This window comes from Saccharopolyspora gregorii (assembly GCF_024734405.1).
GTDB lineage: Bacteria > Actinomycetota > Actinomycetes > Mycobacteriales > Pseudonocardiaceae > Saccharopolyspora_C > Saccharopolyspora_C gregorii.
Genome location: NZ_CP059556.1, coordinates 3,549,672 through 3,607,342 on the forward strand (window position 1 = coordinate 3,549,672; position 57,671 = coordinate 3,607,342).

The following is a 57,671-nucleotide window of genomic DNA, read 5'->3' on the forward strand; positions in this document are numbered from 1 at the left end:
GCTGCGCGAGAGCGGCGCGGACGTGCTGCGCGCGACCTGCATGACGCTGGTGAACGTGATCGGCGTGGTCGTGTCGGTGTTCGGCGCCGCCTACGCCACCCAGCCCGGATACGGCATCGAGATGGACAAGAGCGTCTACCTGTGGATCCCGGTGGTGGCGAACCTGGTGGCGCTGCTGTTCATCCCGTGGTTCGCGAACCTGTCCGACCGGTTCGGCCGCCGACCGCTGATGATCATCGGTTCGCTCGGGTCGGGGTCGTTGTCCTACGCCTACCTGTGGTCGGTGGGCCAGGGGAACGTGCTGCTGACGGTGGTGCTGGCGATCCTGGCGTGGGGAGTGTTCTACCAGGTGTGGAACGCGACGTTCGCGAGCTACTTCCAGGAGCTGTTCCCGGCCCGCACCCGGGTCACCGGGTTCGCCATCGCGCAGAACCTCGGGCTGGCGATCACCGCGTTCCTGCCGAGCACCTTCGCCCTGCTCGCCCCTCCCGGGTCGGCGAACGTCCCGCTCGTGGTGGGGTCGCTGTGCTTCGGCATCACCGTCCTCGGCGCGGTGGCGGCCTGGTCGGCGCGGGAGACGCACCGCATCCCGCTGGCCGACCTGGGGGCGAAGGACGCCCGGCCGCTGCCGAAGGAGGAGTTCGACCGCCTCCGCGCCCACTCCCGCTGACCGGGCGGACGGCCCGCCGCACCGGCCGGGTGGGCCGTCCACCGGCGGTGGTCAGGGCGCGAGGAGCTCCTCGGCGACCAGGGCGGCGCGCAGCGCGAGGTGGTCGCACCACGGCGCCGCGGTCAGCTGGAGCCCGACCGGCATGCCCGATCCCGGGTGCACGCCGCACGGCACGCTGACCGCGGGCCCGCCGTACATCGACCACGCGTAGGTGAACCGCGCGATGGAGCGGGTGGAGTCGGCGAGGTCGACGGCGTCCCGTCGCGGCACGTCCACCGGGATCGTCGGCGTGACCAGCACGTCGACGTCCGCGAACAGCGCGTGCACGCCGCGCTGGAAGTCGCGGCGCCACTCCCGGCTCCGCTCGCGGCGCTCCGGCGGCACGTCGTGGCCGAGGCGGATCCGGCGCAGCACGTCGGGATCGATCGTCCCCGGCCGGTCCCGCACCCGGTCGGCGTGCACGGCGGCGGCCTCCGGGTACAGCACGTCGAGCATCCGCTGCTGGGCGAGTTCCGCGCCCGGCACCCGCACCTCCCGCACCGGCCCGCAGGCGCGGCCGAGCGAGCGGATCGCGGTCCGGACGACCGCGGCGACGCCCGGATCCACGTCGTCGAAGAAGAAGTTCACCGGCACCCCCACCCGCAGCCCGGCCGCGCCGTCGGCCAGCGCGGACCGCACCGGGACCCCCTCGGCGCGCACCGAGCTCGGGTCGGCCGGGTCCCGGGCGTCGAGGACCGCGAGCACCGCCGCGGCGGTGCGCACGTCGCGGGCGATCGGGGTGACGGTGTCGAAGGAGGTGCTCACCGGGAACACGCCCGCGCCCGAGACCCGCCCCAGGGTGGGCCGCACCCCGACGATCCCGTTGACGGCGGCCGGGACCCGGCCGGAGCCGCCGGTGTCGGTGCCCAGCGAGGCCGCGCACATCCCGGCCGCCACCGACACCGCGGAACCGCTGCTGGAGCCGCCGGAGATCCGCGACTCGTCGAGCGCGTTGCGGCAGTCGCCGAAGGTCGCGTTGCGCCCGACCACGCCCAGCGCGAACTCGGCGAGGTTGGCCTTGCCGAGCACGACCGCGCCCGCGGCGCGCAGCAGCCGGGTCACCGTCGCGTCGGCCGCGGCCGGGCCGGTGGCGTGGTGCCGGGTGCCCGCGGTGGTGGGCACGCCGGCCACGTCGATGTTGTCCTTGATCGTGGTGGTGAGCCCGTGCAGCGGGCCGGGTTCGCCGCCGGCGGCGTCCAGCTCGTCGGCTTCGCGCAGCGCCGCCTCGTCCCTGGTGCTGATCAGCGCGCGCAGCCGCGGGTTCTCCGCCGCCGCCCGGTCCAGCCCCGCCCGCACCCGATCTCGAACCGCTCCCACGGCACCTCTCCTCACGTCGCAGTCGGCAGGTGGGCACCGATCGTGTCGGCCTCGGCCATCGGCACCATCGCGTGGTGCGGGCCGGCCCCGCGAGCCCGGAGTACGAGCTGCTTCACCCCGGCCGGGCCGAAGTATGCTGGCTCACCGACCGCGGAAGCAATACATCTGACATTTCCTGGTGCCGACGTCTGCCGTACCGGATCGGACCGTTCGCCCGGACCGACTCGGCCGACCATCGCAACGGGCACAAGCCGAAGCGGCGCCGCACGATCACCCGTGCGGCGCCTGAGCCAGCGACGCGAAACGTCTGACTTTTGCGGGAAGGCGCCTCGGGTCAGCGCCCGCGCAACACCGCCGCGACCTGCCGCACCGCGTCCGCGGAAGTGGAGGCGTGCGGGGAGAGGCGGACGTGCTCCGCCCGGCCGGTGGTGGCGATGCCCGCGGCGGCCAGGTCCGCGGCGACCTCGCGGGCCGGGCGGCCGGGCACGTCGAAGGTGAGGATCCCGCTGCGCGGTGGCGGCGCCGAGGTGATCCGCGCGCCCGCCGAGCGCAGCGCCTCCGCGAGCTCGCCGACGCGCTCGGCGATGCGGGCCTCAATCCGCGCGACCCCGGCCCGCTCCACCAGGTCGAGGGCGGCGGCCAGCGCTCCGGCCGACACCGGGCTCAGGTTCGTGATCGACCAGGACTCGGCGCCCGGCACCGGTTCCCGCACCTCCCCGTCGAACCGCCCCGGATCCCGCGCGCCGGTCCAGCCGGACAGCAGCGGGCGGTGCCGGTCCAGGGCGCGCGGCGAGAGCGCGGCGAACCCGGTCCCCCACCCGGCGCGCAGCCACTTCTGCCCGCCCGCGACGAGCACGTCCGCCGTCGCCCACTCCGCCTCGACCGCGCCGAACGCCTGGATGCCGTCGACCACCAGCAGCCGGTCCCCGATCACCTCGCGGATCCCGGCGAGGTCGGCCCGGTGGCCGGTGCGGAAGTCCACCGCGCTCACCGCGACGGTGGTGACCTCGGCGTCGAGCCCGGCGCGCACCACCTCCGGAGTGACCAGCCCGTCCGGTGGGCGCAGCCGGCGCACCTGGACGCGCCCGGCCTCCGCGGCCCGGGACCACGGGTAGGTGTTGGCCGGGAACTCGCCGTCGGAGACCAGCACCGCTCCCCCGGTGGCGAAGGCCGCCTGGAACAGCGCGGTGCTCGTGTTGGGCTGCAGGACCACCTGCTCGGCGGGGATCCCGCACAGCCGACCGGCGCGGGATCGGGCATCGGCGTCCGCCCGCATCAGGTCGTCCACTGTGGAGTGATCAGCGGTGGCGGCCCGCTCCAGCAGCCGCGCCGAGGCCTCGCGCACCGCGCGCGAGGGCGGGCCGAACCGGGCGAAGTCCAGATATCCGGCGCTCTCGGTGAACTGGTCGAGGTAGTCCTGCGGCAGCGGCATGGCGGCGAAACTACCGCCCGGAACCGGCCTCCGGTCCACCTGGGACGCGCGCCCGGCGCAGCGCGGTCCCCCACCGGACGTACCGGGCGCTATCCTCGGAATACGCATTCCCGGGAAGGAGCGATGCCTGGTGGCCGCACGAGCAGCGACCTTGACCGACGTCGCCAAGGAAGCGGGGGTCTCCCTCGCCACGGCCTCCCGCGCCCTCAACGGCAGCGAGCGGGTCGTGCGGGCCGAGCTGCACGACCGGACGCTGGCCGCCGCCGCGCGGCTCGGCTACACCCCGAACGCGCAGGCGCAGTCGATGGCCAAGGGCTCCACGGACCTGGTGGGGCTGCTGGTCAACGACATCGCCGACCCCTACTTCTCCACCATCGCCGCCGGACTGGCCACCGCCGCCGAGGAGCACGGGCTGCTGGTGATGCTGTGCAGCACCGGCGGCAGGCCCGAGCGGGAGCTGGAGCTGCTGGCCGCGCTGCGCCGCCAGCGCGGCCGGGCGATCGTGCTGGCGGGCAGCCGGATCAACGACCGGGCCCACCTGCGGGAACTCGCCGCGCACGTGGAGCCGTTCACCGCGGCCGGGGGCCGGGTCGCCGCGATCAGCGAACCGCGGCTGCCGGTGGACACCGTGGTGGTGGACAACCGTCGCGGCGCCCAGGACCTGGCGGCGCGGCTCGCCGAGCTCGGCTACCGGCGGCCCGCGGTGCTCACCGGGCCGGAGCGGCTGCTGGTCTCGCGGGACCGGCGGGACGGTTTCCTCGCCGGGTGGCGGAGATCGGCGAGCGGGGAGCCGGTGTGCGCGGCCGAAGAGTTCAGCCGCGACGGGGGTTCCCGGGCGATGCACCGGGTGCTGGACGAGCATCCGGACGTCGACGTCGTGTTCGCGATCAACGACCTGATGGCGCTGGGCGCGATGGCGGCCTGCCGGGAGCGCGGCGTGCGGGTGCCGCAGGACGTCGCGGTGGCCGGGTTCGACGACATCTCGACCCTGCGCGACGTCACCCCCGGGTTGACCACGGTCCGGCTGCCGCTGGCGGAGATGGGCCGGATGGCGCTGGACCTGGTGCTGGGCGCCGAGCAGGAGAAGCCGCGCCGCCGCAAGGTCCGCGGCGAAGTCGTGCTCCGCGAGAGCACTCCCACCCGCTGACCCGTCCCCAGCGCACCCCTCCCCACCGCACCAGGTGAGCGCCCCACTCACCCACCCCCACTGGGCAGGCGGCCCACCCACCTGAAGTGCACGCGGCGCCCCACGCCAGGTGAGTGGCCCGTTCGCCCAATCCAGCTGGGCGGGTGGGCCACTCACCTGTGGCGTGGGGGTGTGTTCGGGGAGGTGAGCGGCTCGTTCGACCGGTGTTGTTGGGCGGGTGGGCCACTCACCTGGGTGGGGGTGGGGGGCGGCGTTGCGGGAAGCGCTTTCCGGGGTGTCTTGTTCTGGAAGCCCTGTTGCGCTTACCGTTTCGGTAAGCGCTTTCCAGAAGGGCGGTACCGCATGACCGAGCGAAGGCTGGGCGTCGTGATGAACGGCGTCACCGGCAGGATGGGCCACCGGCAGCACCTGATCCGGTCGATCCTCGACCTCCGGGAGCAGGGCGGGGTGCCGCTCTCCGACGGCACCCGGGTGCGGCTCGACCCGATCCTCGTCGGCCGCGATCCGGCGAAGCTCGCCGAGCTCGCCGCGCGCCACGACCTGGACCGCTGGACGACGGACCTGGACACCGCGCTGTCCGAGGACGCCGACCGGCTCTACTTCGACGCGCAGGTCACCTCCGCGCGCGAAGCGGCCATCACCAGGGCGATCGCCGCGGGCAAGCACGTCTACACCGAGAAGCCCATCGCCGCGGACGTCCCCGGCGCGTTGCGGCTCGCCCGCGCCGCGCGCGACGCGGGCATCCGCGCCGGGGTGGTGCACGACAAGCTCTACCTGCCGGGCCTGCTGAAGCTGCGGCGCCTGGTGGACTCCGGGTTCTTCGGGCGGATCCTGTCCGTGCGCGGCGAGTTCGGCTACTGGGTGTTCGAGGGCGACCTGCGCCCGGCGCAACGGCCGAGCTGGAACTACCGCGCCGAGGACGGCGGCGGGATCACCACCGACATGTTCCCGCACTGGAACTACCTGCTGGAGAACCTGTTCGGCCGGGTCGAGGCGGTCACCGCCCGGGTCGTCACGCACATCCCGCGGCGCTGGGACGAGCAGGGCCGGGGCTACGCCGCTACCGCCGACGACGCCGCCTACGCCACCTTCGAACTCGCCGGTGGTGTCGTAGCCCAGCTGAACTCCTCGTGGGCGACGCGGGTGCACCGCGACGAGCTGGTCGAGTTCCACGTCGACGGCACCCACGGCAGCGCGGTCGCCGGGCTGCACCGCTGCCGCGCGCAGCACCGCGCGCACACCCCCGCCCCGGTGTGGAACCCGGACCTGGTGGAGGCGACGCCGTTCCGCGAGCAGTGGCCGGAGGTGCCGGACGACGGCCCGCCCACCAACGGTTTCCGGGCGCAGTGGGAGCAGTTCGTCCGCCACCTGCACGACGACGGCGACCACCCGTACGACTTCTCGGCCGGGGTGCGCGGGTTGCGGCTCGCCGAGGCCGGGTTGGCGTCCTCCCGCGAGGGCCGCCGCGTCGAGCTCGACGAGGTGGTCCTGTGACCGTGCTGCTGCTGCCGACCGCGGACGGGAGCCTGGTGGAGCACCGGCTCGCCGCGCCGCCGGACTGGCCGGAACCGGACGGGCCGCTGCGCTCCCGCGTCGCGTACGCGGCCGCGCACGTGGTGCCCCGGGTGCTGGGCGAGAACGTGCCCGGCGCCCCCGCCGACGTCGACTGGGACGCGACGCTGGCGGCCCGGCACCGGATCTGGGCGAGCGGGCTCGGGGTCGCCGAGGCGATGGACACCGCGCAGCGCGGCGCGGGCGTCGGCTGGGCGCAGGCGGCCGAACTGGTGCGCAGGTCGACGGCGGAGGCGCGGTCCTGCGGCGGTGCGATCGCGGCCGGCGCCGGCACCGACCAGCTCGACCTCACCGCGCTGCCGTCCGGGCGCGCCGGGCTGGACGTGGTGCTGCGCGCCTACCGGGAGCAGCTGGCGCTCGTGGCGGGCAGCGGTGCCGTGGCGATCGTGATGGCCTCCCGTGCGCTGGCCGCGGTGGCGCGCTCGGCCGACGACTACGCCGAGGTCTACGGCGCGCTGCTGGCCGAAGCCGACGCGCCGCTGATCCTGCACTGGCTGGGCCCGATGTTCGATCCGCTGCTGGCCGGGTACTGGGGCAGCTCGGACGTGGCGGCGGCGACCGAGGCGTTCCTGCGGATCGTCCGGGAGCGGCCGGAGAAGGTGGACGGGGTGAAGGTCTCGCTGCTCGACGCCGAGCACGAGGTCGCGCTGCGCCGGGCGCTGCCGCCGGGGGTGCGCCTCTACACCGGGGACGACTTCCACTACTCGCGGCTCGTCGTCGGCGACGGCACCGGGCACTCGGACGCGCTGCTGGGGATCTTCGCGGCGATCCACCCGGCCGCCTCGGCCGCGATCCAAGCCCTCGACCGGGACGATCCGAGCACCGCGAGGTCCATCCTGGACGGCACGGAACCGTTGGCGCGCACGGTGTTCGAGCGTCCGACGTTCCACTACAAGACCGGGATCGCGTTCCTGTCCTGGCTCAACGGGCACCAACCGGGCTTCGCGATGGCCGGCGGCCTGCACGCGGGCCGCTCGGTGCCGCACCTGGCGGAGGTGTTCCGGCTGGCCGACCGGGCGGGCCTGCTGGCCGACCCGGACCTGGCGGCCACGCGGATGCGGTCCTTCCTGCTGGTGAGCGGGGTGGCGGCGTGAGCGGCCTGGACCGGCTGTCGCTGAACACCGCGACGACGAAGGCGTGGACGCTGCGGGAGGCGGTGGACGGCGCGGCCCGCGCCGGGTTGCCCGCCGTGGGGCTGTGGCGCGACCGCGTCGCCGAAGTGGGAGCGGCGACCGCCGCGAAGGTCGTGCGGGACGCGGGTTTGCGGGTCTCCAGCCTGTGCCGCGGCGGCTTCCTCACCGCCGCCGACCCGGCCGGGGCGCGCGCGGCGCTGGCCGACAACCGGGCTGCGATCGCCGAAGCCGCCGCGCTCGGCACCGACGTGCTGGTCGTCGTGGTCGGCGGACTCCCGGCCGGGGAACGCGGGCTCGCGGACGCGCGGGCGCGGGTCGCGGACCGGATCGCCGAGCTGGTCCCGGTCGCCCGCGAGCACGGGGTGCGGCTGGCGCTGGAGGCGCTGCACCCGATGTACGCCGCCGACAGGGCCGTTCTGTCCACAGTAGAACAAGCGCTGGACCTGGCGCGGCCGCACCCGGCGGACGCGGTCGCCGTCGTGGTGGACTCCTTCCACGTGTTCTGGGACCCCCGGCTGGCGGTGAGCATCGCCCGCGCCGGGCGCGAAGGCCGCATCGCCGCCTACCAGGTGTGCGACTTCCTGCTCCCGATCGCGCCGGATCCGCTGCTGTCCCGCGGCATGATGGGCGACGGCGTGATCGATTTCGCGGAGCTCAGCCGGCTCGTCGCCGCCACCGGCTACTCCGGTGACGTCGAGGTGGAGATCTTCAACGCCGACGTCTGGGCCACCCCCGGCGACCACGTCCTCGCCACCATGACCGCCCGCTACCGCGAACTCGTCCTCCCCCACCTCGGCGGCTGAACCACCGTCCTGCTTCCGGCGCACCGGCCCCTCGCGGTGCGCCACCGCGGCGTGCCGCGACCGTCCCGGATGCAGCAACCCTGCGCCGATCGGAGGACCGCTCACCTGCGGAAACCACTGCTCCGAACGTCAACCGAACGGACGCCGACAACAGGGCGGGCGGTGTGGTGAGTTGGGGGCGGTCCTGCTGATCACGATGTTGTGGAGGGTGCGTGGACGCTTACCAGGCGATCGACGATCTCGACGAGGATTCGGCCACGAACCTCGACTCCACGGCAGAGCTCATGGCAAAGGCGCGGAGCAGAACGCAAGGGCTCGATCGCGACCGCATCAAGAAGCGTCAGCGCCCGCACTTCCGTCCCAAGCAGGTCCTTCCGCTACCGGGCATGCCGCAGGGCGAAGTTCCGGTAGCTCCCTGGCAACTGCTGCACACCTTCGCGCGCGCGGTCTCCCTCGCTGGACAGGGCTCGGCCCGGTCGTTCGCACAGCACTGGGACTGCTTGCGCTACGTCACGGCGCTCGAATCCGACGATGACGGGCGGATGAGGCTGAGCGAGGAAGGGAAGAACTGGAACTCCCACAAGCGAGGAACGCAGGCGCGTGACCTCGGCACTGCGTTCGGGCTCACTGCGGCGACGCGCATGCTGCGCGAACGACATCCCGATCACCGGTTCGACGTCGTGGATGCGGAGATCGTCCTCAGCACGTTCCGCGCGGCGAAGGGAGGTAGACCTGCCGCCGGAAGCAGCGCGCTGCGCCCGAACTACTTCATCATCGGGCGGAAACCGGGCGCTCCGCTTCGGCTCATCGCCGTCGATTCCAGGGGATCGCACGGCGAGATCGAGTCCCAGTACGCGCAGCTCGCTCGGTCCCAGCAACGGGTTACCACGGTCCTGCTCGGTGAATCGGACAGTGCGGGAGAACCGCTTCCCGCGATGATGCTGACGACGAGCCTGCTCAAGCACGATCCGATCACGACCCGCGTCCTCGTGACCGAAGGAAACGGTGTCCTCGCCGTTCCGGGGCGATCCGCGCTGGACACCTCCCGGCCGGTCACCGACCTCGACCTGCCTCCCTGGATCGACACGAAGGACGCCGGTGGACGACCGAGCCAGCGTCCGGGGTTCGCCGTTCCGAAGCAGGAGTGGGGACGGCTGTCCCGAATCCTCACCCGCACCGCCGCTGCCTCGCTGCTCACCTTCGCCGGAAACCGGGAAGCAGCGGGCGAACTCCTCACGGAACGCCAGCGGAAGCGCCTCGGAGCAACCGGCTCGCCGGTGCCCGGCCTCGACTGCGACGCGACCATCACGCTCCAGGGAGTGCCGTTCGTCGGCACGGACCAGGTCTTCCGGTTGAACAAGCGACGCGTCGAGGTGTTCTCCGCGCTCGTCGAGGACCAGTACCTGCTGCTCAAGGACAAGCGTCTCGATGAGCACGAAGCGAATCTGCCGGAGCTGTTGGCGGCCTGGAACCGCAAGAGGAAGGCCATCGCGAAGCAGTGGAACGGCGTCGTTCACATGGACGACAGCGGTGCCCTGCTGGCCATCCGGGTGCAGGACAAGCACAACGAGGAGCTGAGCTGACCTACCGCCCCACCGCCGAGAGCGGGATCTCGCCGGAGCCGCGGGCGGTCAGCCGCAGCGGGAGGGTCAGCGTGGCGCCGGTGCCCGCGGTGCCGTCGAGCTGCTTGAACAGCTCCTCGGTGGCGGTGCGGGCGACGACCTCCGGCGACTGGTCCACGACGGACACCGCCGGGTACAGCGAATCGGCCATCGGGAAGTCGCCGAAGCTGATGAACGCGATGTCGGTGCGCCCGCGCGCGTGCAGCGCCGGCACCACGCCCAGCGAGCAGCGGGCGTTGGAGGACAGCACCGCGGTCGGCGGTGCGGCGGAGCGCAGCAGCTCGTCCAGCGCGCTGCGCGCTTCGGCGGCGCTGGACAGGCCGGTCTTGACCAGGGTCTCGTCCACGCCGACGCGGGAGCTCTCCATCGCGCTGCGGTAACCGCGGATGCGTTCACCGGTGGTGTAGACGTCGGGCCGGTCGCCGATGAGCGCGATCCGGGTGTGCCCGGAGTGCAGCAGGTGCCGGGTGGCGGCCTCGGCGGCGCCGAAGTCGTCGCCGAGCACCGTGGTGCCCAGCCCGGCCGCCGGTCGCGCCGGGCGGTCGGCGAACACGACCGGCGTGGTGCCGGCGACGGCGCGCAGGTAGCTCTGGTCGCGGCTCACCGGCACCATGATCAGCCCGGAGACCTGGCGCTGCAGCAGGCTCTCCACCAGCGCGTGCTCCCGGTCCGGGTCGCCGCCGACGCTGGAGACGAGCACCGCGTGCCCGCGTTCCAGCGCGCACCGCTCGATGACGCTGGCCATCTCGGCGAAGAACGGGTCGGAGAGGGATTCCAGCACCACGCCGATCGCCTCGTCCCGGCCGACGCGCAGCGAGCGGGCGTGGAAGTTGGGGCGGTAGTTCAGCTCTTCGATGACGGCCTGCACCTGGTCGCGAGTGCTCGCCGAGACCCCGGCCGCGCCGTTGATCACGCGGGAGACGGTCTTGGGGCTCACTCCGGCCGCGGTGGCCACGTCGTAGAGCGTGACGTCGCCTGCTGGCACGCCGAGTTCCTTTCCGTCAGGCCGCGGTCCAGCTCGGTGAGCTGCGCCGCGATCGGCCGGGTCGCGTCCACTCTAACGTGGGGCGTGCGCGGCGGGTCCGCGCGCGCGGCCCGGACCTGCGCGGGGTCGGCGAGCTTCGCCGCGTCCCGGGCGGCGGCGCGTGCGCGCATCCGCCGCAGCGCCACCTCGGGCGGGCAGTCGACCCACACCAGCACGGGTTCGGCACCGGTGGCGCGGAACCGGGCGGCGACCGCCTCCCACGCGGCCGGGTCGGTGCGTTCGGCGGTGAACGGAGCGACGAGCACCGCCGAGGTGCCGGTGCGCACCGTGTCCAGCGCGGTGCCCAGCAGCGATTCGTAGCGGGCGGTGCGGGCGTGCTCCCGCATCCACGGGCTGTCGGGGGTGGCGCTGCCGCTGATCTCGCCGAGCAGGGCGGTCAGCGGCCCGGCCAGCACGTCCAGGTCCAGCAGCGCCGCGCCCCACCGGCCGGCGGCCACCCCGGCGAGCGTGCTCTTGCCGCTCGCCGGGGCGCCGCTGACGAACAGGGCGAGCGGGCTCATCGCCGCGCCCTGGCCCGCAGCACGGCCTCGACCTCTTCCAGGGTGCGGCCGCGGGTCTCCGGCAGGTACTTCTTCAGGTACCAGAAGCCGATCAGGCCGAACACCGCGTAGAGCCAGAACAACCCGCTGGGCGTGAACGCCTCGAACGCGCTGAGCACCGTCAGTGAGATGATCAGGTTCAGGCCCCAGTGCGTGAACATCCCGAAGCTGCCCGCCTTCCCGCGCAGCGCGGTCGGGAAGATCTCGCTGTTGATCAGCCACATGGCCAGCCCGATGCTCGCCGAGAACATCGCCTCGTAGGTGATCAGCAGCGCGACCAGCGCGACGCCCCAGCCACCGCTGAGGTCGGTGACCGCGTACAGCAGCCCGATGCCGACCAGCGAGGCCACCACGCCGCCGAGGCCGACCAGCAGCAGCGGCCGCCGCCCGATCCGGTCCACCAGCAGCAGCCCGACGAGGGTGAACACCACGTTCGCCACGCCGATGCCCACCGAGGACAGGATCGCCGCGGACGCCCCGAACCCGGCCTTGGTCAGCAGCGTCGGCGCGTAGTAGGTGATGGCGTTGACGCCGACGAGCTGGTTCACCGCCGCCACCCCGATGCCGAGGTAGATCGCCGGGCGCATCGCGGGCTTGAGCACGTCCCGGTAGGTCACCGAGTCCTCGGCCGTGACCGCGCCGGACAGCGTGCTCAGCTCCGCATCGACGCGGTCGGCGCCGACGATGCGCCGCAGCACGGCGCGGGCCTCGTCGGTCCGGCCGCGCGCGACGAGCCACCGCGGGCTCTCCGGCAGCCCGAACAGGCCGAAGAACATCAGCAGCGACGGGATGCCCGCCAGACCGAGCATCCAGCGCCACGCGCCCGCCTCGGCGAGCAGGAAACCGGACACGTAGGACAGCAGGATCCCGGAGCTGATCATGATCTGGTTGATCGAGACCAGGCTGCCGCGCTTCTCCGGCGGGGCGATCTCGGCGATGTAGGCGGGCACCGACAGCGAGGCGGTGCCGATCGCGAAGCCGAGCAGCAGCCGCGAGCCCAGCAGGGTCGCCAGGTCCGGCGCCAGCGCGGAGATCACCGCACCGGCGGTGAAGACGACGCTGGTGATCGACAGGGTGCGCCTGCGGCCGAGCGCGTCGGCGATGATGCCGCCGAGCCCGACGCCGACGATCGCGCCGACCAGCAGCGAGGCCACCACGACCTGCTGCCACAGCTCGGAGAGCGCGAACTGCGGGGCGATGTAGAGCAGGGCTGCCGAGATGACACCGGTGTCGTATCCGAACAGCAGCCCGCCGAGGGCCGCGACGACCGCGGCTCCGGTGACGGCCGCCGCGGGCGAACGAGCAGGGGCTGGTGCGGGTGACGTGGTGGTCACGGTCGTACCTCGTTTCTCCGGCGACGCTGCCGGGAAAGAGCGGTGGCCGCCCGGGCGGGACGGCCACCGGGGGACGTCAGACTGCGGCGTGCGGGGTGGCGCGGCCCTGGATCGCGGCGACGCACTCGTCGAGCCTGCGCCGCGCGGTGTCGGCGAGGAACGGCCGCCGGTCGGGCTGGTCGAGCAGCACGGCGTCCTTCCAGAACGCGCGGCCGGCGATGAAGCCGGAGGCGCCGCCTTCGTCGCAGGAGATCCGCAGCACGTCCTTGAACTCGTCGAAGCCGACACCCGCCGAGAGCACGACCCACGGCACGCTGACGGCCTCGGCGATCCGGCGGCAGGCTTCGGCCGAGCCGGGGTACTCCAGCTTGAGCAGGTCGGGCTTGAGCTCGTCGAGGGCGCGGGCGGATTCGATGATCGCGTCGGCGCGCGCGTCCGGGGTCAGTTCGCCTTCCCCGGGCAGCGGGTAGATCAGGTTCTCGACCACCGAGGGCACGCCCTCGGTGCGGCAGTCCGCCACGACCTCGGCGGCGGCGGCCAGCGCCTCCGCGGAGACGTCGCGGCCGCCGAGCTCGGGGTCCCGGTCGGCGCGCAGCTGCACGAAGAACTTCACCGCGTGCCCGCCCATGTCGCGCACCCAGCGGGCGTCCTGCGCGGGTTCGCGCCGGGTGAGCGGTTCGTCGCCGAACTTGCCGCGGTCGGACGGTTCGGCGGCGACCGCGAGTCCGGCACCGGGGGCGAGGTTGCCGTCGGCGATGGCGGCCGGGACGCCGAAGTCGGGGTCGACGAGCAGCCCGCTGGCGCTGGGCGAGAGGCCGCCGATGACGTCGCCCTTGAACGCGCGCAGCAGGTCGTCGTCGATGGGCTGGCCCGCCGCGGTGAACATGCGGCGCAGGGTGTTGCGCTGGTCGAGGGCGACGATGGCGAAGGTGCCGTCGGACTGGGCGATGTCGGCGAGTGCCGCGGTCATAGTTCTGCTCCGATGGGGTCGAGGGTGTGCTCGGTGAACCGACGCGCGATGTCCACTGCGGACAGCGCGGTATCGCCGTCGCCGTGCGCGGCGGCGCGGGCGGCGAAGATGGCGGCGCCGTAGGCGCTGGGCTGGTCGATCCGCGCGTAGCGGACCGCCGGGAGGCTGCGTTCCTTCACCGCGCGGAAGCTGCCCATCCGGGTCCAGCCGCCGGCGGCGGTGACGTGTTCGTGCGGTCCGGCTTCGGCGGCCATCAGCGCGATGACCGCGTCGGTCTCGGCCATGGCGTGGGCGAGGGCGGCGGACCAGACGTCCAGCGGGGTGGCGTCGTCCCCGCCGAGGCGCACGTCGACGTGCTCGCTGCGGGCGTGCGCGCCGGTGATCCGCACCGAGCCCGGGTCCGGGGTGCGGGCCAGCCAGTCGCGGTCGAGTTCGGCCCTGGCGGGTTGGTCCTTGCGGCCCAGCAGCGCGAGGACCTGGTCGAGCAGCAGCCCGCCCCGGGTGCCGCCGAGCAGCAGGCGGCGGCCGGGCAGCACGTGCAGGCCCTGCGCGACGCCCTCGGCGGTGAGCCGCCGCCGCTGCTCGTCGCGCAGCGGTGCGGACGCGACGCGCAGCAGCGCCTCGGAGGTGCCGCAGGAGTCGAACAGGTGCTCGCCGTGCCACACGCCGCTGGCGACCGAGGCGACCGGGTGGTCGTGCCCGGCGACGGTGAGCACCGCGCCGCGCACCGCCTCCGGCGCACCGGGGTGGTCGACGGTGCCGATCGGCGTTCCGGCGGTGGTGAGCGGTGGCAGCACCGCGGCGGGCAGCGCCAGGTGTTCCAGCGCCGGGTCCCACGGCTGCTCGGTCACCTGGTCCAGCAGGCCGGTACGGGAGGCCAGCGAGGGTTCGGTGACGGGCCGCCCGCCGAGCGCGTGCGCGACGAATTCGGGGACGTTGAGCCAGGTTCCGGCCCGCTGCGGCGGAAGTCCGCGCCCGACGAGCCAGCCGAGCTTGGCGAACGAGCACAGCGGGCTCAGCGGCAGCCCGGTGTGCGCGCTGAACTCGCCCGCAAGGTCCGCGGGCAGCGCGGCGAGTTCGGCGCCGCCGCGCTGGTCGAACCAGGCGATCACCGGGTGCATCGGCTCGCCGCCGCGGTCGAGCAGCACGCCGGACTCGGCCATCCCGGTGATCGCGGCGGAGACGACGCGCAGCGCGCCTGCGGACCGCTCGGCCACCTGGACCGCGTCGGTCATCGCGGACAGCACCCGTTCCAGCAGCAGGCCGGCGGGCAGTTCGCTGTGCCCGTCCGCGGTGCGGTGCCACTGCGTCGGAGTGCGCCGGAGGCTCAGCACGACGCCGGCCCGATCGGCGACCAGCACCTTGATCTCGGTGCTGCCCACGTCGATGCCGACGACCGCTTCGGTCGCTGCGAAGTCCACCTCGGCACGCTCCTTCTGCCGCTGAGCGCCGGCCTCGTCGCCGGCTGGGGACACGAAACCGCCCCGTTGTCATCGATGTCAACGCTTTCTCGATTCACCTCGGACATCGATGTCAGGCGTGGGAAGCGAGATCCGGAGGGCGAAAACGTTTTCTTGACGCCCCGCGAATCCGGCAAGATCCTCCGAAGGTGATCAATCGGGCACGCCCCTCCGGTGCCCGCGACCCCGATCCGCTTCGAGAAAGGCGTGGTTCATGACCGCAACGCCTCCCCCGCCGCACCGCGGCCGCCGGACGCTGATCGCCCTGGCGGCGATGCTCGGCCTGCTGGCGGGCGGGTCACCGGTGGCCCGAGCCGCGGACGACTCCTTCCAGCGCGGACCCGACCCGACCGACGAGAGCCTGGCGGCGCCGCTGGGTCCGTTCGACATCGCGCGGGACGTGGTGCCGCGCAGCGCCGTCGACGGCTTCGGCGGCGGCACGATCTACTACCCGACCGACACCTCCGAAGGCACCTTCGGCGCCGTGGCCGTCTCCCCCGGCTACACCGGCGACCAGTCCTCGATGGCCTGGTACGGGCCGCGGCTGGCCTCGCAGGGCTTCGTGGTGTTCACCATCGACACCTTCACTCCCACCGACCAGCCGGGTTCGCGCGGGCGCCAGCTGCTCGCCGCGCTCGACCACCTGACCGCGGACTCGGCCGTGCGGGACCGCGTGGACGCCGACCGCCTCGGCGTCGTCGGCCACTCGATGGGCGGCGGCGGCTCGCTGGAGGCCGTCGTCGCGGACCCGGACCTGCGGGCCGCGATCCCGCTCACCCCGTGGCACACCAGGAAGGACTGGTCCGGCGTGCGGACCCCGACGCTGATCATCGGCGCGGAGCGGGACTCGGTGGCGCCGGTCCGCTCGCACGCGGAGCCGTTCTACGAGAGCCTGCCCGGCGAACCGGACAAGGCCTACCTCGAACTGGCCGGGGCCGGGCACCTCGCGCCGAACACGGCCAACACCACGATCGCGAAGACGGGCATCGCCTGGCTCAAGCGCTTCCTCGACGAGGACACCCGCTACGAGCGGTTCCTCTGCCCGCCGCCGAGCGGGCCGGAGATCGCCGAGTACCGGGACACCTGCCCGATCGATTAGTGCGGCACCGATCGCCGCCGCCCCGAACGGTGCGGCGGCGATCCACCGGCCGCTCCACAGTGGACCACCAGCGGTCCGGGCGGCGGGCGGTCCGCGCCGGTAGGTTGGCGGGGGCCGCACCGACCGACGCAACAGGGAGGACCCGCATGTCCACGCCACCGCTCCCCGACGAGACGATCGCCTTGCTGCGCAAGCCGAACCCGTCGACGATCACCACCCTGCGCTCCGACGGGCAGCCCGTCTCCGCCGCCACCTGGTACCTGTGGGACGACGGCGTGGTGCTGGTGAACATGGACGAGGGGCGCAAGCGGCTCGGCCACCTCCGCCGGGACCCGCGGGTCTCGCTGACGGTGCTCGACGCCGCGGACTGGTACACCCACGTCACCCTGATCGGCCGGGTCACCGAGCTGCGCGACGACCCCGGTCTGGTGGACATCGACCGGCTCGCCCAGCACTACCTCGGCAGCCCCTACCCCGACCGGGAGCGCTCCCGGGTCACCGCCGTGGTCGAGATCGACCGCTGGCACGGCTGGGGCAGCCAGAAGGACAACACCCAGGCCGGGTGACTCCGCCGCTCCCGCTGCTCGGGGCTCGGGTGGCGGAACCTCACTGCCTGCCTTCCCACTCGTGTGGCTGATGCTCGGGTAGCGGAATCTCAGCGGTGTCCGCCGCCGGCAGGACAACGACACCAAGCCGGGCAGGCTCCCGGACCGGCCCCGAGGTTCCGCCACCCCCAGCGCCGCACGGCCCCAGCAGCACGGGCGGCGGAAGCCGGGAGCGACCGCTCAGGCCCGCCGCGTGGAGATCTCCCCGTAGTCCAGCCCGCCGTGGGTGAAGGTGGGCACCACCGGCCACTGCCGCTTCCAGTCGGCGCATTCCGAGGACGGGATGATCTGCAGCCAGCGCGGGTCGCGGGACGACCGGGAGGCCATGGTCTTCTCCTTGACCATCGAGTCGTACTGGTCCAGCGAGTCCTCCAGCGTGTTGGCGTTGAGCACCACTTCCCGGTTGAAGAACCGGGCCTGCTGCTTCACCCCGGGGATCTTGGAGAGTTCGGGCTGCCAGCTGTCGGCGGCCATCCCGTTCTCCGAGGACACCCACACCCCGTCGGGCGTGTTGACCACCAGCGAGTGGTTGCCGTCGGTGTGCCCTGGCGTCCACAGCAGGCTCACGCCGACGCCGAGCTCCACGTCGCCGTCGAGCACTTCGAGGCGTTCGGCGGGCACGCCGTCCATGCCGCCATCGACGTACCACGCCCACTGCATGGGGTGCGGGGATTCGAGGGTGGCGAGTTCCTTGCGGTGCACCAGCAGCTTCGCGCCGGGGAACAGCGGCGCGCGGGGCTCCCGCTCACCGGGGATGACCCGATCGCTGCCCATGATCATGCGCACGTCCTGGACGTGCAGGTGGTCGAAGCTGACGTAGTCCACATCGGAGTTGCGCAGCCCCAGCCGCGGCAACACCTCGTCGGGGTCGTTGTAGTACTTGGCGAAGACCTTGTCGGCGAGGAAGTCGCCCGCGAGCCGTTGCAGCTTCGCGTAGAACGGCGCCTCGGCCGACCCGGCCGCCACCGTCGGCTCCCACACCAGGGTCTTGAGCTCCCCGTCGAAGCCCTCGAACTGGATCACGAACATCCGGTTGATGATGGAGATCATCGGGTTGAGGGACAGGTTGTAGCCCTGGAACGCGTACCGCGACGGGTACGGGGCGGCGGCGATGTCGACGCTGCGGATCGCCCGGACCGTGCCCTGCGAGAGGAACCGCTCCCGGTAGCGGCCGGCCGCCTCGCGCACCGCTTCCAGGCGGTCACCGCGGGGCCAGACGTCGTGCGCCCCCTCGAACTCGGGGATCGGGCGGACGGTGGGCGCGGCGGTCGCCGTCATCGGGTCTCCTCGTCGGTTCCGGTGAGCGCGCGGTCCTCGTACGCGCTGCGGGTGGTGTCCCCGGCGACCGCGGCGACCTGGTCCGGGACCAGGACGCGCTGCAACCGGTAGCGGGCGGGGTCGGGCAGGACGCGGGCGAGCCAGGTCGCGAAGCCCAACCGGCGCGGGACGCTGAGCTCGAACCGGGGCCGCCGGACGACGCGGAGCACGGCTCGGCCGACCTCGGCGGGGGCGAGCCTGCGCACCGGGCCGGTGGCGGTGCCCGCGGCGAGCTCGGTGTCGACGACGCCGGGCAGCACGAGCGAGAGGCGCACGCCGCTGCCGTGCAGCTCGGCGCGCACCGCGTCCAGGTAGCCGTGCACGGCGTGCTTGGTCGCGGCGTAGGTCGCTTCGCCCGGCGGCGCGAACTTGGAGGCCCCGGAGGCGATGGTGATGATCTGGCCGCGCCCGCGCTCGCGCATCCGGGGGGCGGCGAGCCGGACGCCGCGGATGACGCCGTGCACGTTCACCTCCAGCTGGCGGCGCACGGCGCTCTCCGGTTCCTCGTCGAAGGGGCCGACCCACATCACGCCCGCGTTGTTGACGAGCACGTCGATGGGCCCCCACCGGTCGGCGACCGCGTCGAGGAAGGCCGCGAACGAGCCGGTGTCGGTGACGTCGGTGGGGAACGCGGCGAGTTCGCCGGGAAGTTCGGCGGCGGTGCGTTCGGCGGCCGCCAGGTCGCGGTCCCCGATGGCGACGCGGGCGCCGGCCGCGGCCAGCGTCCGCGCGATCTCGCGCCCGATGCCGCGGGCGCCGCCGGTGACCGCGATGATCATCCCGGCCGGTGTCCTCCGCACGCTCTCACCTCGCAGTCCAATCTGACACGACGTCGTGTCAGATCGATAAGGTAGCGGACGTCCTCCTCGCCGCGAAAGGGGCGCGATGGCGAACCAGCCGAACCCGGGCGGCCGCCGCTACGCCGGTCTCGACCCGGCCGAGCGCGCGCGACAGCGGCGCGCCGCCCTGCTCGACGCCGCCCAGGAGCTGTTCGGCGACCGCGGCTACCAGGCGACCTCGGTCAAGCAGCTGTGCGCGCACGCCGGGCTCACCGAGCGGTACTTCTACGAGTCCTTCCGCGACCGGGAGGCCGCGCTCACCGCCGTGTACGACAAGCTCGTCGACGGGCTGCGCGGCACGACGCTGGCCGCGGTGGCCGGGCACGAGGGCTCCGCCGACATGGTGCCGCGCGGGCTGGACGCCTTCGTCGGGTTCCTGGTGGCCAACCAGCGACGCGCGCGGATCGTGCTGGTGGAAGTGGTCGGGGTGTCGGCGGCGCTGGAGGCGCGGCGGCACGCGGTGCTCACCGAGTTCGCCGGGCTGCTGGGCGAGAGGTGGCTGAGCGACGTCGAACCGGGCACGCAGCGGCGGCTGACGACGATCGCGCTCGTCGGCGCGGTCAACCACCTGCTGGTCGACTGGCTGCTGAGCGGGCGGACCCGGCGGCCGGAGGAACTGGTCCAGGCGTGCGCCGCGCTGTTCGCGGGAGCCAGGGATCGGCTAGTCGCGGACGGCTGATCGGCGCCCGCCACCACGGGAGGTTGAAACGTTACACAGACACGCAGGCGTCGGCCTGCACCCGGCCGGACCAGTCCGCTGATCGAACCGGCCGCGCCCGAACGCGTGCCAGGCGACCGATCGCGACGCTACGGCCGATCGACCGGCACCCGGACGGGCCTTGCCCCGGCTCCGCGCCTCCTCCTATCGTGCAAGCCATCGATTGAAACGTTTTATCACCCGGGTGCCGCGTGCCCCGAACCTGCGCATCACCGCCGATGGACAGGAGGACCGATGGGGGTCCGATTCGGTAGCAAGACCACGACCGGCTGGCGCGCGACCATCGCCGTGGCCATGTCGAACTACATCGAAGCCGGTTCGATCATCGCGATCGCCACCAGCCTCGGGCTCTGGCAGGACCGGTTCGGGCTGGACGACCTGGCCGTCGGGCTGCTCGCCGCGCTCAGCGCGAACGCCTTCGGCGCCGCCGCCGGTGCCGCCATCGGCGGACCGCTGTGCGACCGCTACGGGCGGAAGTTCATCTACACCTACGACCTGCTGCTCTACATGCTCGGCGTGCTGATCGCGGTGTTCGCCACCTCGTTCGGGATGCTGCTGACCGCGTTCGTGCTCACCGGCATCGCCGTCGGCGCCGGGGTCACCGCCTCCTGGACCTACATCGCCGAGGAGGCGCCGCCCGACCGGCGGGCCGCGCACGTCGGTGCCGCGCAGCTCGCCTGGTCGATCGGGCCGACGCTCGGCTACCTGCTCGCCGTCGTCGTCGCCCCGCTCGGGCTGCTCGGCAGCCGGTTGATCTTCCTGCACCTGTTCGTCGTCGCCGCGGTCACCTGGTGGGTGCGGCGCGGCCTCGCCGAATCGACGGTGTGGCGCAACCGCAACGCCGAATCCGGGCAGGTCACCTTCGCCGGCAGCCTGCGCGGCCTGTTCACCCGGCGGACGAACCTGCTGGCGATGCTGTTCCTGTTCGGCGTGTACGCGCTGTGGAACGGGGTCGCCGGGCAGGCCGGGATCTTCCAGCCGCGGATGTACGAGGCCGTCGGGCTCACCTCCGCCACCGAGCAGTACCTGCTGCAGGTGCTGGTGTGGGGCTGCACCAGCGCGGCCACCTACTTCGGGTTCATGCTGCTCGCCGACCGGGTCAGCCGCCGGTGGCTGTACTGCGCGGGCGCCGCGCTGGGCGTGCTCGCCTGGGCCGCGCTGATCTACGCGCCCGCGGGCACCGCCACCCTGCTGTTCTTCGCCATCGGCTGGGGCGTGTCCTCCGGCATCGGGGCGCAGGCGTTCTACGGGCTGTGGGCCAGCGAGCTGTTCGCGACCCGCTACCGGGCCAGCGCGCAGGGCGTGCTGTTCCTCGCCGCCCGCGTGCTGGTGGGGCTGCTCAGCGTCGGATTCCCCGCGCTGCTCACCCAGATCGGGCTGCGCGGGCTCGGCACCCTCATCCTCGGGCTGCTGCTCGGCTCGCTGCTGATCGGCACCGTCTGGGCGCCGCGCACCCAGGGCAAGAGCCTGGAGCAGATCGAGCGGGAGCGGTACGGCTCCGGGACCACCGGCGGGGCGGTGGTGGCGCCGTGACCCGCGTCTGCTTCCAGCTGCAGGTCGATCCGGACCGGATCGACGAGTACCTGCGCAGGCACGCCGCGGTGTGGCCGGAGATGCTGCGCGAGCTCGAAGCCTCCGGGCGGCGGAACTACTCGCTGTTCCTGCGGCCCGACGGGCTGCTGATCGGCTACTACGAGACCGACTCGGTCGCCGACTCCGACGCCCACCTCGCCGCCTCCCCCGTCGCCGCCCGCTGGGAGCGGTACATGGCCGACCTGTTCGTCGGCGACGGCGGCCGCGCCGACCAGAACACCACCGCGCTGCCCGAGGTCTTCCACCTGGCGGACCAGCTCGCCCGGCACGAACACGCACGGCACGAAGGAGCACAGCCATGACCACCACGTTCCAGGAGATCACCCCCACCCTGGAGCGGCAGGCGATCGAACTGCCGAGCTGGGCCTTCGGCAACTCCGGCACCCGGTTCAAGGTGTTCGGCACCCCCGGCACGCCGCGCACCCCGCAGGAGAAGATCGCCGACGCCGCCACGGTGCACGAGCTCACCGGCCTCGCCCCCGCCGTCGCGCTGCACATCCCGTGGGACGCGGTGGACGACTTCGCCGCGCTCGGCGCGCACGCCGAACGGCTCGGGGTGCGGCTGGGCACCGTCAACTCGAACACGTTCCAGGACGCCGACTACAAGTTCGGCAGCCTCACCCACGTCGATGCCGCGGTGCGGCGCAAGGCGATCGACCACCACCTGCGGTGCATCGAGATCATGCACGAGACCGGGTCCACCGACCTGAAGATCTGGCTCGCCGACGGCACCAACTACCCGGGGCAGGGTTCGCTGCGGTCCCGGCAGGACCGGCTCGCCGACTCGCTCGCCGAGATCTACGCGGCGCTCGGCGAGCACCAGCGGCTGGTGCTGGAGTACAAGTTCTTCGAACCGGCCTTCTACCACACCGACGTCCCCGACTGGGGAACCTCGTTCGTGCAGGTCAGCGCGCTCGGCGACCGGGCCTTCACCTGCTTGGACACCGGGCACCACGCGCCGGGCACCAACATCGAGTTCATCGTGATGCAGCTGCTGCGGCTCGGGAAGCTCGGCTCGTTCGACTTCAACTCGCGGTTCTACGCCGACGACGACCTGATCGTCGGTGCCGCCGACCCGTTCCAGCTGTTCCGGATCCTGCACGAGGTGGTGGCCGGCGGTGGGCTGGACGAGGGCTCGCCGGTGCGCTTCATGCTCGACCAGTGCCACAACGTGGAGGAGAAGATCCCCGCGCAGATCCGCTCGGTGCTCAACGTGCAGGAGATGACGGCCCGCGCGCTGCTGGTGGACCGCGCGGCGCTGGCGACGGCGCAGGAGGAGCACGACGTGCTCGGCGCCAACGACGTGCTGATGGACGCCTTCCACACCGACGTCCGGCCCGCGCTGGCCGAGTGGCGCGCCGCCCGCGGGCTGCCCGCCGACCCGCTGCGCGCCTACGCCGAATCCGGCCACCAGCGGCTGCTCGCCGAACAGCGCACCGGCGGCGCGCAGGCCGGGTGGGGCGCCTGATGCCCGCCCGAGGAGAGGAGACCATGCCGAACCGCACCGTCCACGACCTGATCGCGCGCAGCAACCGGCTGGGCGCCGACCCGCGCAACACCAACTACGCCGGCGGCAACACCTCCGCCAAGGGCCGCGATCTCGACCCGGTCACCGGGCAGGAGGTGGACCTGATGTGGGTGAAGGGCTCCGGCGGCGACCTGGGCACCCTCACCGAGCAGGGGCTGGCGGTGCTGCGGCTGGACCGGCTGCGCGCGCTGTCCGCGGTCTACCCCGGACCGGACCGCGAGGACGAGATGGTCGCCGCGTTCGACCACGTGCTGCACGGCAGGGGCGGTGCCGCGCCGTCCATCGACACCGCGATGCACGGCCTCGTCGACGCCTGCCACGTGGACCACCTGCACCCGGACAGCGGCATCGCGATCGCCACCGCCGCCGACGGGCCGCGGCTGACCGAGGAGATCTTCGGCGACCGGGTGGTGTGGGTGCCGTGGCGGCGGCCCGGCTGGCAGCTCGGCGAGGACATCGCCGAGATCCGGCGCACCCACCCGCGGGCCGTCGGCACCGTCCTCGGCGGGCACGGCATCACCGCGTGGGGCGGCACCGCCGAGGAGTGCGAGCGGAACTCACGGTGGATCATCGACACCGCCGCCGAGCACATCGCCGAGCACGGCAGGCCCGAGCCGTTCGGCGCGGTCCTCGACGGGTACGCACCGCTGCCCGCCGCGGAGCGCCGGGCCAGGGCAGCGGCGCTCGCCCCCGTGCTGCGCGGGCTGGTCAGCACCGACCGGCGGCAGGTGGGTCGCTTCACCGACGGGCCCGAGGTTCTGGAATTCCTGTCCCGCGCGCAACATCCGCGGCTGGCGGCGCTCGGCACCAGCTGCCCGGACCACTTCCTGCGCACCAAGGTCGCGCCGCTGGTGCTGGACCTGCCCGCGACCGCGACCGTCGAGGAATCGGTGGCGCGGCTGCGGGAACTGCACGAGCGGTACCGCGCGGACTACGCGGCCTACTACCGGCGGCACGCCACCCCGGACTCGCCGCCGATGCGCGGCGCCGACCCGGCGATCGTGCTCGTGCCAGGGGTGGGCATGTTCAGCTACGGCGCCGACGCGCAGACCGCCCGGGTGGCGGGCGAGTTCTACGTGAACGCGATCAACGTGATGCGCGGTGCGGAGGCGCTGTCCACCTACTCCCCCATCGAGGAGGCGGAGAAGTTCCGCATCGAGTACTGGGAGCTGGAGGAGGCGAAGCTGCGGCGGCGGCCCGCGCCGAAACCGCTCGCCACGAAGGTCGCGCTGGTCACCGGGGCGGCCTCCGGCATCGGCAAGGCCACCGCCGCCCGCCTCGCCCGCGACGGCGCCACCGTGGTGCTCGCCGACCTCGACGCCGCGAAGGCCCGGGAAGCGGCGGCCGAGCTCGGGTCCGCCGACGTGGCGATCGGCGTCGGCGCCGACGTCACCGACGAGGACGCGGTGCGCGCCGCCGTGGACGCGGCGGTGCTCGCGTACGGCGGGCTCGACGTGGTGGTCAACAACGCCGGCCTGTCGCTGTCGAAACCGCTGCTGGAGACGACGGCCGCCGACTGGGACCTGCAGCACGACGTGATGGCGAAGGGCTCGTTCCTGGTCAGCAAGGCGGCCGCGCGGGTGCTGATCGACCAAGGGCTCGGCGGCGACGTCGTCTACGTCGTGTCGAAGAACGGGGTGTTCGCCGGGCCGAACAACATCGCCTACTCGGCGACCAAGGCGGACCAGGCGCACCAGGTGCGGCTGCTGGCGGCCGAGCTCGGCGGGCACGGCGTCCGCGTCAACGGCGTCAACCCGGACGGGGTGGTGCGCGGCAGCGGGATCTTCGCCGGTGGCTGGGGCGCGCAGCGGGCGCAGGTGTACGGCGTCGCCGAGGAGGACCTGGGCGAGTTTTACGCCCAGCGCACCCTGCTCAAGCGCGAGGTGCTGCCCGAGCACGTGGCGAACGCGGTGTTCGCGCTGCTCGGCGGCGACCTCAGCCACACCACCGGGCTGCACGTGCCGGTGGACGCCGGGGTCGCCGCGGCGTTCCTGCGATGAGCGGCACCGTCGCCGCCGTCGACCTCGGCGCCACCAGCGGGCGGGTCGTGCTCGGGCACGCCGGGCCGGGCGAGCTGCGGATGCGCGAGCTCGCCCGGTTCCCGAACGGGCCGGTGCGGGTGCGCGGGTCGCTGCACTGGAACGTGCTGGAGCTGCACCGGCAGGTGTGCGCGGCTCTGGAGCTGGCGGCGCGCGAAGCGGATCCGGTGAGCGTCGGCATCGACTCGTGGGCGGTGGACTACGCGCTGCTGCGCGGCGGCCGGATGCTCGGGACGCCGCACCACTACCGGGACGAGCGCACCACCGCCGCCGTGGCCGACGTGCACTCGGTGATCGGGCCGGCGGAGCTGTACGAGGTCAACGGGTTGCAGCACCTGCCGTTCAACACGATCTTCCAGCTGGCCGCGGACCGGCGCAGCGGGCTGCTGGCGGTGGCCGAGCGGATGCTGCTGCTGCCGGACCTGCTGGCGTACTGGCTGACCGGCGAGCAGGTCGCCGAACGCACCAACGCCTCCACCACGGGGCTGCTGGACGTGCGCACCGCCGAGTGGTCGGAGCCGCTGGCGGCGCGCCTCGGCCACGACCGCGGGCTGCTGCCGCCGCTGGTGTCGCCGGGTGAGCGGATCGGTGCGCTCGACACCGGCGTGCCGGTCACCGCGGTCGGGTCGCACGACACCGCCTCCGCGGTGGTCGCGGTGCCCGCCCGGGACGAGTCGTTCGCCTACATCTCCTGCGGGACGTGGTCGCTGGTCGGCGTCGAGCTGGAGCGCCCGCTGCTGTCGGAGGCGGGCCGGGCCGCGAACTTCACCAACGAGCTCGGCGTCGACGGGCGGATCCGGTACCTGCACAACGTGATGGGCCTGTGGCTGCTGACCGAATGCGTCGCGGAGTGGGAGCGCACCGGACCGGCCGTGGACCTGCCCGCGCTGCTGGCGGCGGCCGCCGAGGTGCCGCCGGTGGCCGAGTTCGACGCGGACGACCCGCGGTTCCTCGCGCCCGGCGACATGCCCGCGCGCATCACCGCGTGGCTGACCGAGCACGACCGGCCGGTTCCCCGCGACCGCGCCGAGTTCACCCGCTGCATCCTGGAGAGCCTCGCGTCCGCGTACGCGGAATCCGTGGCGCGGCTGGAGATCCTCACCGGACGCGCGTTGTCCGCGGTGCACGTCGTCGGCGGCGGGGCGCGGAACGAGCTGCTGTGCCGGTTGACCGCCGAACGCACCGGACGACCGGTCGTCGCCGGGCCGGTCGAGGCCACCGCCCTCGGCAACGTCCTCGTGCAGGCCCGCGCCGCCGGGCTGCTGACCGGTGGCCTGGAATCGCTCCGGGCGCTGGTCCGGTCGACCGCGGAACCCCGCACCTACCGGCCCGGTGAGGTCAGAGCGCGCTGATCCGCGTCCCGTCCACTTCGGGCAGCGCGTCGATGACGCTGCGCAGGTGCTCGCGCATCGCCTGCTCGGACGCCACCGGGTCGCCCGCGCAGATGGCGTCGACGATCGCCAGGTGCTGCGGCAGCGACACGCCGGGGCGGCCGGGGTGCAGCGCGAGGCGGAACTGGTGGCGCACGTTCTGCCCGCGCAGCCTGCTGAGCACCTCGTGCGCCGTGCGCTGCCCGCTGACGCGCAGGACCAGGGAGTGCAGCCGCTTGTTCAGCTCCGAGTAACCCCACACGTCGCCGCCGGCGACCGCGGCCCGCATCTGCTCGGCGATCTCGCGCAGCTCGGCCTTGTCGTCGTCGGTGGCGCGTTCGGCGGCGCGCGCCGCGCACAGGCCTTCGACGACCATCCGCACCTCGGTGATCTCGATGGCCTCGTCGAGCGGCACGGCGCGCACCCGGGCGCCGCGGTTCTGCACGCGTTCCACGAGGCCTTCGGTGGCCAGCTGCACCAGCGCGTTGCGGACCGCGCCGCGACCCGCGTCGAACTGCTCGGAGAGCTCGGCCTCCACCAGGCGCTGGTTGGGCGCGAAGTCGCCGCGGGTGATCGCGTCCCGGATCTCGTCGACCACCGCCGACCGCCCGGAGTCGCGCTTCGCTGTCGTCACTGGCCTACCCCGTACCGATGATTGCGAACAATTTTGTCCACCGAGTCTAACCGCCGGCCTCGGAGCGCTGCCGCGAGGAGCGCGGACCGCGGAACCGGATGGTCAGGCTCGCCAGCGCCATCATCGCCGCACCGAACAGGCCGGTGACCGCGAACGCGGTGAAACCGAGGTCGGCGCGGCCCGCGGCGAGCAGCGCACCGCCGAGCCACGGCCCGAAGACCGCGCCGAACCGCCCCATCCCGGCCACCCAGCCCAGCGCGGTGTCCCGGTCGCCCGCGTCGTGGTGGGCGCCGACGGCCGCGTAGACCATGCTCTGCCCGCTGAACAGCAGCAGCCCGGCGAAGAACACCACGACGTAGAGCACCGCCACCGGCAGGTGCACGCCCAGCAGGTGCACGAACACCGCAGTCAGCGCGAACCAGGCGACCACGATCCGCCGCGCCCCGACCAGGTCGGCGAGCCGGCCGGCCACGACCATGCCGACGATGCCGCCGACGTTGAGCGCGGTGGAGAACAGCAGCGCGTCACCGGTCTCGTAGCCGAGGTCACCCATGATCTTCGGCAGCCACTGCCCCACCCCGTACACCAGCATCAGCCCGGCGAACGAGGTGAGCCAGAACAACAGAGTCACCGGCCACCGCCCGCCGCGGAACAGCGCCCGCAGGCCCGCCCAGCGGTCCGGCCGCTCCGGTGCGGGAGCGGCCGGGACGGGAGCGGCCGAGGCGAGGCCGTGCTCGGCCGAGACCGCGGCCGCCTCCTGCGACCTGCCGCGACCGGCCAGGATCGCCGGGGACTCCGGCAGCAGCCGGACCGCCACCGGTAACAGCACCACCGCGGGCACCGCGCCCGCGACGAACACCCAGCGCCACCCGGCGGTGTCGACCAGCACCAGCGCGATGAGCGGCGCGAGCGCCCCGCCCGCCTGGTGCGCGGTCATGATCACCCCGGTGGCCAGCGCCCGGCGGTTCCCCGGCCAGAACTCCATGCCGTAGGCGATGGCGATCGGCAGCAGCGCACCGAGCCCGAAACCGCACAGCAGCCGGCAGAACCCGAACACGACCGCGCTCCCGGCCAGCCCGGAGCCGAGGGTCGCGGCGGTGAACAGCGCCACCGAGGCGAACACCGCCGGGCGGCGCCCCACCCAGCGGGTGACGGTGCCGGACAGGACGGTGCCGACGAGCATCCCGAAGGTGGTGGCGCTGCCGATCTCGCCTGCGGTCGCGTCGGTGAGCCCGAGCTGCCCGGAGCCGATCATCTCGGGCAGCACCGAGCCGTAGACGAAGGTGTCGATGCCGTCGAGCAGCACCAGCGCCCAGCACAGCGCGATGACGACCGCGCGCCGCCGGGCGGTCGGGTCGGGGGTGGTCGTGGTCCGGTTCATGGCGGGCTCCTCGCTGCCGACCTGTGCACTACCGGGTGGGGACCTGTCGAGGTGGAGAACTGCCGAGCTTCGAACGGTCCGGCCGGAGAACCGCCGGACGACGCGGGATCAGTCGACCGGCGGAGTGCCGTGGGTGTGGAAGGACTCGATGGTCTGCAGACCCCAGGCCTGGCCCCGCGCCCGTTCCCGCTCGGTCCAGGTGATCAGCGGCCAGTCGGGGGCGAGCACCAGGCGGGTCAGCGGGTTGCACAGCTCGACCCGGTTGCCACCGGGTTCGTAGACGTAGAGGAAGAAGGTCTGCTGGATGGCGTGCTTGTGCGGCCCGGTCTCGATGAACACGCCGGTGTCGACGGCGAGGTCGGCGGCGCGCAGCACGTCCTCGCGGGTGTCGGTGGCGAAGGCGATGTGGTGCAGCCGTCCCGAGGAGCCGGTGTGGTCCTTGGTGTGCACGAGGTCGTAGGACTTCTGGGTGAAGGTCTGCCAGCGGGCGGCGATCTCGCCGTCGTCCAGCCGGATCTGCTCGGTGGGGCGGGCACCGAGCACGTCGACGAGGAAGCCGCTGGCCCGCGCGACGTCGGCGGCGAGGTAGTTGACGTGGTCGAGCCTGCGGACTCCGACGCCGTGGCCGGGTTTGGCCTGCGGCTGGTTCTTCAGCGCGGGCGCGAGTTCGTCGGGCGCCTCGTACCAGGACGTCTCGTGGTAGAGCGCGATCTCGTGCCCGTCCGGGTCGACCGTGGTCCACAGTGGACCGATGCCGGGTTCGTCGCGCACCCACCGCCCGCTGCCGCCCGCGGCCCGCACCGCCGCCGTGCGGCGCTCCAGGGCTTCGGCGGAGGAGCAGCGCAGCGCGGTGCGGCCGACGCCCGGCCGGTCGCGGCGGGTCACCACGAGGCTGTGGTGCTCGTAGTCGTCCCAGGTGCGCAGGTAGGTGTGGTCCCCGTCCTGCGCGGTGGTGGTGAGCCCGAGGAATTCGGTGCAGAAGGCCACCGTGTCCGCGGGGCACGGCGTGAACAGCTGGACGTGCCCGAGGTGGGCGACGTCGCCGAGCGGCGGGCGCGTGGGCGTGTCGGCGACCATCCGCGCGAGGGTGGTGAGCTGCTCCGGGACGGGGTTCTTCGGGACGGGGTTCTTCGAGACGGGGTGTTCCGGGAGCGGGCTCTCCTGGGCCGGGTTCTCCTGGACCGGCTCTTCCGGGACCGGGTTCATGCGACCTCTCCTCCGAAGGGTTCAGCGACCGGTGGCGGGTTCCGGCGCCGCCGACTCGGCGCGCAGCCGGATCTTGCGGGTGGCGGGTCCGAACAGCGCCAGCGCGATCGCCCCCACCACCCAGGTTCCCGCGATGAAGTAGAAGACGGTCCGGTAACCGTGGCCGCTGTAGAGCGCGGCGATGATCAGCGGCCCGAAGGCGTTGGACAACCGGCCCAGCCCGTAGGAGATCGAGGTGCCCAGCGACCGGCCGCCGGTGTCGTAGAGCTCCGGCGAGTAGGCGTAGGCCAGCGAGGTGTAGCCGCGTTCGAACAGGTTCACCAGGAAGCCGAACACGACGACCAGCACCGGCAGGAACGTCAACCCGTACAGCAGCCCGGAACCGGCGATGATCAGGCCGAAGACCACCAGCGCCCACTTGCGCTCGAACCGATCGGTGACCTGCGCGGCCAGGAACGACCCGAGCGGCGCGCCGACGGTGGTGAGCGCGACGAAGAAGATGGAGTCCTCCACGCTGACGCCCTCGGCGGCCAGCAGCGTCGGCGCCCACGAGGAGAAGCCGAAGAACCCGATGGTCTGGGTGATCCACAGGACCGAGAGCAGCACGGTCGGGAACAGGAACTTGCGCTGCTTGAGCAGGCGCAGTCCCGGTTTCGCGGTGGCCGCCGCCGCGACCGGTTCGGCGGCGGCGGGCAGGGCGCCGTGCTCGTCGACGGCCTCGTCCTCCAGCCGCCGCAGGACCGCCTCGGCCTCCTCGCGGCGGCCGCGGTTCTCCAGCCACTGCGGGGATTCGACGAGCTTGCGCAGGAAGAACAGGAACAGCACGCCGAGCGCGCCCCACAGGTACACCAGCCGCCAGGTCTGCTCCCCCATCGGCACGACCAGCGCGGCGATCAGGTTGGTGACCGGGGTCCCGCAGATGCCGATCATGATCACGTAGGCCTGGAACTTGCCGCGCTTCGCCCGCGGGAACAGCTCGTTGAGGTACACGACCGCGACCACGGTCATCGCGGCGAGCCCGGCGCTGGTCAGCACCCGGAACACGCCCATCGAGGCGATGTCCCAGGCGAACACCGTCGCCAGCGACCACACCGAGAACCACACCGTGGTCAACGTCAGCGTCCGCTTCCGGCCCAGCCGGTCGGCCATCCCACCGGCCACCACCGACCCGAGGAACATGCCGACGAACGACAGCGAGGTCACGTAGGCGATGTGGCCGACGTCGGCGCCCCACTGCTCGCGGACCTTCGGCGCGGTGATGGCGAAGGTGTTGATGTCGGCGAACTCGAAGAAGTACGCGAACGCCAGGGCGGCGATCGTGGTCCGGTGGAACCGGGAGATCGGCAACCGGTCGAGCCGGTTCGCCGAGTTCGCGGCCCGTTCGTCGCCGTTGACGGGGTGCTGCACTGCGGTCTCCTCGGGGCGGGCCGGGCTTCGTCGCCCGGCCGTGGATCAGGCCTGCTCGTCCGGCCAGTACAGGCGCATCGGGTTGTCCACCAGCAGCGCCTGCCGCTGCTGCGGGGTGACCGCGATCCGCGGGACGTGGTCGAGCAGGAGCCCGTCGTCGGGCATGTGGTCGGTGAGGTTCGGGTGCGGCCAGTCGGTGCCCCACAGCACCCGGTCCGGGAAGGCCTCGACGGCGCGGCGCGCGAAGGGCACGACGTCGGCGTAGGCGTGCCGCTGCCCGTCGAGCGCGGGCGGGCCGGTGCGGGACAGGCGTTCCGGGCAGGAGACCTTGACCCACGCGCGGTGGCGGTCCGCGAACTCCAGGAACCGGCCGAACTCCGGCCCGTCCGGGTCCTGCGCGACGTCGGGGCGGCCGAGGTGGTCGATCACGATCGGCACCGGCAGGCTCGGCGCGAACTCCTCGATGTCGGGCAGGTCGCGGGCTTCGAAGTAGAGCACCACGTGCCAGCCCAGCGGCGCGATCTTCTCGGCGATGGCCCGCAGGGTCCGGGTCGGCGCGGTGTCGACGAGCCGCTTGACGAAGTTGAACCGCACCCCGCGCACCCCGGCCGCGTGCAGCCGCTCCAGCTCGGCGCGGGTGACGTCACCGTCCACCGCGGACACCCCGCGGGCTCGGCCGCCGGAGGCCCGCAGCGCGTCGACCAGGGCGCTGTTGTCGGTGCCGTGGCAGGTGGCCTGCACGATCACGTTGCGGGACAGGCCGAGGTGGTCGCGCAACGCGACCAGCTGCTCCTTGCCCGCGTCGACCGGGGTGTACTTGCGCTCGGCGGCGAACGGGAAGCGGGCGGCGGGCCCGAACACGTGGCAGTGCGCGTCGACCGAGCCCGCGGGCGGGACGAACGCCGGAGTGCTCGGTTCCGGGTGCCAGGGCAGCCACCCCGGGGTGACTTCGGTGCTCATGGGGTTCTCCTCCTGCCGCCGTGGCGGCGTGCGTCGTTGCACGGGATCGCCGGTTCCCGCTCCGGGACCCGGAGTTCAGTCCCGGTAGGTCAGTCCCATGGCTTCGAGCTTCGGGCGCATGCCGTAGAGGTCCAGGCCGAGCTCGCCCTCCTGGAACCGCGCCCGCTTGCCCGCTTCCCCGGCCTCCCGCTTCGCGGCGGCCGCCGCCACCTCCGATGCCTTCGCGGCGGGCACCACGACCACACCATCGGTGTCGGCCACGATGACGTCGCCCGGTTCGACCAGCGCGTTGGCGACGACGACCGGCACGTTCACCGAGCCGAGGGTGGCCTTGACGGTGCCCTTCGCGTTGATGGCGCGGGAGAACACCGGGAAGTCCATGGCGCGCAGCTCGTCGACGTCGCGGCAACCGCCGTCGATGACCAGCCCCTTCGCGCCGCGGGCGCGCAGCGAGGTGGCGAGCAGTTCGCCGAAGAAGCCGTCCTCGCATTCCGTGGTGCAGCCGGCGACCAGCACGTCGCCCTCCTGCACCTGCTCGGCGGCGACGTGCAGCATCCAGTTGTCCCCGGGCTGCAGCAGCGCGGTGACGGCGGTGCCGCAGACCCGCGCCCCTTCGTAGACGGGGCGGACGTAGGGCCGCAGCAGCCCGACCCGGCCCAGCGCCTCGTGGACGGTGGCGACGCCGAACTCCGCGAGGGCTTCGACGGCGTCCGGGTCGGCGCGCTGGACGGTCCGGTGGACGATTCCGAGTTCGTGCACGGTGCTCCTTCGGTTCAGCGGCCCTGCGCGGTCAGGCGCGCGTCCAGCCGGGGGTAGGCGCGGCGGGCGTTGCCCGCCTCGATGGCGGCGAGGGATTCGGCGGTGAGCCCGGCGCGCTCGACGTAGCGGCGGGTGTCGTCGAAGTGGTGCCCCGTGCGGGGGTCGATGCCGCGCACCGCGCCGACCATCTCCGAGGCGAACAGCACCGACTCGTGCGGGATCACGTCCAGCAGCAGGTCGATACCCGGCTGGTGGTAGACGCAGGTGTCGAAGAAGACGTTGCCCAGCAGCGCTTCCTCCGGCTCCGGCTTGCCCAGCGCTTGGGCGAGCCCGCGGAACCGGCCCCAGTGGTAGGGCACCGCGCCGCCGCCGTGCGGGATCACCAGGCGCAGCTCGGGGAAGTCGGCGAACAGATCTCCCTGCAGCAGCTGCATGAACGCGGTGGTGTCGGCGTTGAGGTAGTGCGCGCCGGTGGTGTGGAACGCCGCGTTGCAGCTGGTGGAGACGTGCACCATCGCGGGCACGTCCAGCTCGACGAGCTTCTCCCACACCGGGTACCAGTGCCGGTCGGTCAGCGGCGGGGCGGTCCAGTGCCCGCCGGAGGGGTCGGGGTTGATGTTCACCGCGACCGCGCCGAGCTCCCGCACCACCCGCTCCAGCTCGGGCAGGGTCGTCGCCGGATCGACCCCGGGCGACTGCGGCAGCATCGCACCGGGCGCGAACCGCTCCGGGTAGAGCTCCGAGACCCGGTGGCACAGGTCGTTGCAGATCCGCGCCCACGCCGCGGAGGTCGCGAAGTCCCCGACGTGGTGCGCCATGAACGAGGCGCGCGGGGAGAAGACGGTGACGTCGATGCCGCGCTCGTCCATCTGCCGCAGCTGGTGGGCTTCCAGGGACTCGCGGATCTCGTCGTCGCTGATCACCGGGCCCGCCGGGTCGGGCCGCAGCGCCGGGTCGGCCAGCCCGGCGACCTGCGCGTCGCGCCAGCGGCCGAGCGGCTCGGGGGCGGTGGTGTAGTGGCCGTGCACGTCGATGATCACGCGGAACGCTCCTCGGCAGCGGGATTCCAGAGGGCGGCGGGTACCAGGACCTCGCCGGACATCAGCAGGCGGGCGGTGCGCAGCAGTCCCGAGCGCAGCACCCGGCCGGGTTCGGCGGGGTCGAGCCCCAGGGTGACGCTGAACTCGCCGGACGGGTGCTCCACCGAGACGGTGGGTTCGGTGCCGCGGACCTCGGCGGCCACCTCGCGGGCGACGCTGCCCTCCAGTACGCACGCGGTGGCGGCGGTGACCGCGGCCAGCACGCCGATCGAGCGGTGCGCGACCCGCGGGATGAGGCTGCGGGTGGACAGGTCGCCGCCGTGCCGGGGCGGCGCGACGAGCGTCATCTTCGGGTAGTTCTTCGCTTCCACGTCGCCGAGCCCCATCGCGCGGCCGCAGACCAGCCGCAGCGCCTCCACCTTCGCCCGGAGCTCCGCGTCGGCGTCGATCTCGGCGGGGTCCTCGTAGCCGGTGGAGCCGAGCCGCGCGGCTTGGACGACCACCAGCGGCTGCCCGTTGTCGATCAGCGTCACGTCCACCGCGCCGAGCCCGGGGACGTCGACGGTGTCCCGCGTGTTCCCGGTCGGCAGCAGCGAACCGGCCACCGAGCCCGCGGTGTCCAGGAACCCGATCTCGACCGGCGCGGCGGTGCCGGGGACGCCGTCGATGCGCGCGTCGCCCGCGTACTCGACGTGCCTGGTCCCGTCCGGTCCGGCGGGGGTGCGGACGGTGATCTCGGCGACCATGCCGGTGTTGCGGGTGAGCACGCGGGCGGTGGTGCGGTCGGCGTCCGGGACGACCATGCCGGTCTCGACGGCGAACGGGAGCACCGCGGCGAGCATGTTCCCGCAGTTCGCGGTCGTGTCGACGGTGCTCCCGCCGGGCTGCACCTGGCCGAACGTCCACTCCACGTCCACGCCGGGGCGCTCGCCCGGGCGCACGATCCCGACCTTGCTGGTCAGCGGGTGCGCTCCCCCGAGCCCGTCGATCTGCCGCTCGTCCGGGGAACCGAGCGCGGCCAGCAGCACGGCGTCGCGGGTGGGAACGTCCGCGGGCAGCGCCCGCTCGTCGAAGAACGGTCCCCGCGAGGTGCCGCCCCGCAGGAACAGGCACGGGACCGCGGTCTGCGCGCCGCGGCGGTGCGAGCGCGCGGCCGGTCCGGCGTCGGCGGGCATGGCATTCCTCCTCCGAGGTGCCGCGGGTGCGGCGTCCTCCGTGGGCATGCCGAGCAACCTAAACTATGAACACGATTGTTAACAATCCCTTGGACAAAATCAGATTCGGTGCGTGGTCCCGGACATCGGGGGCCTGGCGGACCGGAGGCCGCGCCCGCGCTCCGGCACCAGCACGTTGCCAGCGCTGCGACCAGGGGCGGGGCGCCATAGCATCGCATCCGCCACGGCCCTCCAGCGCCTGCGAGGAGTGCGGATGTCCGAACAACACGGCGGATCCGACGACCCGGAGCTCGCGGGCTTCGACGAGGAGCCGGACCTGTCGGCGGCGGAGCGGGACCTGCGTGGTGTGCCCACCCGGACGCCCGCGGGGGATCCGATCCGGAACGTGTACTACGTGGCGTTCGTGGCCGCGCTGGGCGGCCTGCTGTACGGGTACGACACCGGGGTCATCTCCGGCACCCTGATCCAGATCGCCCAGGACTTCGGCATCACCGAGTCCTACCGGCTGTTCGGCGCCACCATCCCCGGCCACACCATCGAAGAGGTGATCACCGCCTCGATCCTGGTCGGCGCGGTGGTGGGCGCGCTCGGCGCGGGCTGGTTCGCGATGCGGTTCGGCCGCCGGTCGACGATCATCACCGTCGCGGTGATCTTCGCGGTCGGCGTGGTGCTGGCCGGGCTCTCCCCCGAACCGCTGACGCTGATCGGCAGCAGGCTGCTGCTGGGGCTGGCGGTGGGCGGCTGCACCCAGACCATCCCGACCTACATCGCCGAGCTGTCCCCGCCGGAGCGCCGCGGTGGTTTCGTCACCTTCTTCAACGTCGCGATCGGCATCGGCATCCTCGCCGCCGCGCTGGTCAACGTGGTGTTCCGCGAAGCCGGCTGGCACTGGAAGATCATGGTCGCGGTGGTGCCCGCGGGCCTGCTGGTCCTCGGCATGCTCCGGGCCCCCGAGAGCCCGCGCTGGCTCGTGCACCACGACCACGTCGACGCGGCGCGGATGGTGCTGCGGTGGGTCCGGCCCGACGGTCCGGCCGCCGACCGCGAGGTGCGCGGGATCGAGCACGTGCTCCAGCGGGAGAACGAAGCCCGCGGCGGCCCGTGGTCGGCCCTGGGCGAGAAGTGGCTGCGCCCGGCGCTGGTCGCGGGCCTGGCGGTCGCGATCTTCACCCAGATCACCGGGCTGGAGATGATGATCTACTACACGCCGGTCATCCTGACCATGGTCGGCTTCTCGTCCGGGTTCTCGCTGTGGGCCAACGTCGGCGTCGGCGTCGTGTACGTGGTGATGACGCTGGTCGGCAAGCTGGTCGTCGACCGGATCGGCCGCCGCAGCCTAATGCTGACCATGCTGCCCGGGTCGGCGATCTCGATCGCGCTGTTCGGGCTGCTGTTCCTGGTCTCCGGCCAGCGGCCGGACCCGTGGCTCGCCCTGGCGCTGCTGCTGGCGTTCATGTTCTTCCAGGCGGGCGGCATCCAGGTCGTCGGCTGGCTGATCGGCTCGGAGATCTACCCGCTGCGGATCCGGCCCGCCGCCACCGGCCTGCACGCCGCCGCGCTGTGGGGGGCGAACCTGCTGGTCACCTCGACGGCGCTCACCCTCGTCAACGCGCTCACCCTGGGTGGGGCGATGCTGGTCTACGCCGCGCTGAACGTCCTGGCCTGGGTGGTCGTGCTGCTCCGCGTGCCCGAGACGAAGGGCCGGTCGCTGGAGACCATCGAGCGCAGTCTCAAGCGCGGCACCTTCCTGCCCGAACCGGTGCGGCACAGGTCCTGACGCCGCCGCGCGGACGGTCTCACCAGCTGCGCGCCGCGGCGCGCAGCTCCCCGAAGACGAGCGCGCGGGGCGAGGCGGTCGGCGTCCGCTAGCGGCGGACCCGGCCGCTCACCCGAGCGCGAGCAGCTCCTCGGCGGCGGTGGCGTCGGTGACGAGGCCGTGGATGAGGCCGGAGCGGATCGCCGCGAGCATCGCCTTGGTCTTCGTGGCACCGCCGCCGACGGCGATCACCTCCGGGACCTGGCGCAGCAGCTCCGCCGGGATCGCGATGCAGCGGTCCTCCAGCCCGGAGACCACGCCGCCCTGCACGTTGAGCAGCGTCCCGCACACCTCGGCCTGCACGCCCTTGGCGAGCAGCGCCCGCCGCTCCTCCACCGGCAGCGAATCGTGCATCTTCGAATCCGGCGGGTCCCAGCTGCCGACGCCCACGACCGCCCGCGTCACCGTCCGGTGCAGCTCCAGCGCGCGGGCGATCCCGGGCTGGCTGCGCAGCCCGCGGGCCGTGGTGGTGTCGGCGACGACGAACGGCGCGTAGATCGGGCTCGCCGGGCCGCCGTTGACCGCGGACACCTGCCGCACCAGCTCGACGGTGTTCTCCGAGACCGAACCGGCGACCCCGGTCAGCTGCACCACCGGGCAGGTCGCCAGCTCGGTCAGCGACTCGGGGATCGAACCGAGCGTGCGGCCCCAGGCGACGCCGAGGCAGTCGTCCTCGGTCACCACGTCGCCGAGCAGCTCGGCGGCGACCTTGCCGAGCTGGCGCCGCCGGGTGGCCGCGTCGTCGGCCGTGACCACGGCGAGCGCCCGCTTCAACCCGAAGTGGCGGCGCAGCCGGTCCGAGAGCCCGGCGTCCACACCGGACGGGAGTTCGACGGTGATGCGCACGATCCCCGCCGCGTGCGCGGCGTCGAGCAGCCGCGCCACCTGGAACCGCGACAGCGCGAGGTCCTCCGCGATCTGGGACTTCGTCCGCTTCTCGAAGTAGTGCTTCGTCGCGACGAGCGCGGCCAGCATCTGGCGCTCCGGACCCACCTGGACTCCCGACTGGCGTGACGACCGCTCATATGAGCGGCCGGTGTTGACTGATGAGCGGGGCGGGTCCGAAGGTAGCACCTCGTCGACATCGGGGTCCGACGCGCGAGGAGAGCAGTGCACGGCAACGCGACAGGACCGGCTCACCGGAGCCGGGCCGGGCGGTGGGGACGAACCACCGCCTCCGGTCGAGGCTGCCCGGCCCCTCGCCTCGGGCACGACCCGGCCCACGAGCGCCCGGCTGATCGGCGCCTCGCCGGCCCGGTACGGCCGGGTCACCCCGTACCCCGCTCCCCCGAACCGGCCCGCCGGGCGGGGCAGCAGCGGCGATCCGGCGGAACCGGGTGGCCCGGGACGGCGCCGGAGGAGCGGACATCTGCGCAGAGTCCGCCCGTCCGGCCCGCCCCGGCCGCACCGGTCGCCGCTCCCCCGTTGACCCGCGGCCCGCTGGGCGCCCGCGATGGCGGAGTGCACCGCGTCATCGCAGGCAGCAGCCCGCCCTGGCAACGGAGATGATCCGCCCCGCGGGCGGATCGATGATCGAGAAGTGGAACCACTGGAGGCAAAGGTGCCGAACCCCATTCCCAGCCGGATGTCGGCTGTCGTCGTCCACGGCCCGGAGGACTACCGCCTGGAAGAGGTGGACGTCCCCGCACCGGCCGCGGGCGAGTTGTTGATCGAAGTGGAAGCGGTCGGCGTCTGCGCCAGCGACCTGAAGTGCTACCACGGCGCCGCGAAGTTCTGGGGCGACGAGAACCGCGCCGCCTGGGCGCAGAAGGGGATCATCCCCGGCCACGAGTTCGTCGGCACCGTCGTGTCCGGTGACGAGGAGGCGCTGCGGCACCACAAGGTGGAGGTCGGCGACCGGATCGCCTGCGAGCAGATCGTGCCCTGCGAGGAGTGCCGGTACTGCCGCCGCGGCGAGTACTGGATGTGCGGGCCGCACGACATGTTCGGCTTCCGCAACTACCACGGCGCCATGGCCCAGTACACGCTGGTGCCGAAGAAGGCCCGCGCGCACAAGGTCTCGCACGACCTGAAGCCGGAGCACGCCGCCTACGCCGAACCGCTGTCCTGCGCGCTGCACGCGGTGGAGCGCGCCGACATCAAGTTCGGCGACGTGGTCGTCGTCGCGGGCTGCGGCCCCATCGGCCTCGGCCTGATCGCCGGTGCGCGGCAGAAGAACCCGATGACGCTGGTCGCGCTGGACCTCGACGACGACAAGCTCGAACTGGGCCGCCGCTGCGGCGCCGACGTCACCTTCAACCCGTTGAAGGACGACGTGGTCGCCAAGGTCGCCGAACTGACCGAGGGCTACGGCGCCGACGTCTACCTGGAGGGCACCGGTGCCACCCCGGCGGTCGGGCAGGGGCTGAACCTGCTGCGCAAGCTCGGGACCTACGTGGAGTACTCGGTGTTCGGCTCGGACGTGACGGTCGACTGGTCGATCATCTCCGACGACAAGGAGCTCAACGTCCTCGGCGCGCACCTCGGGCCGCACTGCTGGCCCGCGGCGATCAAGCTGCTGGAGCAGGGCAAGATCCCGGTCGACGAGATCTGCACCCACCAGCTCGGTTTGAGCGAGTTCCAGCAGGCCCTCGACCTGGTCGCCGACACCTCGGGTGCGTCGGTCAAGGTCTCGATCCTGCCCAACGCGTGAAGGGCGGGACGAACATGACCACCACCGAGACCACCGGCGCGCAGCGCGAGACGTTCCTCGACCGGGTCGGCATCCCGCACTCGCTGCGCTGGGGATTCCTCGCCGTGCTCGTCTTCATGACCGGCAACGGCACCGAGACCAACTTCATCTCACCGCACATCGAGACGGTGCTGGGCAGCCCCGCGGCCACGGTCAGCACGCTCATCTCCATGTACGGCGTGTCCGTGCTGGTGGGCAGCTACCTGTCCGGCGTGCTGGCCGACCTGTGGGGGCCGCGCCGCGTGATGCAGCTCGGCGCCGCCGTGTGGGTGGTGTTCGAGGCGCTGTTCCTGCTGGCGCTCGGCACCGGCAGCATGCCGCTGGTGTTCCTGACCTACTTCCTGCGCGGGTTCGGCTATCCGCTGTTCGCGTTCGCGTTCCTGGTGTGGGTCAACGTGGTCACCCCGGTGGAGCGCAACGGCAAGGCCGTCGGCTGGTTCTACGTGATGTTCACCGGCGGCCTGCCCACGCTGGGTTCGCTGTACGCGCTGGGCATGATCCCCCTCTTCGGCGGTGGAACGGGCGGGGAGACCGGGGCGATGGTCGCCTCCATCGCGCTCGTGGTGATCGGCTTCCTGATCGGGCAGTTCGCGGTGCGCGACCCGCGCGGCGACCGCCGCGTCGCCGCCGCGGAACTCTCGACCACCGAGGTGCTGACCGCGGGGCTGCGGCTCACCGCGCGCCGGCCGAAGATCCTGATGGGCTTCCTGGTCCGGCTGATCAACACCGCGCCGCAGTACGGCATGTTCATCATCCTGCCGACGGTGATCGCCGACGAGCTCGGCTGGGGGCAGTCGCGCTGGCTGGTCATGACGACGCTGGTCTACGCGTCGAACATCCTGCTCAACGCCGTGTTCGGCGCCATCGGCGACCAGTGGGGCTGGCGGCGGACCGTGCAGTGGTTCGGCGTCTTCGGGTCCGCGGTCGGACTGCTCGCCTGGTGGTACGTGGCGCACCTGGTCCCCGCGGGATCGACGTGGGGATTCTGGGCCGCGACCGCCGCGGGCTGCCTGTTCGGCGCGCTGCTCGCCGGGTTCGTCCCGATGGGGGCGATCATGCCGGCGCTCGCCCCCGAGCAGAAGGGCGCGGCGATGGCCATGTACACCACCGCGGCGGGGGGCGCCGCGTTCCTCGGCGCCGCCGTCCCGGCCGTGGTGCTGAGCATCGGGCTCGGCAACTCCGGCGTGGTGTGGGCGTTCGTCCTGCTCTACGTGGCCGCGTTCATCATGGTCGGCTACCTGAAGGTGCCGGAGGACGAGAACCGGCGGGCGGTGGCCGCGAGCCGCTGACCCGTTCCGCTCGACGCAGGTCCGCCCGTGCCGCACGGGCGGACCTGCTCGTGTTCGGGACCCGTACCGGGCGGGCGGCACCTCGCCACCGTCCACATCGGCCGGACGGGTGTCCGGGATCACTCGCCGCGACGGGATTTCGGGCGGGAATCCGCTTGACCGTGCCGCGACGGCCGGGCGTGTGCTGGGCGCATGCCGCTCACCGCCGCCACCTACCTCGCCTCGCACCTGCTGAGCCTGCTCGGCAACGGGATCGCCGCGGTCGCGCTGCCGCTGATCGTGCTGCAGACCACCGGGAGCCCGCTGGGCACCGCGGTCCTCGCCGGGGCGACCGCGATCCCCGCCGTGGTGGTCGGCCTGCTCGGCGGAGTCGTGATCGACCGGGTCGACCGGCGCACCGCCTCGGCGGTCTCCGACCTCGTCTCCGCCGCATCGGTCGCCGCGCTGCCCCTGGTCGACCTGCTCTGGGGCCTGAACCTGACCTGGTTCGTCCTGCTGGGGATCCTCGGCTCGTTCGGGGACGTGCCCGGCACGACGGCGCGCGAAGTGCTCGCGCCCGCGGTGGCGCGGCACGCCGGGATCGACCTGACCCGGTTGATCGGCCTGCGCCAGACCACGACCTCCGCGGCCCTGGTGGTCGGCCCGGCGGCGGCCGGCCTGCTGCTCGCCACCTTCGACGCCACCTCGGTGCTGTGGATCACCGCGGGGACCTCGGCCGCGGCGGCGCTGCTGACGCGGACGCTGCCGCGCGGGCTCGGCGCGGTCGAGGCCACCGCGGCGCCGCGCCGCTCGGTGCTGCGGGAACTCGGCGAAGGCTTCGCCGTGGTGGGGCGGAGCCGGTTCCTGCTCGGCACGTCCGGGATCGTCGTCGGCCTCGCCGTGGCGCTCGGCGGGTTGCAGGGCCTGGTGATGCCGCTGTACTTCGACCGCATCGCCCGGCCCGACCTGCTCGGGCTGGTGCTCACCGCGCTCGCCGCCGGGATGCTGGGCGGCGCGGCGCTCTACGGCGCCGTCGGGCGGCGGCTCGGCACCCGGACGTGGCTGTCGATCGGATTCGCCCTCACCACCGCCGGATTCCTGCTGATGGCGTCCCTGCTCGCCCCGGCCGCGGTGTTCGCGGGCGCCGCCTTGCTCGGCCTGGGCAACTCCGTGGTCGGCGCGGTCGTCGGGGTGCTGCAGGTCGAACGCACCAGCGGTGCGGTGCGCGGGCGGGTGCTCAGCCTCAAGACCACACTGCTGACCGTCGCCGCCCCCGCCGGGATCGGGCTGGCCGGGGTGGTGGCCGAGCACGGGACGCCGGTCCTCGCCGGGCTCAGCGTCGCCGGGGTGTGGGTGCTGGTGCTGGCGGCCGTGCTCGGCACCCGCGCGCTGCGCGACGTGGCACCGGCGGCGGTCCCCTCCCCCGCCCGCGGCTGAGGACGCGGTGCGCACCGCGCGGCACGCGACGTGTGGTGGGCTGGTACCCGCCCCGGGGCCCGCCCGCAGCGGAGCACCGGCGGTGGCGCGGAGCGCACCACCGGCTCGGCGACGCGATCACACCGGCGTGACCAGGAGGAACCGACCATGCAGACCATCCGCCACGACCGCACCGACGGCGTCCTCGTCGTCACGCTGGACCGCCCGGACCAGCTCAACGCCTTCACCGTCACCATGGCCGACGAGCTGGAGGAGACCTTCGTCCGGGCCGCCGCCGACGACTCGGTGCGCGCGGTCGTCGTCACCGGTGCCGGGCGCGCCTTCTGCGCCGGCATGGACCTCAGCGCGGAGGGCAACGTGTTCGGCCTGGACGAGTCGAAGCGGCCGACGCTCACCGACCTGGCCGACCTGTCCGATCCGGAGCTGGCACGCATCCGCGACACCGGCGGCCGCGTCACCCTCGCCGTGCACGACTGCACCAAGCCCGTCATCGCCGCCATCAACGGCGCCGCCGTGGGCATCGGGGCGACGATGACGCTGGCGATGGACGCGCGCCTGATGTCGAGCAGGGCGCGCTTCGGCCTCGTGTTCGGGCGGCTCGGCATCGTGCCGGAGGCCGCGTCCTCCTGGTTCCTGCCGCGCATCGTCGGACTGCCCCGGGCACTGGACCTGGTGTACCGGGCGGACATCCTCGACGCCGCGGCCACCGCGGAAGCCGGGCTCGCGAACGCCGTGCACGAGCCCGACGCGCTGCTCGACGAGGCGCTGCGGCTCGCCGACGCCTGGACCAGGGACCGCTCGCCCGTCGCGACCGCGCTGACCCGCCAGCTGATGCGCCGCGGCAGCGCCCTCGCGCACCCGCGCGACGCGCACCGGCTCGACTCGCTCGCGATGTTCTACACCAGCATCGGCGACGGCGCCGAAGGCGTCGCCGCCTTCCGGGAGAAGCGCGCGCCCGAATTCCGCGGCAAGGCCTCCGACCTGCCCGCCTTCCACGCCGAATGGCTCGACGAGCAGCGGTGATCGCCGACGTCAGCGGTGCCGGGCGAGGCCGCGTTCGTCGTGGGTAGCGGCGGGCCGGGAGCGGTCCAGCGCGCGGCCGAGGACGTCGTCCCCCTTCGCGCGGCGGGAGCCCTCGTCACGCGTCGTAGTCCACGGTGACCTCGTCGGAGCAGGGCAGGCTCTGGCAGGTGAGCACGAAGCCCGCGTCCACTTCGGACCGCTCCAGGGCGAAGTTGCGGCGCATGTCGACCTCGCCGCGGGTGACCAACGCGCGGCAGGTCCCGCACACCCCGCCCTTGCAGGCGAACGGCAGGTCGGGCCGGGAGCGCTGCGCACCGTCCAAGATGGACGCATCGCGGGGCAGCGAGGTCGTGGTGCTCCGGCCGTCGAGCACGACGGTGACCTCGCTGGCCGCGCCGCCCACCGCCGCGTCCGGATGCCGCACCGGTGCGGGCGGGGCGTCGTCGACGAAGAACAGCTCCAGGTGGATGCGGTCCTCGGCGACCCCGGCGCCGGCCAGGTGGTCGCGGGCAGCGGTGACCAGCTCGAACGGCCCGCACAGCCACCAGTGGTCCACCGCGTCGAGCTCGCCGAGCAGCGGGCCGAGCGCGGCGAGCTTCTCCGGGTCGAGCCTGCCGGTGAACAGTTCGGCCTCGCGCGGCTCCCGGGACAGCACGTGGATCAGCTCCAGCCGCGCCGGGTGGCGGTCCTTCAGGTCGGCGATGTCGTCGGCGAACATCACCGTGTCGGCCCGCCGGTTGCCGTACAGCAGCGTCACCGAGGCGTCGGGATCCCGCAGCACCGTCGCCGCGATCGACAGCACCGGCGTGATCCCGGATCCCGCGGCGATGAGCACGTGCCTGCCGGGCACGTCCGGTTCCGGAGTGAAGTTCCCGGTGGGCGTGCCGACCTCGACCTCGTCGCCGGGGCGCAGGTCGCGCACGAGCCAGGTGGAGAACAACCCGTCGGGGACCTCCCGCACTCCGATCCGCGGTGCGGTCCCTTCCGGGGAGCAGATCGAGTAGGAGCGCCGTTCCTCGCGCCCGTCGACGGTGCGCCGCAGCGTCAGCGACTGCCCGGCGCGGAACGAGTACGCCCCGGCGAGCTCGTCGGGCACCGCGAAGGTCACCGCCACGGCGTCGTCGCACAGCCGGGAGACGTCGGCGACGCGCAGCACGTGGAACTCACCGCGCAGCCGGGACGCAACGGGGGTGCTCACGTCAGATCTCCTTCACGTGCTCGAACGGTTCGGCGCAGGAGCGGCAGCGGCGCAGCGCCTTGCACGCGGTCGCGGCGAACCGGGACACCTCGACGGTGTCGGGGGAACCGCACCGCGGACAGGACACCCGCCGCACGGCCGGGCCGAGGGTCAGCGGGATCGGCCCGGCCGCCGGCCGCGGCCCGGTGCCGGGCGGGGCGATGCCCGCTTCGGCGAGCTTGCGGCGCCCGTCCGCGCTGATCCAGTCGCTGCTCCAGGCCGGGGTGAGCGCGGTGCGGATCTCCACGTCGTCGTACCCGGCGCCGCGCAGCGCGTGCTCCAGGTCGTCGCGCATGGTGTCCATCGCCGGGCAGCCCGAGTAGGTGGGCGTGATCGTGACGACGACCCGGCCGCCGGACTCCGACACCTCGCGCAGCACGCCGAGGTCGGCGAGGGTGAGCATCGGCAGCTCCGGGTCCACCACCGCCGCGGCGACGGTGCGCGCGTCCTGCCGCAGGCCGGTCACCACGTCGACCCCGGCATCGCCCGGGCCACGCTCTGCAGCTCGGCCAGCAGGAATCCCATCGCTTCGGTGTGCACGCCGTCGCGGCCCGTCCGGTTCGAGACCCCGGCGATCGGTGCCGCGTCCGGCTCGGCCAGCGTCGCGGCGGCGAACACCTGCGCCAGCACCGCGTCGAACTCGGCGCGCAGCCCGGCCGGGTCGACGCCGACGCCGTCCGCCGCGAGCGCCTCCTCCACGGGATGGGTGGTGAACAGCTCGGCCACGTACGGCCACACCGCCGCGAGCCCAGCGGTGACGCGCTGGTGGGAGTGGTCGGTGCCGTCGCCGAGGCGCACCACCCACTGCGCGGCGTAGTCGCGGTGGTAGGTGACCTCCTTGACGCCCTTGTCGGCGATGGCGGCCAGCACCGGGTCGCGGGAGCCGGTGAGCCGCTGCAGCAGCGCGAGCCGCCAGGTGGCGAACACCAGCAGCCGGGCGACCAGTTCGCCGAAGTCGCCGCGTTCCAGCTCGACGAGCCGGACGTTGCGGAACTCGTGCTCGGCGCGGGAGAACGCGTAGTCGTCCTCGCCCCGCCCCCGGCCCTCCGCCTTCCCGGCGCGGGCGAGCAGCAGCCGCGCCTGGCCCAGCAGGTCGAGGCCGATGTTCGCGATCGCCACCTCGTCCTCCAGCTCGGGCGCCCGGGTGCACCACTCCTGCAACCGGTGCGAGAGGACCAGCGCGTCGTCGCCGAGCATCAGGCAGTACGCGGCGAGCACGGCGCCGTCCACACCGCCCGGGAGGGTGGTGTCCACTCCGGACAGCGGGTCCTCGAAGCCGGTGCCGAACGCCCAGCGGGCGTCGCCCTCCTCGGTGAGGGCTTCGTAGGCGTTGTCGAAGGACATCGGTGCCTCACATGTGCGGGACGGACTCGGGGATGTCGTAGAACGTCGGGTGCCGGTACACCTTGTCCCCGCTGGGCGCGAAGAACGGGTCCTTCTCGTCGGGCGAGGAGGCGGCGATGGCCGAGGCGCGCACCACCCAGATCGACACGCCCTCGTTGCGGCGCGTGTAGAGGTCGCGGGCGTGGTGCAGCGCCATCTGGTCGTCGGCGGCGTGCAGCGAGCCGACGTGCACGTGGTTCAGGCCGCGCTTGCCGCGGACGAACACCTCGTACAGCGGCCAGTCGTGCCGGGCACCGGCGGGGTTCGAGTCGCTCATGCCGTCGCCTCCTGGTTCTTCGCCGCGTGCGCGGCCGCGGCCTCGCGGACCCAGGCGCCTTCGTCGTGGGCGCGGCGCCTGCGGGCGATGCGCTGCGCGTTGCACGGGCCGTTGCCCTGCAGCACGTTCTTGAACTCGGCCCAGTCGACGGCGCCGAAGTCGTAGTGCCCGCGGTCGGCGTTCCACGCCAGGTCCGGGTCCGGGAAGGTGACGCCGAGGGCTTCGGCCTGCGGCACGGACATGTCGACGAAGCGCTGCCGCAGCTCGTCGTTGGTGTGCCGCTTGACCTTCCACGCCATCGACTGGGCGGTGTTCGGCGAGTCGGCGTCCGGCGGGCCGAACATCATCAGCGACGGCCACCACCAGCGGTCGACGGCCTCCTGCACCATCTCCCGCTGCTGCCCGGTGCCCCGCATCATCGTCATGAGCAGCTCGTAGCCCTGGCGCTGGTGGAAGGACTCCTCCTTGCAGATCCGCACCATCGCCCGCGCGTAGGGGCCGTAGGAACTCCGGCACAGCGGCACCTGGTTGCAGATCGCGGCGCCGTCGACGAGCCAGCCGATCACCCCGACGTCGGCGAACGTCAGCGTCGGGTAGTTGAAGATCGACGAGTACTTCTGGCGGCCGGAGATGAGCTTCTCGGTCAGGTCCGCCCGGTCCACGCCGAGGGTTTCCGCCGCGGAGTACAGGTACAGCCCGTGCCCGGCCTCGTCCTGCACCTTCGCCAGCAGGATCGCCTTGCGCCGCAACGAGGGCGCCCGCGTGATCCAGTTCCCCTCGGGCTGCATGCCGATGATCTCGGAGTGCGCGTGCTGGGCGATCTGGCGGACCATCGTCTTGCGGTAGCCCTCGGGCGCCCAGTCGCGCGGTTCGATCCGCTGATCGCGTTCGATGGTCCGCTCGAAGTGGGATTCGAGTTCGGTCTCGGGGAGCGTGGCGGTCATCGGTCCTCCTTCGCGACGAGGGTCAGCACGTCGTACTTCGCGACGGACTCGCCGTTCTGGTTGGTGACGTCGGCGTCCCACCGGACCTCGCCGTAGTCCTGGTCGACGCGCGGGATGATCTGCTTGGCCGTCAACGTCACGGTCAGCTCGTCGTCCGCCTGGACCGGCGTCAGGAAGCGCAGGTTCTCCAGCCCGTAGTTCGCCAGGACCGGGCCGGGTTCCGGCGAGACGAACAGGCCCGCGGCGAACGAGACCACCAGGTAGCCGTGCGCGACGATCCCGCCGAACAGCGGGTTGGCCGCGGCCGCTTCCGGGTCGGTGTGGGCGTAGAAGGTGTCGCCGGTGAACTCGGCGAAGTGGTCGATGTCGGCGCGGGTGACGGCGCGCGGCCCGGCGACGACGGTGTCGCCGATCTCCAGCTGCGCCAACGACTTCCGGAAGGGGTGCACCTCGGCCTCGCGCCGCGGGGCGCCTGGGACCCAGCGCCCGGTGATCCCGCTGAGCGCGGCGGGCGAGCCCTGCACGGCGGTGCGCTGCATGTGGTGCAGCACGCCGCGGATGCCGCCCAGCTCCTCGCCGCCGCCCGCGCGGCCCGGGCCGCCGTGCACGAGCTGCGGCATCGGCGAGCCGTGCCCGGTGGATTCCTCCGCGTCCGCGGCGTCGAGCACCAGCAGGCGACCGTGGAACGGTGCGACGCCGAGCACGACCTCGCGCACGAAGCCCGGGTCGGCGGAGACGACGGAACCCACGAGGCTGCCGCCGCCGCGGGCCGCCAGCTCGACGACCTGCGCGGCGGAGGTGTAGGGCAGCAGCGTCGAGACCGGCCCGAACGCCTCGACCTCGTGCGGCTCGGGCCGTTCCGGGTCGGCGCGCAGCAGCACCGGCGAGAGGAACGCGCCGCGTTCGGCGTCCGCGCCGACGACGTCGACGTGCTCGGGGTCGCCGAACACCACCGAGCCGGCGGCCAGCAGCGCCTTCAGCGAGCGGCGGACCTCCTCGCGCTGCTCCAGGCTCGCCAGCGCCCCCATCCGGACGCCGTCGGCGTCAGGGGCGCCGACGGTGACCTTCGCGAGCCGTTCGGAGGCCGCCGCGGCGACGTCGTCGATCAGCTCGGCAGGCACGAACGCGCGGCGGATCGCGGTACACTTCTGCCCGGCCTTGACCGTCATCTCGGTGGTGAGCTGCTTGACGAACAGGTCGAACTCCGCGGTGCCCGGGACCGCGTCGGGGCCGAGGATCGAGCAGTTCAGCGAGTCGGCTTCGGCGTTGAACCGCACCGAGTTCCGCACGATCGCCGGGTGGGCGCGCAGCTGCTGCGCCGTCGCGGCCGAGCCGGTGAACGACACCAGGTCCTGCGCGGTCACGTGGTCCAGCAGGTCTCCGGCGCTGCCCGCGACGAACTGCAGCGAACCCTCCGGCAGGATGCCCGATTCGACGATCAGCTCGACCAGCCGCGCCGTCAGGTACGCCGTCTGGCTGGCGGGCTTGACCAGGCTCGGCACCCCGGCGAGGAACGCGGGGGCGAACTTCTCCAGCGGGCCCCAGACGGGGAAGTTGAAGGCGTTGATCTGCACGGCGACCCCGCGCAGCGGGGTGGCGATGTGCTGGGCCAGGAACGTGCCGCCCTTGCTCAGCGGCTCGACGGCGCCGTCGACGTAGATGGTGTCGTTGGGCAGTTCGCGCTTGCCCTTCGAGCCGTATGCGAACAGGACGCCGATGCCGCCGTCGACGTCGAACTTCGAGTCGCCGAGCGTGGCGCCGGTCTTCGCGGACAGCGCGTAGAGCTCATCGCGGTGCTCGCGCAGGTGCGAGGCGAGCGCCTTGAGCAGCGCGGCGCGCTGGTGGAAGGTCAGCCGCCGCAGCGCGGGACCGCCGACCTCGCGGCCGTACCGCAGCGCGGCGGCGAAGTCGATCCCGGTCGAGGAGATCCGCGCGACCTCCTCCCCGGTGGAGGCGTCGTGCAGCGGAGCGCCCTCGTCCGCCGCCGCGCGCCACTCCCCGGAGACGTAGCTGCGCAACAGCTCTGCCGCGTGCCCCATCGACTCTCCTCAACCGATTAACCGACCGAACGTTCAGGAACTGATGCTAGCGCGCCCGCGGAGCCGGGGGAACCCGGAACCGCGAAGCAGCGGCCCCGCGTCCCGGCTCGCCCGCGAGTTCACCCCGCGCACCCAGCCCGCCGGCCGACCGCGCCCGGCCGGACCGGCGCTCCCGGCGACACCGAGGTCCGGGCGTCCGCGACCGCGAAGGCCTGCGCGATCCCGGCACCACCCCTCCGGCCGCCGCCGAGCACCCGCCGTCCGCCGGGATCCGCGCCGGACGATCGACCGGCGCGACCCGCGGTGGCCGACCCCACCGCAGCGGCTCCCGCGTTCCGACGCCGAAGCCCGGTTCCCGGCGCGGACCACTCCGCATTCCGCCGCACGCCGCACCTCGAACCGCCGGACGGCCCCGCACCGGGACACGTTCGCCGGTTCGGCGGCGCGGAATTCGGGACTACCGTTGTGCCACGTCGGGAAACTCGACGAGCCCAGATGGAGGGACGGTCCATGCCGAAGCCCGAATCTGCCACCAAGGACCCGAACAAGGGCTGCGTAGCGCTCCTCGGCTGGAGCCTCAACGCGGTGGAAGCCCTCGACCGGTTCGACCGGAGGTACGTGGTCGTCGCACCGGACTGGGCGGAGGAGTACTGCGCCGAACACGACATCCCGTACCTGCGCTGGAACTTCGAACGGCTCAACGACCGCTCGATGGAGATCGCCGAGCTGCTGCAGGACCGCGGCGTCGACGTGGCCATCCCGCTGTTCGAGGAGACCGTGGAGTGAACCGGGGCGATCAACTCGGTGCTGCTGGACAACCCGCGGCTGCTCGGCCAGGCGATGCTGTTGCGGGACAAGGCGTTGATGAAGCGCCGCGCCCAGCTCGGCGGCATCCGGGTGGGGATCTTCGAGGAGGCGCACGACCGGGACGACGTGATCCGGTTCCTCAAGCGGGTCAACCAGACGCTGCTCAAGCTCGACGGCGACCCGAACGACCCGATCCACATCAAAGCCTTCGACAAGGCGGGCTGCCTCGGGCACCGGGTGATCCGCACCCCGGACGAGATCGACGCCATCCCGGACGAGGAGTTCCCCGTCCTGATGGAATCGCACCTGGACGGCTGGGAGTTCGCCGTCGAGGCGTGGATCCACCACGGGAAGATCAAATTCCTGAACATCTCCGAGTACGTCACGCTCGGGTACTCCGTGTTCGTCCCGGCGACGCCGGCGCTGGAGCGGTTCCGGCCGCAGATCACCGAACAGGTGGAGAAGCTGATCAAGGCGTTCGACATCGAGTTCGGCTTCGTGCACCCCGAGTACTTCGTCACCAGCGACGGCGAGATGTACTTCGGCGAGGTCGCCTACCGGCCCCCGGGTTTCCGGGTCTTCGAGCTGCTGGAGCGGGCCTACGGGTTCAACGCCTACCAGGGCCTGGCGCTGGCCTTCGACCCGAAGACGACCGAGGAGGAGATCGACGGCTTCTTCCCGCGCGAGGTCGTGGACGCCACCGGCGTCGCCGGGTGCTTCGGGGTGTACCCGCGCCGGCGGGTCGTCAGCGAACTGCAACTGCCCGAGGAGACCGAGGACGACGACTACTATGAGTCCCACGATCTGACGGCCCCGCCGGAGGCGACCGTGACCAAGCGGACCGCGTTCGGCAACCACTGGGGCCTGGTGTACTTCTTCGGTGACGACCCGCACCGGATGCGAGACCTGTTGAAGCAGCAGGAAGAGCTCGACTTCTACGTCTGAGGTCTCCGCGCACGCGGGAGACCTCGCAGGGAGAGACCCGTGGAACCGACCGCCGACGCCGAGGGTGCGCCGACGACGCTGGACCGGCGCGTCGGCTCGCTCGACGACGCCGTCCGCGCCCTGTCCGAGACCCGCGACTTCGGGAAGCCGGCGAAGCTGCGCCGGGTGCTGGAGGCGCTGCGGCGGGTGCTCCGGCAACCGGGCGGCGCGGCGGCGGTCCAGGCCCGTGCGCAGGCGCTGGATGAGGCCGGGTTGTTCGACGGCACCGACTGGGCCTTCCCCGCCATCCTCATCCCGGCGCTGGCCGGACCCGGCCTCCGCTGCGAGAACGCGGACACGCTGGTGCTGGAGGCGACCAGCGAGCTGCGGCTGCTCGCGATCGCGCGCGGCGAGTACGCCCACCCCGCGTTCTCCGCCGACGACGCCCACCAGTTCCTCTCCCAGGTGCTGGCGATGAACCTGGACCTGCTGTTCACCCCGCCCAACGAGGCGGAGCGCGCCCGGCAGGGCCGCAACGCGCAGCTGATCCGCGACCTGTTCCAGTACCTCGCCGACGGCATCGGCTACGACAGCGTGCTCGGCGAACTCGTCGACGAGATCTGGCGGATCCTGCGCCAGCGGCCGATCCAGGTCGAGCAGGTGCAGTCGCTGATCACCCGGATCTCCGTCTACCGCAGCGACCCGGACGTCGACTTCGGCTCCACCTCCGGGCAGGGCCTGGACCGGCTGATCACCAGCCTGTTCGGCACGACCGAGGCGTGCCGGGACGATCCGGGGATCCCCGCGTTCCGCGAGCGGCTGGAGGCGCTGGACACCAGCGGCCTGCAGTACGAGGCCAGCGGGTTCGCGCGGGCGATGCACGACACCGGGCTGGTCTCGCCGTACCACGCCGAACTGCTGCGGTTCCTGCTCGGCGACAACGACTACCTCGTCGCGGAGGCCCTGGGCCTGTCCGACATCGGCCGCACGTGCCTGATGCGCTACCGCGACGTGGTGCGCCGGCTGGTCGAGGAGGCGGTGCACCCGCAGACCGCGCAGTGCGTCTACGGGCTGGCGCTGCTGCTGGACCGCGGCGTGCTGCACGAGGCTCCGGTGGTGCCCGCGCTGTGGCGCCAGCTCTCCCTGGAGCTCTCCCCCACCGCCCGGCAACGCCTGACCGCCGTCTTCGGCGACGAGCCGAGCCCGGAAGCGCGGCTGGTCGCGGGGGTGATCTCGATGCTGGGCCAGCCGCTCGGCGTCGGGCAGGGCGACAACCCGACCTGCCAGTCGGCCCGCGCGCTGTCGATGTGGGCCTACAACGACCCGGACTACCTGCTGCAGCTCGTCGTGTGGGCCGCCCGGGACGACGAGATCATCATGCACTTCGAGGGCAGCCCGCTGTCCTCGAAGGACAGCGCGGGCGGGGTCGCCAAGGCGCTGCCGGTCGATCTGGACCCGGTGTCGCTCATCGTGGTGCCGCACCTCGACCGGATCTACGCCGAGATGGGCCGGCGCTGCGCGGACCGGCCCGGGACCCGCACCGCTGGGTCAACCCCGAGTTCCACGGCTGGTGGGCCGCGCGCGGCTTCTGGATCAACGTCGACGTGGCGACCGGGAACCTGGTGGACCTGGACGAGTTCCTGCGCCAGTTCCACGCGGGCTACCACCCCGGCTACAACGGCGGGCGGCCGCTGATCCACCCGCAGCCGGCCGGGATCGCCGTCACCGACAGCGCGGCGCGCTACATCGGCTGGCACGCGATCACCATCCTGCGGGTCGGGCCGGATCCGCAGGGCGTCGTGCGGGTGTACTTCTTCAACCCCAACAACGACAGCGGGCAGGACTGGGGCGACGGCGTGGTCGTCTCCACCACCGGTCACGGCGAGCGGTTCGGGGAGGCGTCGCTGCCGTTCGACCAGTTCGCCTCCCGCATCTACATCTTCCACGTCGACCCGCTCGAACGCGGCGAGCCCGAGCGCGTCCCCGCCGAGGACTTGGAGCGGATCATCGGCTACCTGGAGCGCAGCTGGGGCCGCGACCGGCTGCGGCCGGGCGCGCTGCAGGCCTCGGAAGGCCCGCACGGCGAGCACTAGATCCGTCCACTTCGGACTACGACTCGGCGCCCTCCGGATACCCCACCTTCGCGCTCCACAGCGCGGGACGTTCCCGCCCGGCGAACTCGTGCACGTACCCGCAGCGCGCGCAGATCAACCCGGTTGCGGACCGGTTTCCCCACACCAGGTCGAAGGAGCTGGCGGAGGTGGTGCTCAGCTTCACCTGGCGGGACCAGAACAACCCGTGGTCGCACACCAGGCACCGGAAGGCGCGCCCCAGCACGGTGACGAGCTTCGGGTCGGACCTGAGACCACCCATGCCACGATCGTCCCAGCCGACGTCCCCCACCGGCATGCGCCGATCAGGCACAAACCAGACATCCTGCCGCACGTTCCGCGTTCCCCCGGACGAACCGGCAGCACTGCACCCCGCCCGCTCACCGGACAGGTCGCCGAGGCGTCCGCGACGCGGCCCGTTCCGCCGAGCAGCGCGGACCGTCGCCTTCCCGATCCTGAAGGCCGCGTTCGAGAGCACAAAGATCCTGATATCACAACTCGCCCGCGCGCCACCGTCGGCAACGAGCGATCGCCGGAGGGATCGATCGGGCTCGGGCGGGAGCAGGTTCGCGGAGTGCCGCCGGAATCGGGGCGGGGAGGCGGAAATCGGTGTTCGACGACGATCAGGCGCTGGGGTGGATGCCGTCGATCAGCATGCCCACGAGCTGTTCCACGCTGACGTGCCAGCCGTCCTTCGCCAGATGTCCGCTGAGCTCCATTCCTGCGATGCCGTGCGCGCTCGACATCAGCAGAGCGCCGTAGCGGCGCGCGTCCGGTTCGCCGACGATATCGGCGACGAGGGCGAGGTATTCGTCCTCCAAGCGGCTCGCCGCCTCGGCGGCCACCGGGGTGCCTGCCGACGTGCTGAACATCAGCGCGTACCGGTGCGGTGTCCGGCGGGCGACTTCGATGAGCGCCAGCACGGCTCGTTCGAGTCGTGCGCTCGGTCCCAAGCCCGGATCCGCCCGCAGCCCTTCCACTTCGTCGGCCAGGGAGTTCCAGGCTCCGATGGCGAGCTCGGCCAGCAGGTGTTCCTTGTTCTTGAAGTGCCCGTAGGGCGCACCGCGCGAGACTCCGGCTCTGGCCCCCACCGCGCGGAGGGTCACGGCATCAGGCCCGCCCTCGTCGAGCAGTTCGGACGCGGCGACGACGAGGGTGCGCCGAGTTGCGGCAGCGGTCTGAGCCCGGGTCACGAGGACAACCCTACTTGACAGTGTCATCTGAACGGGGAACAGTCACCCATGTGACGCTGTCACGCAAGTTGTCCGCCGATGACGCCGGAGCGCCGCGAGCGAGCCTTCTCCGCCAGGAACATCGGACGGAAGCGTAGGTGCCGGTGCGGCCCGCGACCGTCCTCCCTTCGCACCGGCCGGCGCACGCAACACACTCATCCGCACAGGAGATCCGATGGCACAGCCGCACGAACCACTCCCCGACCTCACGGGGCGCACCATCGTCGTCACCGGCACGACGTCCGGACTCGGCCTCGCCCTGTCCGGCGTGCTCGCCAGGGCCGGCGCCCGCGTCCTGATGACCGCCCGCGACGCCGAACGCGGCGCGGCGGCCGTCGACCAGGTGCGGAACGGGCTCAAGGGCCGGGGTTCGGCCGAGACCGTCCTGCTCGACCTGGCCGACCTGGCCTCGGTCCGCACCGCCGCCGCGGAGGTCCGGGAACGCACCGGAGACCGGGTCGACCTGCTGATCAACAATGCCGCCGTGTCGCTGGGCCCCCACGACCGAACCCGCGACGGGTTCGAGCTGCAGATCGGGACCAATCACCTGGGCCCGGCCGCGTTCACCTGGCTGCTCATGCCGGCACTGCGGGCAGCGGGCACCCCCGAGCTGCCCTCCCGGGTGGTGACGACCTCGAGCCTCGGTCACCGCACCGGTGGACTCGACCTCACCGATCCGCACTGGGATCGTCGGCGCTACTCGCCCACGCTCGCCTACGGGGCCTCGAAGCTCGCGAACCTGCTGTTCGCCGCAGAACTCGATCGGCTGTTGCGGCTGACCGGGGACCCGGTGCTGTCGGTCGCCGCCCACCCGGGACTGACCGCATCGGAACTGCTCAACAACAGCCTCGCCCGCGGAGGCACCTGGCGAGCCCGCTTGCTCGTGCTCCCGGACCGGCTCCTCTCCCAACCGGTGACCGCCGGGATCGCACCCCAGCTCCTCGCGGCCACCGGACCGGTGCACGGCGGCGACTACGTGGGCCCCACCGGACCGTTCGAGACGCGCGGACCCGCCGGACCCGCCCGTCGCTCAGCAGCCGCCCGGGATCCGGAGCTCGCCCGCGAGCTGTGGAAGTACACGACCTCCAGCACCGGCGTCCCATCCGACCCCGAGCCGCCGATCGGCGCGTGACGCTCCTCCTCGACCCTGCCGCGAAGGAGGTTCCTTCGGTCGCCGGCGCACCAGCCCCGGACCGCACGAACGCACAGCGCGGACGCCGATCACCCCGATCCCGCGTCCGCCAGATCGACATCTGACCAGGCCGCCGCGGCCATCGGAGCGCTCCGGCGGCCGCGGCAGCGGGGCGTCACGCCTCCTGCAGGAACCGGTCGAGGACGCGGACGCCGAACCGCAGCGCCTCCACCGGGACCCGCTCGTCGACGCCGTGGAACAAGGCGCTGAAGTCGAGTTCGGCGGGCAGCCGCAGCGGCGCGAAGCCGTAGCAGTTCATGCCGAGCCTGCTGAAGGACTTGGCGTCCGTGCCCCCGGACATCATGTACGGCAACGTCTTCGCCGCCGGGTCCTCGGCGATCAGCGAGGAGCTCATCTTGTCCACCAGGCGGCCTTCGAACTTCGTCTCGACCGGGGGCAACCCCACCCACTCGCGTTCGACGTCCGGCCCCAGCAGCTCGGCGAGCTCCCGGTCGAACGCCTCTTCGCGGCCCGGCAGGATCCGGCAGTCCACCGCGGCCTCGGCGACCGAGGGGATCACGTTGTGCTTGTACCCGGCGGTGAGCATCGTCGGGTTCGCCGTGTCGCGCAGCGTCGCCCCCACGATCCGCGACAGGTTGCCCAGCTTCGCCACCGACCCGTCCAGGTCGTCGGCCGGGAAGTCCCACCCCGTCAACTCGGTGACGCCGTCCAGGAACTCCCGCACCGAATCGTTGAGCACCAGCGGGAACCGGTGCCGCCCCAGCTTCGCGACCGCCTCGGCCAGCTGCGTGACCGCGTTGTCGTCGTGCACCATCGACCCGTGGCCGGCCCGCGCGCGGGTCCGCAGCTTCAGCCAGCGGATGCCCTTCTCCGCGGTCTGCACCAGGTAGGCCCGCACCCCGTCCTGGAAGGTCACCGAGTAGCCGCCGACCTCGCTGATCGCCTCGGTGCAGCCCTCGAACAGCTCCGGTCGGTGATCCGCCAGCCACTGCGCGCCCTGCAGCCCGCCGGCCTCCTCGTCCGCGAGGAACGCGAACACGATGTCACGCTTCGGAGTGATGCCGTCGCGCTTGAAGCGGCGGGCGACGGCGAGGCTCATCGCCAGCATGTCCTTCATGTCGACCGCCCCGCGGCCCCACACGTAGCCGTCCTGCACCGCCCCCGAGAACGGGTGCACCGACCACTCCGAGGCGTCCGCGGGCACCACGTCCAAGTGCCCGTGCACCAGCAACCCGCCCCGACCCGAGCCCGACCCCGGCAGCCGCGCGATCACGTTCCCGCGACCCGGGTGGTCCCCCGACTCCACGTAGGTCGTCTCGTAGCCGACCTCTGCCAGCTTGCCCGCGACGTACTCGGCGGCCACCCGCTCACCCGCGAGCGTCGCCGGATCGCCCGTGTTCGTCGTATCGATCCGGATCAGCTCGCTCGCCAGCCCGACGACCTCGTCCTCGGCCACCCGCAGGCCCGCGCCATGATCGTCCGCAGCGGTCTCCATGTGCTCGTTCACCAGGTCTTTCTATCACTCCGAGCCCCAAGAGGGGGGTGGGTCCCAAGCCCTGAAATCGATCAGCTAATCTAGTGTCACAACAGAACGGAGCCGCCGAGAACACAGGCGGCACTGAGGCGTCCGAGTGGCGGAATGGCAGACGCGCTAGCTTGAGGTGCTAGTGCCCTATTAATGGGCGTGGGGGTTCAAGTCCCCCCTCGGACACTCTTTTACCCCACGGGCCTTTCGGGTCCGTGGGGTTTCGCATCCCTAGGTGCGAACTCGCCTCTACGGGCCTCGGCGTTGAGGTTCAGCTCGATTCCGAGGGGCATCTGCCCAGGTTTGACCACCTGCACCGGGTCCGCGGCGGATGGCGCTGGCTTGAGCTCCCAGCCTCTGTGGCTGCACGCTACCTCCAGTCCCGCCCGTGAGAGATAGTCCCCGATCTCCGGCCACGCATCGTGATCAGGTGGTTCCCACCCTTGCTCGCTGAACAACCCGGGTAAGGCGTCGCGGAGACGATCTTCACGGACATAGACATTGCGCGGCGCCTCGCGCGCCCGTGGTGTGGCGGTGGTGTAGCCATGACGGCAGCGATATCCCGCGCGCCCGTGGACCCAGTGCGCGTCCATCCGGCGACCGCACTCACCACAGGACACCAGCCCGGCCAACACGTACCGCCGCGTCTCACCGGTCTTCGTGGGCCGCGCTGCCCGTACCCGCTGAACGGCGATGAACGCCGCCTCATCAACCAACGGTGCATGAGCCAATCCCTCGGATACTTCCCAGTCGTTCACCGAGTTCAACCGCACCGGCCCCGAGCCCCGACCGCTTGTCCGTCCCCCGGTTCCGTGGCCCTGAGTGGTCTGCCGGTTCCAGACCTGCCGACCCGTATACCGCGGATTCTCCAAAATCCCGCCAACGGTTCGTGCTATCCACCGCTCCCCCACCCGGTGCGAATTTCGCGCCTGATCCGCTCCGGCCGGGCACGGCACACCACGCTCGTTGAGCTCCCGCGCCAACGACGCCATCGATCGACCACGCGCCCGTTCGGTAAACATCCACCGCACCCACGGCACGGTCTCTGGA

General features: G+C 72.7%; 51 protein-coding genes, 1 tRNA gene and 1 pseudogene (2 of these 53 cut by a window edge). 25 read left to right on the top strand and 28 right to left on the bottom strand.

The annotated features are described in order from the left end of the window. Positions 1–670, top strand: the final stretch of a protein-coding gene (locus H1226_RS15405) for an MFS transporter (protein ID WP_258341334.1). It extends 713 nt beyond the left edge of the window; the window shows 670 of its 1,383 coding nt (coding positions 714–1,383); the start codon falls outside the window, past its left edge; it ends in the stop codon at positions 668–670. Between the two features lie 51 nt (positions 671–721). Here H1226_RS15405 and H1226_RS15410 read toward each other — a convergent pair whose 3' ends face one another. Continuing rightward, positions 722–2,026, bottom strand: coding sequence for an amidase (locus tag H1226_RS15410; RefSeq protein ID WP_258341335.1), 1,305 nt, complete (start codon positions 2,024–2,026; stop codon positions 722–724). Positions 2,027–2,372: 346 nt separating this feature from the next. After that, a pseudogene (locus H1226_RS15415) lies at positions 2,373–3,458 on the bottom strand (aminotransferase class V-fold PLP-dependent enzyme); the annotation flags it as partial. 130 nt (positions 3,459–3,588) lie between these two features. Between H1226_RS15415 and H1226_RS15420 the strand changes: the two are divergent. The 5 genes from H1226_RS15420 to H1226_RS15440 all read left to right on the top strand — a co-directional run bounded on the left by H1226_RS15420 (position 3,589) and on the right by H1226_RS15440 (position 9,696). Further along, positions 3,589–4,605 (top strand): LacI family DNA-binding transcriptional regulator, encoded by a 1,017-nt coding sequence (locus tag H1226_RS15420; protein WP_258341336.1) that lies wholly within the window; start codon positions 3,589–3,591, stop codon positions 4,603–4,605. Between the two features lie 342 nt (positions 4,606–4,947). Then, on the top strand, positions 4,948–6,099 hold the full coding sequence (locus H1226_RS15425; RefSeq protein WP_258341337.1) for a Gfo/Idh/MocA family protein: 1,152 nt from the start codon (positions 4,948–4,950) through the stop codon (positions 6,097–6,099). Then, complete coding sequence (locus tag H1226_RS15430; protein ID WP_258341338.1) at positions 6,096–7,271, top strand: dihydrodipicolinate synthase family protein; 1,176 nt, start codon at positions 6,096–6,098, stop codon at positions 7,269–7,271. Before H1226_RS15425 ends, H1226_RS15430 begins: the two co-directional genes overlap by 4 nt. Before the next feature lie 5 nt (positions 7,272–7,276). Then, positions 7,277–8,113 (top strand): sugar phosphate isomerase/epimerase family protein, encoded by an 837-nt coding sequence (locus tag H1226_RS15435; RefSeq protein ID WP_258349426.1) that lies wholly within the window; start codon positions 7,277–7,279, stop codon positions 8,111–8,113. 212 nt (positions 8,114–8,325) lie between these two features. Beyond that, complete coding sequence (locus H1226_RS15440; RefSeq protein WP_258341339.1) at positions 8,326–9,696, top strand: hypothetical protein; 1,371 nt, start codon at positions 8,326–8,328, stop codon at positions 9,694–9,696. A gap of 1 nt (position 9,697) precedes the next feature. Here the strand turns inward: H1226_RS15440 and H1226_RS15445 are convergent, their stop codons facing one another. The 5 genes from H1226_RS15445 to H1226_RS15465 form a co-directional block, all read right to left on the bottom strand. After that, on the bottom strand, positions 9,698–10,720 hold the full coding sequence (locus H1226_RS15445) for a LacI family DNA-binding transcriptional regulator (RefSeq protein WP_224967010.1): 1,023 nt from the start codon (positions 10,718–10,720) through the stop codon (positions 9,698–9,700). Next, a complete protein-coding gene (locus H1226_RS15450; protein ID WP_258341340.1) occupies positions 10,669–11,280 on the bottom strand; it encodes an AAA family ATPase in 612 nt (203 codons plus the stop codon). Before H1226_RS15450 ends, H1226_RS15445 begins: the two co-directional genes overlap by 52 nt. After that, positions 11,277–12,653, bottom strand: coding sequence for a sugar porter family MFS transporter (locus H1226_RS15455; RefSeq protein ID WP_258341341.1), 1,377 nt, complete (start codon positions 12,651–12,653; stop codon positions 11,277–11,279). Before H1226_RS15455 ends, H1226_RS15450 begins: the two co-directional genes overlap by 4 nt. 76 nt (positions 12,654–12,729) lie before the next feature. Next, positions 12,730–13,623 (bottom strand): hypothetical protein, encoded by an 894-nt coding sequence (locus H1226_RS15460; RefSeq protein WP_258341342.1) that lies wholly within the window; start codon positions 13,621–13,623, stop codon positions 12,730–12,732. Continuing rightward, entirely contained in the window at positions 13,620–15,044 is a 1,425-nt protein-coding gene (locus H1226_RS15465; protein ID WP_258341343.1) for an FGGY family carbohydrate kinase, read from the bottom strand. Before H1226_RS15465 ends, H1226_RS15460 begins: the two co-directional genes overlap by 4 nt. A 253-nt stretch (positions 15,045–15,297) precedes the next feature. Here H1226_RS15465 and H1226_RS15470 point away from each other — a divergent pair, with 253 nt between their 5' ends. Further along, positions 15,298–16,182: an alpha/beta hydrolase family protein gene (locus H1226_RS15470; protein WP_258341344.1), complete on the top strand. Its 885-nt coding sequence runs from the start codon at positions 15,298–15,300 to the stop codon at positions 16,180–16,182. A gap of 146 nt (positions 16,183–16,328) precedes the next feature. Continuing rightward, on the top strand, positions 16,329–16,748 hold the full coding sequence (locus tag H1226_RS15475; protein ID WP_258341345.1) for a PPOX class F420-dependent oxidoreductase: 420 nt from the start codon (positions 16,329–16,331) through the stop codon (positions 16,746–16,748). Positions 16,749–16,967: 219 nt separating this feature from the next. On the opposite strand, the gene H1226_RS15480 is transcribed toward H1226_RS15475, so the two are convergent. Then, a complete protein-coding gene (locus H1226_RS15480; RefSeq protein WP_258341346.1) occupies positions 16,968–18,065 on the bottom strand; it encodes an MBL fold metallo-hydrolase in 1,098 nt (365 codons plus the stop codon). Next, entirely contained in the window at positions 18,062–18,904 is an 843-nt protein-coding gene (locus H1226_RS15485; RefSeq protein WP_258341347.1) for an SDR family oxidoreductase, read from the bottom strand. The genes H1226_RS15480 and H1226_RS15485 overlap by 4 nt, the downstream gene beginning before the upstream one ends. Positions 18,905–18,989: 85 nt before the next feature. Between H1226_RS15485 and H1226_RS15490 the strand changes: the two genes are divergently transcribed. The 6 genes from H1226_RS15490 to H1226_RS15515 all read left to right on the top strand — a co-directional run bounded on the left by H1226_RS15490 (position 18,990) and on the right by H1226_RS15515 (position 26,173). Further along, positions 18,990–19,622 (top strand): TetR/AcrR family transcriptional regulator, encoded by a 633-nt coding sequence (locus tag H1226_RS15490; protein ID WP_258341348.1) that lies wholly within the window; start codon positions 18,990–18,992, stop codon positions 19,620–19,622. A gap of 273 nt (positions 19,623–19,895) precedes the next feature. Beyond that, a complete protein-coding gene (locus tag H1226_RS15495) occupies positions 19,896–21,194 on the top strand; it encodes an MFS transporter (RefSeq protein WP_258341349.1) in 1,299 nt (432 codons plus the stop codon). Continuing rightward, positions 21,191–21,556 carry an L-rhamnose mutarotase gene (locus tag H1226_RS15500; protein ID WP_258341350.1) on the top strand — a complete coding sequence of 122 codons (366 nt, stop codon included), beginning with the start codon at positions 21,191–21,193 and terminating at the stop codon, positions 21,554–21,556. Before H1226_RS15495 ends, H1226_RS15500 begins: the two co-directional genes overlap by 4 nt. After that, positions 21,553–22,722 (top strand): L-rhamnose isomerase, encoded by a 1,170-nt coding sequence (rhaI, locus tag H1226_RS15505; protein WP_258341351.1) that lies wholly within the window; start codon positions 21,553–21,555, stop codon positions 22,720–22,722. Before H1226_RS15500 ends, rhaI begins: the two co-directional genes overlap by 4 nt. A gap of 23 nt (positions 22,723–22,745) precedes the next feature. Then, positions 22,746–24,782 carry a bifunctional aldolase/short-chain dehydrogenase gene (locus H1226_RS15510; RefSeq protein WP_258341352.1) on the top strand — a complete coding sequence of 679 codons (2,037 nt, stop codon included), beginning with the start codon at positions 22,746–22,748 and terminating at the stop codon, positions 24,780–24,782. Continuing rightward, positions 24,779–26,173, top strand: coding sequence for a rhamnulokinase (locus H1226_RS15515; RefSeq protein WP_258341353.1), 1,395 nt, complete (start codon positions 24,779–24,781; stop codon positions 26,171–26,173). The genes H1226_RS15510 and H1226_RS15515 overlap by 4 nt, the downstream gene beginning before the upstream one ends. Here the strand turns inward: H1226_RS15515 and H1226_RS15520 are convergent. From H1226_RS15520 to H1226_RS15555, 8 genes are all read right to left on the bottom strand, one after another. Beyond that, on the bottom strand, positions 26,160–26,825 hold the full coding sequence (locus H1226_RS15520) for a GntR family transcriptional regulator (RefSeq protein WP_258341354.1): 666 nt from the start codon (positions 26,823–26,825) through the stop codon (positions 26,160–26,162). The genes H1226_RS15515 and H1226_RS15520 overlap by 14 nt on opposite strands. Before the next feature lie 46 nt (positions 26,826–26,871). Further along, positions 26,872–28,206 carry an MFS transporter gene (locus H1226_RS15525; RefSeq protein WP_258341355.1) on the bottom strand — a complete coding sequence of 445 codons (1,335 nt, stop codon included), beginning with the start codon at positions 28,204–28,206 and terminating at the stop codon, positions 26,872–26,874. 108 nt (positions 28,207–28,314) lie between these two features. Continuing rightward, complete coding sequence (locus tag H1226_RS15530; RefSeq protein ID WP_258341356.1) at positions 28,315–29,412, bottom strand: VOC family protein; 1,098 nt, start codon at positions 29,410–29,412, stop codon at positions 28,315–28,317. Positions 29,413–29,433: 21 nt separating this feature from the next. Next, positions 29,434–30,819 (bottom strand): MFS transporter, encoded by a 1,386-nt coding sequence (locus tag H1226_RS15535; RefSeq protein ID WP_258341357.1) that lies wholly within the window; start codon positions 30,817–30,819, stop codon positions 29,434–29,436. Positions 30,820–30,864: 45 nt separating this feature from the next. Continuing rightward, positions 30,865–31,779: an amidohydrolase family protein gene (locus H1226_RS15540; protein ID WP_258341358.1), complete on the bottom strand. Its 915-nt coding sequence runs from the start codon at positions 31,777–31,779 to the stop codon at positions 30,865–30,867. A 75-nt stretch (positions 31,780–31,854) separates the two neighbouring features. After that, positions 31,855–32,538: a 4-carboxy-4-hydroxy-2-oxoadipate aldolase/oxaloacetate decarboxylase gene (gene ligK, locus H1226_RS15545; protein ID WP_258341359.1), complete on the bottom strand. Its 684-nt coding sequence runs from the start codon at positions 32,536–32,538 to the stop codon at positions 31,855–31,857. A gap of 14 nt (positions 32,539–32,552) precedes the next feature. Beyond that, on the bottom strand, positions 32,553–33,578 hold the full coding sequence (locus tag H1226_RS15550; RefSeq protein ID WP_258341360.1) for an amidohydrolase family protein: 1,026 nt from the start codon (positions 33,576–33,578) through the stop codon (positions 32,553–32,555). Then, the gene (locus H1226_RS15555) at positions 33,575–34,753 is read right to left on the bottom strand and encodes a 4-oxalomesaconate tautomerase (protein WP_258341361.1); all 1,179 of its coding nucleotides are present in this window, start codon (positions 34,751–34,753) and stop codon (positions 33,575–33,577) included. The genes H1226_RS15550 and H1226_RS15555 overlap by 4 nt, the downstream gene beginning before the upstream one ends. Before the next feature lie 253 nt (positions 34,754–35,006). Between H1226_RS15555 and H1226_RS15560 the strand changes: the two genes are divergently transcribed. Further along, a complete protein-coding gene (locus tag H1226_RS15560) occupies positions 35,007–36,530 on the top strand; it encodes a sugar porter family MFS transporter (protein ID WP_258341362.1) in 1,524 nt (507 codons plus the stop codon). 108 nt (positions 36,531–36,638) lie between these two features. Here the strand turns inward: H1226_RS15560 and H1226_RS15565 are convergent, their stop codons facing one another. Next, positions 36,639–37,562 (bottom strand): sugar-binding transcriptional regulator, encoded by a 924-nt coding sequence (locus H1226_RS15565; protein WP_258341363.1) that lies wholly within the window; start codon positions 37,560–37,562, stop codon positions 36,639–36,641. A gap of 592 nt (positions 37,563–38,154) precedes the next feature. On the opposite strand from H1226_RS15565, the gene H1226_RS15570 reads away from it, so the two are divergent. From H1226_RS15570 to H1226_RS15585, 4 genes are all read left to right on the top strand, one after another. After that, positions 38,155–39,222 (top strand): alcohol dehydrogenase catalytic domain-containing protein, encoded by a 1,068-nt coding sequence (locus H1226_RS15570; protein WP_255614502.1) that lies wholly within the window; start codon positions 38,155–38,157, stop codon positions 39,220–39,222. Positions 39,223–39,236: 14 nt separating this feature from the next. Beyond that, positions 39,237–40,550 (top strand): RbtT/DalT/CsbX family MFS transporter, encoded by a 1,314-nt coding sequence (locus H1226_RS15575; RefSeq protein WP_258341364.1) that lies wholly within the window; start codon positions 39,237–39,239, stop codon positions 40,548–40,550. Between the two features lie 192 nt (positions 40,551–40,742). After that, positions 40,743–41,966: an MFS transporter gene (locus tag H1226_RS15580; protein ID WP_258341365.1), complete on the top strand. Its 1,224-nt coding sequence runs from the start codon at positions 40,743–40,745 to the stop codon at positions 41,964–41,966. Positions 41,967–42,113: 147 nt separating this feature from the next. Beyond that, positions 42,114–42,989: a crotonase/enoyl-CoA hydratase family protein gene (locus H1226_RS15585; RefSeq protein WP_258341366.1), complete on the top strand. Its 876-nt coding sequence runs from the start codon at positions 42,114–42,116 to the stop codon at positions 42,987–42,989. A gap of 115 nt (positions 42,990–43,104) precedes the next feature. On the opposite strand, the gene paaE is transcribed toward H1226_RS15585, so the two are convergent. The 6 genes from paaE to paaZ are packed head-to-tail and all read right to left on the bottom strand — an operon-like array spanning position 43,105 to position 48,869. Continuing rightward, the gene (gene paaE / locus H1226_RS15590; RefSeq protein ID WP_258341367.1) at positions 43,105–44,187 is read right to left on the bottom strand and encodes a 1,2-phenylacetyl-CoA epoxidase subunit PaaE; all 1,083 of its coding nucleotides are present in this window, start codon (positions 44,185–44,187) and stop codon (positions 43,105–43,107) included. Between the two features lies 1 nt (position 44,188). Further along, the gene (gene paaD / locus H1226_RS15595) at positions 44,189–44,695 is read right to left on the bottom strand and encodes a 1,2-phenylacetyl-CoA epoxidase subunit PaaD (protein WP_258341368.1); all 507 of its coding nucleotides are present in this window, start codon (positions 44,693–44,695) and stop codon (positions 44,189–44,191) included. Continuing rightward, entirely contained in the window at positions 44,689–45,570 is an 882-nt protein-coding gene (gene paaC / locus H1226_RS15600; protein ID WP_258341369.1) for a 1,2-phenylacetyl-CoA epoxidase subunit PaaC, read from the bottom strand. Before paaC ends, paaD begins: the two co-directional genes overlap by 7 nt. 7 nt (positions 45,571–45,577) lie before the next feature. Beyond that, positions 45,578–45,886 (bottom strand): 1,2-phenylacetyl-CoA epoxidase subunit PaaB, encoded by a 309-nt coding sequence (gene paaB / locus H1226_RS15605; RefSeq protein WP_224955760.1) that lies wholly within the window; start codon positions 45,884–45,886, stop codon positions 45,578–45,580. Next, positions 45,883–46,830 (bottom strand): 1,2-phenylacetyl-CoA epoxidase subunit PaaA, encoded by a 948-nt coding sequence (gene paaA, locus H1226_RS15610; protein ID WP_258341370.1) that lies wholly within the window; start codon positions 46,828–46,830, stop codon positions 45,883–45,885. The genes paaB and paaA overlap by 4 nt, the downstream gene beginning before the upstream one ends. Then, complete coding sequence (gene paaZ, locus H1226_RS15615; RefSeq protein ID WP_258341371.1) at positions 46,827–48,869, bottom strand: phenylacetic acid degradation bifunctional protein PaaZ; 2,043 nt, start codon at positions 48,867–48,869, stop codon at positions 46,827–46,829. Before paaZ ends, paaA begins: the two co-directional genes overlap by 4 nt. Positions 48,870–49,379: 510 nt before the next feature. Between paaZ and H1226_RS15620 the strand changes: the two genes are divergently transcribed. Genes H1226_RS15620 through H1226_RS15635 form a run of 4 tightly spaced genes read left to right on the top strand, consistent with a single transcriptional unit; the run spans position 49,380 to position 52,693 of the window. Then, positions 49,380–49,655, top strand: coding sequence for a hypothetical protein (locus H1226_RS15620; RefSeq protein ID WP_258341372.1), 276 nt, complete (start codon positions 49,380–49,382; stop codon positions 49,653–49,655). Positions 49,656–49,673: 18 nt separating this feature from the next. Further along, a complete protein-coding gene (locus H1226_RS15625; RefSeq protein WP_258341373.1) occupies positions 49,674–50,621 on the top strand; it encodes an ATP-grasp domain-containing protein in 948 nt (315 codons plus the stop codon). Between the two features lie 39 nt (positions 50,622–50,660). Then, the gene (locus H1226_RS15630; RefSeq protein ID WP_258341374.1) at positions 50,661–52,295 is read left to right on the top strand and encodes a hypothetical protein; all 1,635 of its coding nucleotides are present in this window, start codon (positions 50,661–50,663) and stop codon (positions 52,293–52,295) included. After that, entirely contained in the window at positions 52,205–52,693 is a 489-nt protein-coding gene (locus tag H1226_RS15635) for a hypothetical protein (protein WP_258341375.1), read from the top strand. The genes H1226_RS15630 and H1226_RS15635 overlap by 91 nt, the downstream gene beginning before the upstream one ends. Positions 52,694–52,709: 16 nt before the next feature. Here the strand turns inward: H1226_RS15635 and H1226_RS15640 are convergent, their stop codons facing one another. Continuing rightward, positions 52,710–52,973 (bottom strand): hypothetical protein, encoded by a 264-nt coding sequence (locus tag H1226_RS15640; protein WP_258341376.1) that lies wholly within the window; start codon positions 52,971–52,973, stop codon positions 52,710–52,712. A 361-nt stretch (positions 52,974–53,334) separates the two neighbouring features. Beyond that, positions 53,335–53,904, bottom strand: coding sequence for a TetR/AcrR family transcriptional regulator (locus tag H1226_RS15645; protein ID WP_258341377.1), 570 nt, complete (start codon positions 53,902–53,904; stop codon positions 53,335–53,337). A 214-nt stretch (positions 53,905–54,118) separates the two neighbouring features. Between H1226_RS15645 and H1226_RS15650 the strand changes: the two genes are divergently transcribed. Further along, positions 54,119–55,075 carry an SDR family NAD(P)-dependent oxidoreductase gene (locus H1226_RS15650; RefSeq protein WP_258341378.1) on the top strand — a complete coding sequence of 319 codons (957 nt, stop codon included), beginning with the start codon at positions 54,119–54,121 and terminating at the stop codon, positions 55,073–55,075. 175 nt (positions 55,076–55,250) lie between these two features. Here the strand turns inward: H1226_RS15650 and H1226_RS15655 are convergent, their stop codons facing one another. Further along, positions 55,251–56,591, bottom strand: coding sequence for a M20/M25/M40 family metallo-hydrolase (locus H1226_RS15655; protein ID WP_258349427.1), 1,341 nt, complete (start codon positions 56,589–56,591; stop codon positions 55,251–55,253). Positions 56,592–56,721: 130 nt separating this feature from the next. On the opposite strand from H1226_RS15655, the gene H1226_RS15660 reads away from it, so the two are divergent. Next, positions 56,722–56,807, top strand: a tRNA-Leu gene (locus H1226_RS15660). Positions 56,808–56,812: 5 nt separating this feature from the next. Here the strand turns inward: H1226_RS15660 and H1226_RS15665 are convergent. After that, positions 56,813–57,671, bottom strand: partial view of a recombinase family protein gene (locus H1226_RS15665; RefSeq protein WP_373690080.1) — the 3' portion only. 572 nt of this gene lie beyond the right edge of the window; the window shows 859 of its 1,431 coding nt (coding positions 573–1,431); its start codon lies off the right edge, out of view; it ends in the stop codon at positions 56,813–56,815.

Bases quoted from the DNA above. Each gene is read 5' to 3' on its own strand.
- H1226_RS15425 (WP_258341337.1), top strand. From the start codon at position 4,948: ATGACCGAGCGAAGGCTGGGCGTCGTGATGAACGGCGTCACCGGCAGG.
- H1226_RS15450 (WP_258341340.1), bottom strand. From the start codon at position 11,280: ATGAGCCCGCTCGCCCTGTTCGTCAGCGGCGCCCCGGCGAGCGGCAAG.
- H1226_RS15460 (WP_258341342.1), bottom strand. From the start codon at position 13,623: ATGACCGCGGCACTCGCCGACATCGCCCAGTCCGACGGCACCTTCGCC.
- H1226_RS15470 (WP_258341344.1), top strand. From the start codon at position 15,298: ATGACCGCAACGCCTCCCCCGCCGCACCGCGGCCGCCGGACGCTGATC.
- H1226_RS15475 (WP_258341345.1), top strand. From the start codon at position 16,329: ATGTCCACGCCACCGCTCCCCGACGAGACGATCGCCTTGCTGCGCAAG.
- H1226_RS15480 (WP_258341346.1), bottom strand. From the start codon at position 18,065: ATGACGGCGACCGCCGCGCCCACCGTCCGCCCGATCCCCGAGTTCGAG.
- H1226_RS15490 (WP_258341348.1), top strand. From the start codon at position 18,990: ATGGCGAACCAGCCGAACCCGGGCGGCCGCCGCTACGCCGGTCTCGAC.
- H1226_RS15495 (WP_258341349.1), top strand. From the start codon at position 19,896: ATGGGGGTCCGATTCGGTAGCAAGACCACGACCGGCTGGCGCGCGACC.
- rhaI (WP_258341351.1), top strand. From the start codon at position 21,553: ATGACCACCACGTTCCAGGAGATCACCCCCACCCTGGAGCGGCAGGCG.
- H1226_RS15510 (WP_258341352.1), top strand. From the start codon at position 22,746: ATGCCGAACCGCACCGTCCACGACCTGATCGCGCGCAGCAACCGGCTG.
- H1226_RS15515 (WP_258341353.1), top strand. From the start codon at position 24,779: ATGAGCGGCACCGTCGCCGCCGTCGACCTCGGCGCCACCAGCGGGCGG.
- H1226_RS15525 (WP_258341355.1), bottom strand. From the start codon at position 28,206: ATGAACCGGACCACGACCACCCCCGACCCGACCGCCCGGCGGCGCGCG.
- H1226_RS15530 (WP_258341356.1), bottom strand. From the start codon at position 29,412: ATGAACCCGGTCCCGGAAGAGCCGGTCCAGGAGAACCCGGCCCAGGAG.
- H1226_RS15540 (WP_258341358.1), bottom strand. From the start codon at position 31,779: ATGAGCACCGAAGTCACCCCGGGGTGGCTGCCCTGGCACCCGGAACCG.
- H1226_RS15555 (WP_258341361.1), bottom strand. From the start codon at position 34,753: ATGCCCGCCGACGCCGGACCGGCCGCGCGCTCGCACCGCCGCGGCGCG.
- H1226_RS15560 (WP_258341362.1), top strand. From the start codon at position 35,007: ATGTCCGAACAACACGGCGGATCCGACGACCCGGAGCTCGCGGGCTTC.
- H1226_RS15570 (WP_255614502.1), top strand. From the start codon at position 38,155: ATGTCGGCTGTCGTCGTCCACGGCCCGGAGGACTACCGCCTGGAAGAG.
- H1226_RS15575 (WP_258341364.1), top strand. From the start codon at position 39,237: ATGACCACCACCGAGACCACCGGCGCGCAGCGCGAGACGTTCCTCGAC.
- H1226_RS15580 (WP_258341365.1), top strand. From the start codon at position 40,743: ATGCCGCTCACCGCCGCCACCTACCTCGCCTCGCACCTGCTGAGCCTG.
- H1226_RS15585 (WP_258341366.1), top strand. From the start codon at position 42,114: ATGCAGACCATCCGCCACGACCGCACCGACGGCGTCCTCGTCGTCACG.
- paaC (WP_258341369.1), bottom strand. From the start codon at position 45,570: ATGTCCTTCGACAACGCCTACGAAGCCCTCACCGAGGAGGGCGACGCC.
- paaB (WP_224955760.1), bottom strand. From the start codon at position 45,886: ATGAGCGACTCGAACCCCGCCGGTGCCCGGCACGACTGGCCGCTGTAC.
- paaA (WP_258341370.1), bottom strand. From the start codon at position 46,830: ATGACCGCCACGCTCCCCGAGACCGAACTCGAATCCCACTTCGAGCGG.
- paaZ (WP_258341371.1), bottom strand. From the start codon at position 48,869: ATGGGGCACGCGGCAGAGCTGTTGCGCAGCTACGTCTCCGGGGAGTGG.
- H1226_RS15620 (WP_258341372.1), top strand. From the start codon at position 49,380: ATGCCGAAGCCCGAATCTGCCACCAAGGACCCGAACAAGGGCTGCGTA.
- H1226_RS15640 (WP_258341376.1), bottom strand. From the start codon at position 52,973: ATGGGTGGTCTCAGGTCCGACCCGAAGCTCGTCACCGTGCTGGGGCGC.
- H1226_RS15650 (WP_258341378.1), top strand. From the start codon at position 54,119: ATGGCACAGCCGCACGAACCACTCCCCGACCTCACGGGGCGCACCATC.
- H1226_RS15655 (WP_258349427.1), bottom strand. From the start codon at position 56,591: ATGGAGACCGCTGCGGACGATCATGGCGCGGGCCTGCGGGTGGCCGAG.